47 protein-coding genes, 3 tRNA genes and 2 pseudogenes (1 of these 52 only partly in view) are annotated in these 57265 nt (G+C 71.9%); 21 read left to right on the top strand and 31 right to left on the bottom strand.

Annotated features, from left to right (window positions below):
* Positions 1–77: 77 nt before the first annotated feature.
* The 3 genes from galE (at position 78) to idi (ending at position 2977) form a co-directional block, all read left to right on the top strand.
* Positions 78–1058, top strand: coding sequence for a UDP-glucose 4-epimerase GalE (gene galE / locus IE178_RS28450; protein WP_193514283.1), 981 nt, complete (start codon positions 78–80; stop codon positions 1056–1058).
* Between the two features lie 119 nt (positions 1059–1177).
* Positions 1178–2116 carry a cation diffusion facilitator family transporter gene (locus tag IE178_RS28445; RefSeq protein ID WP_193514282.1) on the top strand — a complete coding sequence of 313 codons (939 nt, stop codon included), beginning with the start codon at positions 1178–1180 and terminating at the stop codon, positions 2114–2116.
* A 267-nt stretch (positions 2117–2383) separates the two neighbouring features.
* The gene (idi, locus tag IE178_RS28440) at positions 2384–2977 is read left to right on the top strand and encodes an isopentenyl-diphosphate Delta-isomerase (protein ID WP_184763244.1); all 594 of its coding nucleotides are present in this window, start codon (positions 2384–2386) and stop codon (positions 2975–2977) included.
* On the opposite strand, the gene IE178_RS28435 is transcribed toward idi, so the two are convergent.
* Positions 2952–3482 carry an ATP-binding protein gene (locus IE178_RS28435; RefSeq protein WP_318280289.1) on the bottom strand — a complete coding sequence of 177 codons (531 nt, stop codon included), beginning with the start codon at positions 3480–3482 and terminating at the stop codon, positions 2952–2954. The genes idi and IE178_RS28435 overlap by 26 nt on opposite strands.
* Before the next feature lie 425 nt (positions 3483–3907).
* Here IE178_RS28435 and IE178_RS28430 point away from each other — a divergent pair, with 425 nt between their 5' ends.
* On the top strand, positions 3908–4663 hold the full coding sequence (locus IE178_RS28430) for an enoyl-CoA hydratase/isomerase family protein (RefSeq protein WP_193514281.1): 756 nt from the start codon (positions 3908–3910) through the stop codon (positions 4661–4663).
* Here the strand turns inward: IE178_RS28430 and IE178_RS28425 are convergent.
* A complete protein-coding gene (locus IE178_RS28425; protein ID WP_193514280.1) occupies positions 4650–5285 on the bottom strand; it encodes a DJ-1/PfpI family protein in 636 nt (211 codons plus the stop codon). The two genes, IE178_RS28430 and IE178_RS28425, sit on opposite strands and share 14 nt — an antisense overlap.
* 10 nt (positions 5286–5295) lie before the next feature.
* Entirely contained in the window at positions 5296–6264 is a 969-nt protein-coding gene (locus tag IE178_RS28420; protein ID WP_193514279.1) for a GlxA family transcriptional regulator, read from the bottom strand.
* A gap of 169 nt (positions 6265–6433) precedes the next feature.
* Between IE178_RS28420 and IE178_RS36295 the strand changes: the two genes are divergently transcribed.
* On the top strand, positions 6434–6565 hold the full coding sequence (locus IE178_RS36295) for an LPFR motif small protein (protein ID WP_268250122.1): 132 nt from the start codon (positions 6434–6436) through the stop codon (positions 6563–6565).
* Between the two features lie 105 nt (positions 6566–6670).
* Positions 6671–9022 carry a Tex family protein gene (locus IE178_RS28415; protein WP_193514278.1) on the top strand — a complete coding sequence of 784 codons (2352 nt, stop codon included), beginning with the start codon at positions 6671–6673 and terminating at the stop codon, positions 9020–9022.
* Positions 9023–9103: 81 nt separating this feature from the next.
* Here the strand turns inward: IE178_RS28415 and IE178_RS28410 are convergent, their stop codons facing one another.
* Positions 9104–10750: an ABC-F family ATP-binding cassette domain-containing protein gene (locus IE178_RS28410; protein WP_184763239.1), complete on the bottom strand. Its 1647-nt coding sequence runs from the start codon at positions 10748–10750 to the stop codon at positions 9104–9106.
* 48 nt (positions 10751–10798) lie between these two features.
* Entirely contained in the window at positions 10799–11821 is a 1023-nt protein-coding gene (locus IE178_RS28405) for an oxidoreductase (RefSeq protein WP_193514277.1), read from the bottom strand.
* Positions 11822–11887: 66 nt separating this feature from the next.
* Here IE178_RS28405 and IE178_RS28400 point away from each other — a divergent pair, with 66 nt between their 5' ends.
* Complete coding sequence (locus tag IE178_RS28400) at positions 11888–12847, top strand: FAD-dependent oxidoreductase (protein ID WP_193514276.1); 960 nt, start codon at positions 11888–11890, stop codon at positions 12845–12847.
* A 298-nt stretch (positions 12848–13145) separates the two neighbouring features.
* Here the strand turns inward: IE178_RS28400 and IE178_RS28395 are convergent, their stop codons facing one another.
* The 3 genes from IE178_RS28395 to IE178_RS28385 all read right to left on the bottom strand — a co-directional run bounded on the left by IE178_RS28395 (position 13146) and on the right by IE178_RS28385 (position 18171).
* Complete coding sequence (locus tag IE178_RS28395) at positions 13146–14867, bottom strand: BCCT family transporter (protein WP_193514275.1); 1722 nt, start codon at positions 14865–14867, stop codon at positions 13146–13148.
* An 83-nt stretch (positions 14868–14950) separates the two neighbouring features.
* Positions 14951–16219, bottom strand: a complete 1269-nt coding sequence (locus tag IE178_RS28390) for a M14 family metallopeptidase (protein WP_184763235.1) — start codon at positions 16217–16219, stop codon at positions 14951–14953.
* The gene (locus IE178_RS28385; protein WP_184763234.1) at positions 16216–18171 is read right to left on the bottom strand and encodes a Xaa-Pro dipeptidyl-peptidase; all 1956 of its coding nucleotides are present in this window, start codon (positions 18169–18171) and stop codon (positions 16216–16218) included. The genes IE178_RS28390 and IE178_RS28385 overlap by 4 nt, the downstream gene beginning before the upstream one ends.
* Positions 18172–18813: 642 nt before the next feature.
* Here IE178_RS28385 and IE178_RS28380 point away from each other — a divergent pair.
* The gene (locus IE178_RS28380; protein WP_193514274.1) at positions 18814–20544 is read left to right on the top strand and encodes an endo-1,4-beta-xylanase; all 1731 of its coding nucleotides are present in this window, start codon (positions 18814–18816) and stop codon (positions 20542–20544) included.
* A 441-nt stretch (positions 20545–20985) separates the two neighbouring features.
* Here IE178_RS28380 and IE178_RS36290 read toward each other — a convergent pair.
* Together IE178_RS36290 and IE178_RS28375 are read right to left on the bottom strand one after the other, a co-directional pair.
* Positions 20986–21154: pseudogene (locus IE178_RS36290) on the bottom strand (macro domain-containing protein); the annotation flags it as partial.
* Positions 21155–21196: 42 nt separating this feature from the next.
* Positions 21197–22672 (bottom strand): amino acid permease, encoded by a 1476-nt coding sequence (locus IE178_RS28375; protein WP_193514273.1) that lies wholly within the window; start codon positions 22670–22672, stop codon positions 21197–21199.
* 219 nt (positions 22673–22891) lie between these two features.
* On the opposite strand from IE178_RS28375, the gene IE178_RS28370 reads away from it, so the two are divergent.
* Positions 22892–23617, top strand: coding sequence for a MerR family transcriptional regulator (locus IE178_RS28370; protein WP_184763231.1), 726 nt, complete (start codon positions 22892–22894; stop codon positions 23615–23617).
* Between the two features lie 15 nt (positions 23618–23632).
* Here the strand turns inward: IE178_RS28370 and IE178_RS28365 are convergent, their stop codons facing one another.
* The 4 genes from IE178_RS28365 to IE178_RS28350 form a co-directional block, all read right to left on the bottom strand.
* Positions 23633–25810, bottom strand: coding sequence for a 3-hydroxyacyl-CoA dehydrogenase NAD-binding domain-containing protein (locus IE178_RS28365; protein ID WP_193514272.1), 2178 nt, complete (start codon positions 25808–25810; stop codon positions 23633–23635).
* Positions 25811–25849: 39 nt separating this feature from the next.
* Positions 25850–27064, bottom strand: a complete 1215-nt coding sequence (locus IE178_RS28360; protein ID WP_193514271.1) for an acetyl-CoA C-acetyltransferase — start codon at positions 27062–27064, stop codon at positions 25850–25852.
* Positions 27061–28221: a CaiB/BaiF CoA transferase family protein gene (locus tag IE178_RS28355; protein ID WP_184763228.1), complete on the bottom strand. Its 1161-nt coding sequence runs from the start codon at positions 28219–28221 to the stop codon at positions 27061–27063. The genes IE178_RS28360 and IE178_RS28355 overlap by 4 nt, the downstream gene beginning before the upstream one ends.
* Before the next feature lie 128 nt (positions 28222–28349).
* Positions 28350–28730 (bottom strand): MmcQ/YjbR family DNA-binding protein, encoded by a 381-nt coding sequence (locus IE178_RS28350; RefSeq protein WP_184763227.1) that lies wholly within the window; start codon positions 28728–28730, stop codon positions 28350–28352.
* Positions 28731–28821: 91 nt separating this feature from the next.
* On the opposite strand from IE178_RS28350, the gene IE178_RS28345 reads away from it, so the two are divergent.
* Positions 28822–30000 carry a saccharopine dehydrogenase family protein gene (locus IE178_RS28345; protein WP_193514270.1) on the top strand — a complete coding sequence of 393 codons (1179 nt, stop codon included), beginning with the start codon at positions 28822–28824 and terminating at the stop codon, positions 29998–30000.
* Positions 30001–30024: 24 nt separating this feature from the next.
* On the opposite strand, the gene mmpA is transcribed toward IE178_RS28345, so the two are convergent.
* A complete protein-coding gene (gene mmpA, locus IE178_RS28340) occupies positions 30025–30171 on the bottom strand; it encodes a morphogenic membrane protein MmpA (protein ID WP_193514269.1) in 147 nt (48 codons plus the stop codon).
* Between the two features lie 191 nt (positions 30172–30362).
* On the opposite strand from mmpA, the gene IE178_RS28335 reads away from it, so the two are divergent.
* Positions 30363–30584: a hypothetical protein gene (locus IE178_RS28335; protein ID WP_193514268.1), complete on the top strand. Its 222-nt coding sequence runs from the start codon at positions 30363–30365 to the stop codon at positions 30582–30584.
* Here the strand turns inward: IE178_RS28335 and IE178_RS28330 are convergent.
* The 3 genes and pseudogenes from IE178_RS28330 to IE178_RS36285 all read right to left on the bottom strand — a co-directional run.
* Positions 30581–31273 carry an endonuclease V gene (locus IE178_RS28330; protein ID WP_193514267.1) on the bottom strand — a complete coding sequence of 231 codons (693 nt, stop codon included), beginning with the start codon at positions 31271–31273 and terminating at the stop codon, positions 30581–30583. The genes IE178_RS28335 and IE178_RS28330 overlap by 4 nt on opposite strands.
* A gap of 72 nt (positions 31274–31345) precedes the next feature.
* Positions 31346–31669, bottom strand: coding sequence for a plasmid stabilization protein (locus IE178_RS28325; RefSeq protein ID WP_184763220.1), 324 nt, complete (start codon positions 31667–31669; stop codon positions 31346–31348).
* A 71-nt stretch (positions 31670–31740) separates the two neighbouring features.
* Positions 31741–32129 (bottom strand): annotated as a pseudogene (locus tag IE178_RS36285) (oxidoreductase); the annotation flags it as partial.
* 213 nt (positions 32130–32342) lie between these two features.
* On the opposite strand from IE178_RS36285, the gene ssgD reads away from it, so the two are divergent.
* Together ssgD and IE178_RS28315 are read left to right on the top strand one after the other, a co-directional pair.
* Positions 32343–32756, top strand: coding sequence for a spore wall synthesis regulator SsgD (gene ssgD, locus IE178_RS28320; RefSeq protein ID WP_184763219.1), 414 nt, complete (start codon positions 32343–32345; stop codon positions 32754–32756).
* Between the two features lie 592 nt (positions 32757–33348).
* Positions 33349–33888: a GNAT family N-acetyltransferase gene (locus IE178_RS28315; protein WP_184763284.1), complete on the top strand. Its 540-nt coding sequence runs from the start codon at positions 33349–33351 to the stop codon at positions 33886–33888.
* Positions 33889–33951: 63 nt separating this feature from the next.
* Here IE178_RS28315 and IE178_RS28310 read toward each other — a convergent pair whose 3' ends face one another.
* Positions 33952–34587: a GOLPH3/VPS74 family protein gene (locus IE178_RS28310; RefSeq protein WP_193514266.1), complete on the bottom strand. Its 636-nt coding sequence runs from the start codon at positions 34585–34587 to the stop codon at positions 33952–33954.
* A gap of 341 nt (positions 34588–34928) precedes the next feature.
* Here IE178_RS28310 and IE178_RS28305 point away from each other — a divergent pair, with 341 nt between their 5' ends.
* The 4 genes from IE178_RS28305 (at position 34929) to IE178_RS28290 (ending at position 40949) form a co-directional block, all read left to right on the top strand.
* Positions 34929–36554 (top strand): ABC-F family ATP-binding cassette domain-containing protein, encoded by a 1626-nt coding sequence (locus tag IE178_RS28305; RefSeq protein WP_184763217.1) that lies wholly within the window; start codon positions 34929–34931, stop codon positions 36552–36554.
* Between the two features lie 10 nt (positions 36555–36564).
* Complete coding sequence (locus IE178_RS28300) at positions 36565–38829, top strand: ATP-binding cassette domain-containing protein (RefSeq protein ID WP_193514265.1); 2265 nt, start codon at positions 36565–36567, stop codon at positions 38827–38829.
* Between the two features lie 157 nt (positions 38830–38986).
* Positions 38987–39763: a dimethylargininase gene (gene ddaH, locus IE178_RS28295; protein WP_193514264.1), complete on the top strand. Its 777-nt coding sequence runs from the start codon at positions 38987–38989 to the stop codon at positions 39761–39763.
* Positions 39764–39974: 211 nt separating this feature from the next.
* On the top strand, positions 39975–40949 hold the full coding sequence (locus IE178_RS28290; protein ID WP_184763214.1) for an acyl-ACP desaturase: 975 nt from the start codon (positions 39975–39977) through the stop codon (positions 40947–40949).
* 21 nt (positions 40950–40970) lie between these two features.
* On the opposite strand, the gene IE178_RS28285 is transcribed toward IE178_RS28290, so the two are convergent.
* The 9 genes from IE178_RS28285 to IE178_RS28245 form a co-directional block, all read right to left on the bottom strand.
* A tRNA-Trp gene (locus IE178_RS28285) sits at positions 40971–41047 on the bottom strand.
* 45 nt (positions 41048–41092) lie between these two features.
* On the bottom strand, positions 41093–42313 hold the full coding sequence (locus IE178_RS28280) for a leucine-rich repeat domain-containing protein (protein ID WP_318280286.1): 1221 nt from the start codon (positions 42311–42313) through the stop codon (positions 41093–41095).
* A complete protein-coding gene (locus tag IE178_RS28275; protein ID WP_193514263.1) occupies positions 42310–43638 on the bottom strand; it encodes an SDR family NAD(P)-dependent oxidoreductase in 1329 nt (442 codons plus the stop codon). The genes IE178_RS28280 and IE178_RS28275 overlap by 4 nt, the downstream gene beginning before the upstream one ends.
* A 25-nt stretch (positions 43639–43663) precedes the next feature.
* Positions 43664–43735: transfer RNA gene (locus IE178_RS28270), tRNA-Ala, on the bottom strand.
* Positions 43736–43743: 8 nt separating this feature from the next.
* Positions 43744–43815: transfer RNA gene (locus tag IE178_RS28265), tRNA-Gly, on the bottom strand.
* A 79-nt stretch (positions 43816–43894) separates the two neighbouring features.
* On the bottom strand, positions 43895–44140 hold the full coding sequence (locus tag IE178_RS28260; protein ID WP_184763283.1) for a WhiB family transcriptional regulator: 246 nt from the start codon (positions 44138–44140) through the stop codon (positions 43895–43897).
* 147 nt (positions 44141–44287) lie between these two features.
* Entirely contained in the window at positions 44288–45082 is a 795-nt protein-coding gene (locus IE178_RS28255) for a VOC family protein (protein ID WP_193514262.1), read from the bottom strand.
* A gap of 421 nt (positions 45083–45503) precedes the next feature.
* The gene (locus tag IE178_RS28250) at positions 45504–46544 is read right to left on the bottom strand and encodes a LacI family DNA-binding transcriptional regulator (RefSeq protein WP_184763210.1); all 1041 of its coding nucleotides are present in this window, start codon (positions 46542–46544) and stop codon (positions 45504–45506) included.
* A gap of 86 nt (positions 46545–46630) precedes the next feature.
* On the bottom strand, positions 46631–47617 hold the full coding sequence (locus tag IE178_RS28245) for a multicopper oxidase domain-containing protein (protein WP_193514261.1): 987 nt from the start codon (positions 47615–47617) through the stop codon (positions 46631–46633).
* A gap of 201 nt (positions 47618–47818) precedes the next feature.
* Here IE178_RS28245 and IE178_RS28240 point away from each other — a divergent pair, with 201 nt between their 5' ends.
* Together IE178_RS28240 and IE178_RS28235 are read left to right on the top strand one after the other, a co-directional pair.
* On the top strand, positions 47819–50329 hold the full coding sequence (locus IE178_RS28240) for a ThuA domain-containing protein (protein ID WP_318280285.1): 2511 nt from the start codon (positions 47819–47821) through the stop codon (positions 50327–50329).
* A 23-nt stretch (positions 50330–50352) separates the two neighbouring features.
* Positions 50353–52545 carry an OmpL47-type beta-barrel domain-containing protein gene (locus IE178_RS28235; RefSeq protein WP_193514259.1) on the top strand — a complete coding sequence of 731 codons (2193 nt, stop codon included), beginning with the start codon at positions 50353–50355 and terminating at the stop codon, positions 52543–52545.
* A gap of 29 nt (positions 52546–52574) precedes the next feature.
* Here the strand turns inward: IE178_RS28235 and ligD are convergent, their stop codons facing one another.
* Positions 52575–53597 (bottom strand): non-homologous end-joining DNA ligase, encoded by a 1023-nt coding sequence (gene ligD, locus IE178_RS28230; protein WP_193514258.1) that lies wholly within the window; start codon positions 53595–53597, stop codon positions 52575–52577.
* A gap of 144 nt (positions 53598–53741) precedes the next feature.
* Between ligD and IE178_RS28225 the strand changes: the two genes are divergently transcribed.
* The gene (locus tag IE178_RS28225) at positions 53742–54809 is read left to right on the top strand and encodes an ATP-dependent DNA ligase (RefSeq protein ID WP_193514257.1); all 1068 of its coding nucleotides are present in this window, start codon (positions 53742–53744) and stop codon (positions 54807–54809) included.
* Positions 54810–54831: 22 nt separating this feature from the next.
* Here IE178_RS28225 and IE178_RS28220 read toward each other — a convergent pair whose 3' ends face one another.
* Positions 54832–56022: a zinc-dependent alcohol dehydrogenase gene (locus IE178_RS28220; RefSeq protein WP_193514256.1), complete on the bottom strand. Its 1191-nt coding sequence runs from the start codon at positions 56020–56022 to the stop codon at positions 54832–54834.
* Between the two features lie 199 nt (positions 56023–56221).
* Here IE178_RS28220 and IE178_RS28215 point away from each other — a divergent pair, with 199 nt between their 5' ends.
* On the top strand, positions 56222–57229 hold the full coding sequence (locus IE178_RS28215) for a DUF3048 domain-containing protein (RefSeq protein WP_193514255.1): 1008 nt from the start codon (positions 56222–56224) through the stop codon (positions 57227–57229).
* A gap of 21 nt (positions 57230–57250) precedes the next feature.
* On the opposite strand, the gene IE178_RS28210 is transcribed toward IE178_RS28215, so the two are convergent.
* A protein-coding gene (locus tag IE178_RS28210) for a MarR family winged helix-turn-helix transcriptional regulator (protein ID WP_193514291.1) crosses the window boundary here: on the bottom strand, positions 57251–57265 show its final stretch. It continues 450 nt past the right edge of the window; only the last 15 of its 465 coding nucleotides appear in the window; its start codon lies beyond the right edge, outside the window; it ends in the stop codon at positions 57251–57253.

Below are 57265 nucleotides of genomic sequence, written 5' to 3'. Positions count from 1 at the left end.
GTCGATCCGCCCACTGGGGGCGATATGGGCGACATGGATGGAATCGACCGGCACGGGTCCGCATAGGGTGGGCGACCATGACTTGGCTGATCACCGGCGGAGCCGGTTACATCGGGGCGCACGTGGCGCGGGCCATGACCGATGCCGGGGAGCGTGTCGTCGCCCTCGACGACCTCTCGGCCGGGGTGCCGGCGCGGCTTCCCGCCGACGTCCCGCTGGTCAGGGGCTCGTCGCTGGACGGCGAGCTGCTGAGGCGGGTGCTGGCGGAGCACGGGGTGACGGGGGTGGTGCACCTCGCCGCCCGCAAGCAGGTCGCCGAGTCCGTGGCACAGCCGACCCGCTACTACCGGGAGAACGTGGGCGGCCTCGCGACGCTGCTGGACGCCGTCGCGGAGGCCGGGATCGAACGCTTCGTGTTCTCCTCCTCCGCGGCCGTGTACGGCGACCCGGGTGTGGACCTCATCACGGAGGACGCGCCCTGCGCCCCGGTGAACCCCTACGGCGAGACCAAACTCGCCGGGGAGTGGCTGGTGCGGGCGGCGGGCCGGGCGCACGGCATCGCCACGGTGTGCCTGCGCTACTTCAACGTGGCCGGGGCGGCGGCGCCGGAGCTCGCCGACACCGGCGTCTCCAACATCGTGCCGATGGTCTTCGACCGGCTCACCCGCCACGAGGCCCCGCGCATCTTCGGCGACGACTACCCGACACCGGACGGCACCTGCGTCCGTGACTACATCCACGTGGCCGATCTGGCGGAGGCCCATCTCGCGGCGGCCCGCCGGCTGTCCGGCGGGGACTCCACCGGGGACCTGACGGTGAACATCGGCCGCGGCGAGGGCGTGTCGGTGCGCGAGCTGATCACGGTGATCGGCGAGGTCACCGGCGACACCCGGGCCCCGCTCGTCGAGGCCCGGCGCCCCGGCGACGCCCCCCGCGCGGTGGCCTCGGCCACCCGCGCGGCCGAGCACCTCGGCTGGACCGCCGGCCGTTCGGTGTACGAGATGGTCGACTCCGCCTGGCAGGGCCGGCAACGGCAGCAGGCCACTGAACCACGCTGACCTGCGGATCGTTTGCGCAGGTCAGGGCACATGACAACGGTGTTCAGTGCCGCGTTGCCGGATACCCCCCGCCCGTAGTTCACTGTGATCGGAACGGTCACGGAAGGGCGGCGACTCCTATGGGGGCTGGGCACGATCACGGGCATGCGCACGGGGCGCCTGCCGGCGGTACCGCGAGTGCGGCGTACCGCGGCAGGCTGCGGGCGGCGCTGGCCATCACGCTCGGCGTCATGGTGGTCGAGCTCGTCGGCGGGATACTGGCCGACTCGCTCGCGCTCGTGGCGGACGCGGCCCATATGGCGACGGACGCCCTGGGGCTCGGCATGGCCCTGCTGGCCATCCACGTCGCGGGCCGCCCGCCGAGCGAGCGCCGCACCTTCGGGCTCGCCCGCGCGGAGATCCTCGCCGCCCTGGCCAACTGTCTGCTGTTGCTCGGCGTCGGTGGCTATGTGCTGTACGAGGCGGCCCAGCGGTTCGTCACCCCGGCCGGCACCGAGGGAGGTCTGACGATGGCGTTCGGCGCGATCGGTCTGGCCGCCAACATGGTGTCGCTGACGCTGCTGATGCGCGGGCAGAAGGACAGCCTGAACGTGCGCGGCGCCTTCCTGGAGGTGGCGGCGGACGCGCTCGGCTCGGTCGCGGTGATCCTTTCCGCGCTGGTGATCCTCACCACCGGCTGGACGGCCGCCGACCCGATCGCCTCCCTGCTCATCGCCCTGATGATCGTGCCCCGGACCTGGAAGCTGCTGCGCGAGACCCTGGACGTCCTGCTGGAGGCGGCACCCAAGGGGGTCGACATGGCACAGGTACGCGCGCACATCCTGGCCACGGAGGGGGTGGAGGACGTCCACGACCTGCACGCCTGGACGATCACCTCGGGGATGCCGGTGCTCTCCGCGCACGTGGTCGTCAGCTCCGAGGTGCTGAACGCCATCGGGCACGAGAAGATGCTGCACGAGCTGCAGGGCTGTCTGGGCGACCACTTCGACGTGGCGCACTGCACCTTCCAGCTGGAGCCCCAGGGGCACGCCCGACACGAGGCGCGTCTCTGCCACTGAGGCGGCCCGAAAGCGCCCCGTCGCACCCATGCGCCGGGGAACGCGGCTCTCCGCCCCCGTATCGGCGTCCTTTCACCCATTGATCCCGCCGCGGGCGATTTCCGGTCGGCCGCCGCGGGCACCCTCACCCCGGGTCCGCCTGCGTCGTCCGGCCGGTGCCGGCAGCCTCCCGCGCCGCCCGTGGGACATGCGGGCGGGTCGCGGAGTGCCGGGAGTGCCGGATTCGTGCGGCAGACTTGGGGCGCGAAGACCGAGTGAAGGATGGGTATGCCGATCACACCTGCCACCGCGACGCACAGCCCGTCGAACGGCACCGCCGAGCCGATTTTGCTGGAACTGGTCGACGAGGACGGCGTGACGATCGGCACCGCGGAGAAGCTCGCCGCCCATCAGCCCCCGGGGCAGCTGCACCGGGCGTTCTCGGTGTTCCTGTTCGACGAGCGCGGGCGGCTGCTGCTCCAGCAGCGGGCGCTGGGCAAGTACCACTCCCCCGGTGTGTGGTCCAACACGTGTTGCGGTCACCCCTACCCCGGTGAGGCGCCGTTCGCGGCGGCGGCCCGGCGGACCTTCGAGGAGCTGGGCGTGTCGCCGTCGCTGCTCGCCGAGGCCGGCACGGTCCGCTACAACCACCCGGACCCGTCCTCGGGCCTGGTCGAGCAGGAGTACAACCACCTCTTCGTCGGCATGGTGCAGTCGCCGTTGCGGCCCGATCCCCAGGAGGTGGCGTCCACGGCGTTCGCGGACCCGGCCGAGCTGGCGGAGCGGCACGCGAGGGACACCTTCTCGGCCTGGTTCATGACCGTCCTGGACGCGGCCCGTCCGGCGGTCCGCGAACTCACGGGGCCGTCGGCGGGCTGGTGACCTCGCCGGGTCCGGTCCGGCGGATCATGCCGTCGGACGGGTCCTGGAGCCGCCGCGCGGGCTTGAGCGGCAGGGCGGCCCAGATCACCTTGCCTCCGGTCGTGGTGTGCTCCACCTCGCAGGCCCCGCCCGCCTCGCGGGTGATCTCGCGCACGAGGAGCAGACCGCGGCCACCGGTGCGGCCGTGGTCGGTCTCCAGGGCCGTGGGCCGGTAGGGGTGGTTGTCCTCCACGGACACCCGGACCCACTCGGCGCCGACGGCGACCTCGACGGCGAGCATCGGGGACAGCAGCGCCGCGTGCCGTACGGCGTTGGTGACCAGCTCCGAGACGATCAGCAGCAGCCCCTGCACCATGTCGTCCGCGACCGGAACCCCCTGCCGCAGCAGCAGGTCGCGCACCGCGTGACGGGCCTGCGGGACCGATGCGTCCACGGCCGGGGCGGTGAACCGCCAGACACCTTCGTACGGCAGCGATTCGCCACCCTCACGCTCGATTGTCACCACACGTCGAGGTTGGTACCGATCGGCTCCGCACTTCGACGCTGAACATAAGTCAGCGGATATCGAACGTTCCCGACCGTTGGCGTATGACACGGTCGATTGCGGGACCGTTCCGGTCCGCCCTGTGCCGTTTCGGCGCACTCTTCGGGTTGTACGGGTTCCCCAGGCGGGCTCTCCCCGGCCGCTCTGCCCGCCCGGCAGCTCCCCCGGCGTGCGCGCGGCCTCCTCACCGGCCAGCCGGCCGGAGACCGTCCCGGCGATCCGGCGTCCCCCGTAGCCGGTGGCGATCAGCCCCGGACCGTCGAGGAGCGGGGCGGGAGAGAAGAGGAGCAGGGCGGGGCAGAAGAAGAACGTACCGATGACGTACTGGCCGCCTTGCGCACTCCCTCCCGGCCGGCGCGCCGACGGGGACGGATAGCATCCGGCGCATGGAGCCGCAGCTGCTGCACAGCGTCACCGACTCGGTCGCCACGGTCGTCATCAGCCATCCGGCGAAGCGCAACGCGATGACGGCCGCCATGTGGGGCGCCCTGCCGCCGTTGCTCGACGCGCTGGCGTACGACCCCGGGGTGCGGGCGCTGGTGCTGACCGGTGAGGGCGGGACGTTCTGCGCCGGGGCCGACATCTCCACGCTCCAGGGGTCGCCGCTCCGGGCGCAGCGGCTGGCCGTCGCGGCGGAGGAGGCGCTCGCCGCCTTCCCCAAGCCGACCCTGGCGGCGGTCCGCGGGCACTGCGTGGGCGGCGGGGCCCAGCTGGCGGCGGCCTGCGATCTGCGGTTCGCGGAGGAGGGGGCGCGGTTCGGGGTGACACCGGCGAAGCTCGGCATCGTCTACCCGGCCTCCGCCACTCGGCGGCTGGTGTCACTGGTGGGCCCGGCCACCGCCAAGTACCTGTTGTTCTCGGGTGAGTTGATCGAGACAGAGCGGGCGCTGCGCACCGGTCTGGTGGACGAGGTACTGCCCGGGGGCGAACTGGACAAGCGGGTCGCGGAGTTCACCCGGATCCTGGCGTCCCGCTCCCAGCTGACCCAGGCCGCGGCGAAGGAGTTCGCGAACGGCCGCACCGACCGGGACGCGCACTGGAGCGAGCGGGCACGGGAGAGCGGCGACACCGCGGAGGGTGTCGCCGCGTTCCTGGAGCGCCGGCCGCCGCGCTTCACCTGGAGCGTGTCTACGTCAGGCTGAAGCGGCTCTTCGACCGGAACTCCTCGACGAGGTGCGCGGGCGCCTTCTGCGGGGAGCCGGCGTCGTAGGGCGGCTGCGGGTCGTACTCGGTGAGCAGCTGGACGGCCTGGGCGTGTTCGTCGCCGGCGATCCGGCCGAGCAGGGTGAGCCCCATGTCGATGCCGGAGGAGACACCGGCCGCGGTGACGTACTTGCCGTCGGTCACCACCCGCTCCCCGGTGGGCTCGGCGCCGTACCGCCTCAGGTGGTCGAGTGCCAGCCAGTGGGAGGTGGCCCGGCGTCCCTCGAGGAGCCCGGCCGCGGCCAGCAGCAGGGATCCGGTGCACACGGACGTCGTCCAGGTGCTGGACGCGTCGGCGGCGCGCAGCCAGTCCAGCAGGTGCTCGTTCTCCATCTGGGGCGTCTGTCCGGGGCCGCCGGGGACGACGACGATGTCCGGGGCCGGGGTCTCGGCCAGGGTCCGGTCGGCGGTGATCGCGAGCGCGCCGGTCTCGGTGCGCACGGGCCCGGTCCGCTCGGCGACGAAGACGGTCTGCGCGCCCGGGAGCCGGCCCAGGGTCTCGTACGGGCCCACGGCGTCGAGGGCGGTGAAGCGGTCGAAGAGGACGATGGCGATCTGCATCGGGAACCTTTCAGATGCGGGCGGGTGAGGGAGCGGGCCGGAAGCGGCGGCGGTACTCGGCCGGTGACGCCCCGAGGGTCCGGACGAAGGCGCGCCGCATCGCCTCGGGCGTGCCGTAGCCGCTGGCGCGGGAGATCTCCTCGACGCCGTCACCGGTGTCCTCCAGCAGGCGCCGGGCGTGTTCGAGCCGTACCCGGTCGACGTAGCGGCCCGGTGGCATGCCCGTCTCGGTGTGGAAGGCGCGGGCGAAGTGGCGCGGTGAGAGGGCGGCGCGGGCCGCGAGCGCCTCGACGGACAGATCGGCGTCGGGGTGTTCGGTGATCCACTGCTGCACCTCGCGCAGCGGCTCGCGTCGCGCGGTCTGGGCGGCGAGCTGGGCGCTGAACTGGGCCTGGTTGCCCGGCCGGCGCAGGAACACCACCAGATGCCGGGCGACGGTGAGGGCGACCGCCCGGCCGAGGTCCTCCTCGACCAGGGCGAGCGCGAGGTCGATGCCCGAGGTGACACCGGCGGACGTGGTGACGTGGCCGTCACGCACGTAGATGGGGTCGGGGTCGACCTCGACGGCCGGGTGGTCGCGGGCCAGCGTGTCGCTGTAGGCCCAGTGCGTGGTGGCGCGGCGCCCGTCCAGCAGTCCGGCGCCGGCGAGCAGGGCGGCCCCCGTGCAGACGGAGACCAGGCGCTCGGCGCGCGGCCCGTGCCGGCGCAGCCAGTCGGTCAGCCGCGGATCGGGCCGACGGGTGCCCTGCCCGCCGGGTACGACCAGCGTGTGCGGCTCCGGCGCGTCGGCGAGGGCCCCGTCCGGTACGACGGTCAGACCGCTGGTCGTCCGCACCGGAGTGCCGTCCAGGGAGGCGGTGCACAGCCGGTACGTCCCCGGGGTGTGCCTCTCGGCGCCCGCGAAGACCTCCACGGGACCGGTGACATCAAGGCTCTGGACGCCGTCGAAGAGGACGACGAGAACGGTTCGCTGCGCCATGCGGTCGATTCTTGGCGCTGCCCGTGATGGCCGCAACGACGGGTTTCCCACCTTTCCTGCCATGGCCGGCGACGGGGAGCGGGTCGGTGGCAGGCATGTTGAAGCGTTGACGAGGTACACGGAGGAGCACACACCGGCCGCAGGGGCCGGGAAACGAAAGGGGAAACTCGTGTTCCGTGCCATCGCAGACGTTCTGCGCCAGATCGGCGGGGCCATCGCCACGGTCGTGACGCTGCCGTTCCGGGCGCTCGCCCGGCTCTTCGGCGGGGCCTCGTCCACCACCCGTGGCCGCCGCGCCTGACGCCGCTCGTGCGGTATTCGGGCGAGTCGCCGCCCTGATCCCCGATTGTCGGCGTCACCTGCCACAATTGCCGCGCAACCTCAGTGGAGAAGGCGGTACGGGATCGTGACGACACCCCTCACAGGGTCCATCGAAGGCAGGATCGCCGAGGAGCTCGGCGTACGGGAGCGGCAGGTCAAGGCTGCCGTCGAGTTGCTCGACGGCGGTTCGACGGTGCCCTTCATCGCCCGCTACCGCAAGGAAGCGACCGAGATGCTCGACGACGCGCAGTTGCGCACGCTCGAGGAGCGGCTGCGCTATCTGCGGGAGCTGGAGGAGCGTCGTACGGCGATCCTCGATTCGGTGCGCGAACAGGGCAAGCTCACCGACGAGCTGGAGGCGCGGATCCGGGGCGCCGAGACGAAGGCGCGGCTGGAGGACATCTACCTGCCGTACAAGCCCAAGCGGCGCACCAAGGCGCAGATCGCCCGGGAGGCGGGTCTCGAGCCGCTGGCGGAGGGGCTGCTCGGTGATCCGGGCGTCGAACCCCTCGCCGCGGCCGCCGCGTTCGTGAACGCGGACAAGGGGGTCGCCGATCCGCAGGCCGCCCTGGACGGCGCGCGGGCCATCCTCACCGAGCGGTTCTCGGAGGACGCCGACCTGATCGGCGAGGTGCGCGAGCGCATGTGGGTGCGCGGGCGGCTGGCCGCCAAGGTGCGCGAGGGCAAGGAGGAGGCGGGCGCGAAGTTCGCCGACTACTTCGACTTCGCCGAGCCGTTCACCGAGCTGCCCTCGCACCGGATCCTGGCGTTGCTGCGCGGTGAGAAGGAGGAGGTCCTGGACCTCGTCCTGGAGCCGGAGGAGCCGGTGGACGGCCCGTCGTCGTACGAGGGGATCGTCGCGCACCGGTTCGGGATCGCCGACCGGGGGCGTCCGGCCGACAAGTGGCTGCTGGACACGGTCCGCTGGGCCTGGCGCACGCGCATCCTGGTGCACCTCGGCATCGATCTGCGCCTGCGGCTGCGCACGGCCGCCGAGGACGAGGCGGTGCGGGTCTTCGCGGCCAACCTGCGCGACCTGCTGCTCGCCGCCCCGGCCGGCACGCGGGCGACGCTGGGTCTCGACCCCGGTTTCCGTACGGGTGTGAAGGTGGCCGTGGTCGACGCGACCGGCAAGGTCGTCGCCACGGACGTGATCCATCCGCATGTCCCGGCGAACCGGTGGGACGAGGCGATCGCCAAGCTGGCGCGGCTGGCGAAGGAGCACGCGGTCGAGCTGATCGCCATCGGCAACGGCACGGCGTCCCGCGAGACCGACAAGCTGGCCGGCGAACTCATCACCAAGCACCCCGAGTTGAACCTGACGAAGGTGATGGTGTCGGAGGCGGGCGCCTCCGTGTACTCGGCCTCCGCCTTCGCCTCCCAGGAACTGCCGGACATGGACGTGTCGCTGCGCGGCGCGGTGTCGATCGCCCGCCGGCTGCAGGACCCGCTGGCCGAGCTGGTGAAGATCGACCCGAAGTCGATCGGGGTCGGCCAGTACCAGCACGACCTGTCCGAGGTGAAGCTGTCGCGCTCACTGGACGCGGTGGTGGAGGACTGTGTGAACGGCGTGGGCGTGGACGTCAACACCGCGTCGGCGCCGCTGCTGGCCCGGGTCTCCGGCATCACGTCCGGGCTCGCCGAGAACATCGTGGCCCACCGGGACTCCAACGGGCCGTTCAGGTCGCGCGGCGAGCTGAAGAAGGTGGCGCGGCTCGGCCCGAAGGCGTACGAGCAGTGCGCGGGCTTCCTGCGGATCCGCGGCGGCGACGACCCGCTGGACGCGTCCAGTGTGCACCCGGAGGCCTATCCGGTGGTCCGGCGCATGGTGAAGACCTCCGGTGCGGAGGTCGCCTCGCTGATCGGCAACACGGCGGTGCTGCGGTCGCTGCGGCCGCAGGACTTCGTGGACGAGACGTTCGGTCTGCCGACCGTCGGGGACATCCTCAGGGAGCTGGAGAAGCCGGGGCGCGACCCGCGGCCGGCGTTCAAGACGGCCGTCTTCAAGGAGGGCGTGGAGAAGATCTCCGACCTGTCGTCCGGGATGGTGCTGGAGGGTGTCGTCACGAACGTCGCCGCGTTCGGGGCGTTCGTGGACGTCGGTGTGCATCAGGACGGGCTGGTGCACGTGTCCGCGATGTCGAAGACGTTCGTGAAGGATCCGCGGGATGTGGTGAAGCCGGGCGACATCGTCAAGGTGAAGGTGCTGGACGTCGACATTCCGCGGAAGCGGATCTCGCTGACGCTGCGGCTGGATGACGAGGCCGCGCCTCAGGGAGAGCAGCAGCGGGGGCCGCGCGGGGAGCGGCAGGGGGGCCGGCCGCCGAAGCAGCGGCAGCAGCAGGGGCGTTCCGGGGGGAAGGGGCGGCCGTCGGCTGCGCCCGCTCCCGCCAATGGGGCCATGGCCGAGGCGTTGCGGCGGGCGGGGCTGGCATAGGCACCCGGCGCCGATGGGGGTGGGTGCGCGGCCGGCGCCGGCCGGGTGCCTCCCCCGAAGGCCCGAGCCACACGACACCGCCTACGCGGTCGCCTCCGTCACCTTGCCGTTCGTGACCTCCAGGCGTCTGGTCACGCTTACCGCGTTCAGCATGCGGCGGTCGTGGGTGATCAGGAGGAGGGTGCCCTCGTAGGCGTCCAGGGCCGCTTCGAGTTGCTCGATGGCCGGTAGGTCGAGGTGGTTGGTCGGCTCGTCGAGGACCAGCAGGTTGACGCCCCGGCCCTGGAGGAGGGCGAGGGCGGCGCGGGTGCGTTCGCCCGGGGAGAGGGTGGCGGCGGGGCGCATGACGTGGTCCGACTTGAGGCCGAACTTGGCCAGCAGGGTGCGGATGTCGGCCGGTTCGAGGTCGGGGACGCCGGGGCGGAACGCGTCGAGCAGGGGCTCGGGGCCGTGGAACAGCGCACGGGCCTGGTCGACCTCGCCGAGCAGCACACCCGAGCCGAGGGCGGCGTGCCCGGCGTCGAGCGGGACGCGGCCGAGCAGGGCACCCAGCAGTGTGGACTTGCCGGCGCCGTTCGCGCCGGTGACGGCCACCCGGTCCGCCCAGTCGATCTGCAGGGAGACCGGGCCGAGCGTGAAGTCCCCGCGCCGGACCTCGGCGTCCCGCAGGGTCGCGACGACCGCGCCCGAGCGGGGTGCCGCCGCGATCTCCATGCGCAGCTCCCACTCCTTGCGCGGCTCCTCGACGACGTCGAGCCGTTCGATCATGCGCTGCGTCTGACGCGCCTTGGCGGCCTGCTTCTCGCTGGCCTCGCTGCGGAACTTGCGGCCGATCTTGTCGTTGTCGTTGCCGGCCTTGCGGCGGGCGTTCTTCACGCCCTTGTCCATCCAGCCCCGCTGCATCTGCGCCCGGTCCTGGAGCGCGGACTTCTTGTCGGCGTACTCCTCGTACTCGTCGCGGGCGTGTCTGCGGGCCACCTCCCGCTCCTCCAGGTAGGCCGCGTAGCCGCCGCCGTAGAGGTTGATCTGTCGCTGGGCGAGGTCGAGTTCGAGGACCTTGGTGACGGTGCGGGTGAGGAACTCGCGGTCGTGGCTGACGACCACGGTGCCGGCGCGCAGTCCGCCCACGAAACGCTCCAGGCGCTCCAGGCCGTCCAGGTCGAGGTCGTTGGTCGGCTCGTCGAGCAGGAAGACGTCGTAGCGGGAGAGGAGGAGGGAGGCCAGTCCGGCACGGGCCGCCTGACCGCCGGAGAGGGCGGTCATCGGCTGGTCCAGGTCGACGGCCAGACCGAGGGAGTCGGCGACCTCCTCGGCGCGCTCGTCGAGGTCGGCGCCGCCCAGGGACAGCCAGCGCTCCAGGCTGGTGGCGTACGCGTCGTCCGCGCCCGGCGCCCCGTCGACCAGAGCCTGGGTCGCCTCGTCCATCGCCCGCTGGGCCTCGGCGACACCGGTGCGGCGGGCCAGGAAGCCGCGTACGGTCTCGCCGGGCCGGCGCTCCGGCTCCTGCGGGAGGTGCCCGACGGTCGCGGTGGGCGGGGAGAGCCGCAGCTCGCCCTCCTCCGGCGCGGTGAGGCCGGCGAGCAGGCGCAGCAGCGTGGACTTGCCCGCGCCGTTGGCGCCGACCAGGCCGATCACGTCGCCGGGGGCGACGACGAGGTCGAGACCGGTGAACAGGGAGCGGTCACCGTGACCGGCGGCGAGGTTCTTGGCAACGAGGGTGGCAGTCATCAGACCGCCGATCCTAACGGCCGTACGCGGCCGGCCGCTCCGCGGTTTTCACCGCCCCACCGCCGCCACCAGCACCGTCCCGGCGGTGCGGGCCACGAGGTAGGAGTCGCCCTTCACCGCCTTGGCGTCCAGGAGGACCCGGTGACGGCCTGGCTCCAGTACGCCGTCGAACAGGTCCTGGGTGTGGGTGCGGGAGAGGCGGTCGACCCGGTACGTGGTGAGCCGTACCCGGCAGGACGAGGTGACCTCCAGTTCCGCCCCGTCGCCGGCGGCGGTGAGATCCGTCAGGCGGCGCTGTTCCCGTGGGCTGCGGTCCAGGACCTGTTCGGTCTGGGCGACGAGCAGCGGAACGATCGGGGCGAAGCCGTCGACGCAGGGCACGTCGACGCCGGCGTCGGCGAAGGCACGGCGTACGGCGTCGCGTTCTCCCGCACCGACCGAGCGGCCGAAGACCACGGCGCCGTAGGCCCGCAGTTCGTCGGCGGGGACACCTTCGGCGTTCTGGGCGATGTCGGCGCCGACGCCGATGGTGCGCAGGGCCGCGGCCAGCCTGGCGAGCAGGGCGACGCGGGCGCCGATCAGCAGGACGCGGCGGCGGGCGCCCGGGGAGCCGCCGTCGAGGAGGGAGGCGAGGGCGGTGCGGTACTCGGTGCCGCGGAAGCGGAACGGGCCTATGCCGTGGTAGCCGTTGAGTTCCAGATCGGCGCGCACGTCGGTCTGCCAGGCGAAGTCCCGCCAGATGAAGTCCTCGCCGTCGCGTTCGATGACCGCGGTGACCGCGCCGCAGGCGAGGTCCTCGCACTCGGGGCAGCCGTAGACGATGTACCGGTCGGCGGGCAGCGGTGCCTCGGTCTCCAGCAGCAGGCTGCGGACCTGGGCGGTGAAGAGGGAGGGCGGGACGTCGGAGGCGAGCGGGGAGACCGCGTCCAGGTCGGAGAGGCGGAAGAGCAGGGGGCGTCCGTCGACGACGAAGTCGACGAAGTCCCGGTGGACTTGGTAGTCACCGTTGGCCAGGAGCCCACCGGCTCTCGTCGCCGGTGCCAGGCCGAAGGTCGCGTACTCGGCGGACATGCTGTGAGTATTCCCATCGCGGGACGGACCTGAGCACGGCATGACATATTCCGCTACCGTCCCCCGATGGAAACCGAACTGGACTGTGATGTCCTGGTGATCGGCGGTGGGGTCGTCGGGCTGACGACGGCCGTGGTTCTCGCCGAGCGCGGCGTACGGGTACGGCTGTGGACGCGGGACCCGGTCGGGCGGACCACCTCGGCGGTCGCGGGCGCGCTGTGGTGGCCGTACCGGATCGAGCCGGAGGCGTCGGTGCGTGCCTGGGCGCTGCGGTCGCTGGAGGTGTACGGGGAACTGGCGGCGCGGCCGGGGACCACCGGCGTACGGATGGTCGAAGGAGTACTGGGCGAGACGGCACCGGACGAGGTCGGCGCGTGGGCCGCCGCACGGCTGCCGGGGCTGCGCGGGGCGACGGCCGAGGAATATCCCGCCGGGTCGGGTGTCTGGGCCCGGCTGCCGCTGATCGACATGTCGGCTCATCTGCCCTGGCTGCGGGAGCGGTTCCTGGCGGCGGGCGGAGCGGTCGAGACGCGTACGGTGGCGGACTGGGCGGAGGCCCGAGCGCCGGTCGTGGTCAACTGCGCGGGGCTGGGGGCGCGGGAGCTGGTGCCGGATCCGGCGGTGCGGCCGGTGCGGGGGCAGCTGGTGGTCGTGGAGAACCCCGGGATCCGTACGTGGATGGTCTCCACGGGGGCCGACGGTGCGATGGCGTACTTCTTCCCGCAGCCGGGTCGGCTGGTGCTGGGCGGCACGGCGGAGGAGGACGCCTGGTCCCTGGAGCCGGACCCGGCGGTGGCGGAGGCGATCGTGCGGCGGTGCGCGGCACTGCGGCCGGAGATCGCCGACGCGCGTGTCCTGGGCCACCGGGTGGGCCTGCGCCCCGCCCGCCACACGGTCCGTCTGGAACGCGTCCCGCTCCCCGACGGCCGGCTCCTGGTCCACAACTACGGCCACGGCGGCGCGGGCGTCACCGTCGCCTGGGGCTGCGCGGAGGAGGCGGCGGGGCTGACCGCCGGCTGGACGTAGGGGCGGGGCGGCGGCACGGCCGGGCCCGCGCCCCCGCGGGGCGGCCCCGGGCGGCGTCGGTCCGCGGCCCGAGCGCCATGACCCGGCGAGTGTCCCGTGACCCCGCCCCGCCGCGGCCCGGTTGAGCGCGCGCGGCCCGGACGGGGCGGGCCCGGCGCGGCAGCCCGCTGCGGGCCGCGCCCGGCCCGGTGCGACCCGCCGGGCCCGGTGCGACCCGCCGGGCCCGCGGACCGTCGGCGGCCGGGCCGCGGGCGGCCTTGGCGGACGGCCGGTCGGCTTCGCGGGCCGGCGTGGGCGGTCAGTGTTTGCCGATGGGGTCGCCCTCCACGTCCGGGCCGCGGCCGGGGCCGATGCGGAGTTCGAATTCGCCGTCGTACTGCTTGTGCCCCTCGATGACCGCCAGCTCCACCGCCTCGGAGCCCATCTCGCCGCGCACGATGAGCGGGTCGCGGCGCAGGTCGCGCATGAGGGCCACGCACATGAAGATCATCACGACGACGAACGGCGCCGCCGCGAGGATCGTGAGGTTCTGCAGGCCGGTCAGCGCGTCACCCTGGCCGCTGCCGACGAGCAGCATGATCGCCGCGACGGCGCCGGTGACCACGCCCCAGAACACCACGACCAGACGGCCCGGTTCGAGCGCACCCCTCTGCGAGAGGGTGCCCATGACGATCGAGGCCGCGTCCGCGCCCGAGACGAAGAAGATGCCGACGAGGATCATCACCAGCAGACTCGCGGCCGTGGCGATGGGGAACTGCTGCAGCACCGCGAAGAGCTGGCCCTCGGGCGTGGACTCCTCACCGAGCCGCCCCTGCTCCTGAAGCTTCATCGCCGAACCGCCGAAGACCGCGAACCAGACCAGGCTGACCGTGCTGGGCACGAGGATGACCCCGCCGATGAACTGGCGGATCGTGCGGCCCCGGCTGATACGGGCGATGAACATGCCGACGAAGGGCGTCCAGGAGATCCACCACGCCCAGTAGAAGACGGTCCAGCTGCCCAGCCAGTCCGCGACGCCCTCGCCGCCGCTGGCCTCGGTGCGCCCGGCCAGCTGCGGGAGATCTCCCAGGTAGGAGAAGACCGAGGTGGGCAGCAGGTCGAGGACGACGATCGTCGGGCCGGCCGCGAACACGAACAGGGCGAGCACCAGCGCCAGCACCATGTTGATGTTGGACAGCCACTGGATGCCCCTCTCCACCCCGGAGATCGCGGACGCGACGAACGCAACCGTCAGCACCGCGATGATGCTGACCAGCAGCCCCGTGCTCACCTTCTCCATCCAGCCCAGCTCCTGCACACCGGAGCCGATCTGCAGCGCGCCCAGGCCCAGCGAGGCCGCCGAGCCGAACACGGTCGCGACGATGGCGAGCATGTCGATGACCCGGCCCCCGATGCCATTGGCGTTCTTCGACCCGATCAGCGGGGTGAACACGGCGCTGATGGTCTGACGGCGGCGCCTGCGGAAGGTGCTGTAGGCGATGGCGAGGCCGACCACGGCGTAGATGGCCCACGGATGGAGCGTCCAGTGGAAGAGGGTGGTCGCCATGGCCGTCTCCATGCGGTCGCCGGAGTCGGCCGGATCGGTGCCGGGCGGAGGCGTGATGTAGTGCCCCAGCGGCTCGCTGACACCGTAGAACATCAGACCGATTCCCATGCCCGCGCTGAACATCATCGCGACCCACGAGACGGTGCGGAACTCCGGTTCCTCGCCCTCGGCGCCGAGGTGGATCCGGCCGTAGCGGCTGGCCGCGAGCCAGAGGGCGAAGACGACGAAGCCGGAGGCGGCCAGCATGAACGCCCAGCCGCCGTTGTGCATCAGGCCCCCGAGCATGGTGCTGGAGGCATCTTCGAGCGAGTCGGTCCCGACGGCGCCCCAGAGCACGAACGCCAGGGTGAGCACGGCCGTGACGCCGAACACCACCCGGTCGGTCTGGGGACGCCCCCGGCCGGGCAGGCCCGCTTCGGAGCCCGGCAGGGGACCTGCCGTCGGGTCCTTGTCACTGTGCTGGTCCTGCGTCACAGGCGGCACCTTTCATCAGAGCCGTGGGCGAAGAGAACTCCTCCCGGTACGCCCCTACCACCTTTGGCGCAAAACTCACCTACTCAGCACGACGTGTCTGGCTCCCCCTCCACCAGGTGGTATGAGGCCCGCTCGTCCAGGAGCAGCGGAACGAGCGCGCGCAGCGACTGCCGCAGCGGTACGAGTACGCCGTCGCCGGCCGGGCGTACGCGAACGCCGTGCAGGGCCAGCTCGTCCCCGACGTCCGCGTACTGAGCGGCTGTGAGGCGGTAGCCGCACGGCGGGTCGGCGATCACCTCGGACGGTTCCGGCGGGTCGTTGTCGGCGCCGCCCAGGTGGACGGGGCCCGTGTCGGCGTACCCGGCGGTGCGGGCGTCGGCCGTGGCCGCCTCGACCTCTCCGCGGCGTTCCCCGGCGAAGCGGACCAGGCCGTCGAGCGCGGCGAGCTGGGAGTTGACCCTGCGCCGGTTGTTCAGCGCCTCGTCGGCCTGCTCCGCGTCGGTGAGGGGGTCGACACGGCTCTCGATGAGCAGGCCGACGCCGTGTTTGATTCCGGACATGTTGCGCAGGATGCGTTCCTGCCCGTCGCCGGCGGTCTGCCGGATCGGTTCACCGGTGGCGGGGTCGGTCCAGATGCCATAGGTGCCGGTCGAGTACCCGGCGGCGCCGGCGGCCGGGCGGACATGGTCACGGGACAGGGTCTGCGCCGCGTCGTGGACGGCGGGGTGGGTGTTGAGGTTGCGCGGCCACAGGTCGAACAGATCCTCGTCGTAGTACGGCGGGGTGGCGCCGTACTCGTGCAGGTCGTAGATCACGTCGGGGCGCCGGTCGCGGACGACCGCGGCCAGGGCGCGGCCCTCGGCGGTCCGCAGGGCGAGGTGGTCGCGGTTGATGTCGACGCCGTCGCTGTTGCCACGGGTGTCGGCGGCGCGGCCGTCGGGGTTGGCGGTGGGGACGACGAGCACCGTGGTGCGCTCCAGGAAGCGGCGGGTGCGCCGGTCCTCGGCGAAGGCCAGGTCGCGGATGGTGGTGAGGCAGGCCTCGCGGCCGGAGGGTTCGTCGCCGTGCTGGCTGCACACGAGCAGCATCGTGTGGGCGGCGGGGCGGGTGCCGATACGGACGAGTTGGAGCGGGCGGTCCTGTCGCGTCGTGCCGATACGGCTGACGGAGACCCGGCTGCTCCCCCGGTCGACGGCCGCGAGGAACCGCTGCTCCTCGGGCTGGGTGGTCCAGCGGGCGCCGTCGCTCCGCTCGAAGCCGGTGCGCGGCGGGGAGTCGCCCGCCTGCGCGGCCGGGGCGGTGACGAGGGAGGCCGCGAGGATGGCCGCGGCGACGATCAGGGCGCGCTTCATCCGGCCTCCCCCGGGACGCGGTGGGCGGTGAGGCCCGGTCGGCGTACGCCGTCAAGGACCGTGTCCGGGGCCGTGGCGTGGGAGCCGGCGGTGGCGCGGGCGAAGGCGGCCGTGCCGCCGACGAACGGGACCTGCGCGAAGGTGCGGGCCAGATCGAGGGTGAGGGTCGGGGTGTCGGCCGGGGGATCGATCAGCCCCCGGTCGGTGCCGGCGACGATCAGCGCCAGGCGGTGGCCCTCGGGGACGACGTGGTCGGTGGCCGCGAGATCGAGGGTGATCGTGTACCGCTCGCCCGGGGTGAGCGGGTCGCCCTCGCCGTCGCCGGCGTGGTGGCCGAGGTCGGCCCAGCCGCGGCTGACGATCGTGTGGTCGACGTCGGTGGTCCTGGCGCCGGTCTCCTTGAAGCAGGAGCTGTCCCCGGCCGTGCTCGGGCCCCAGCAGGTGCGCTCGGTGAGGGTGGTGATGCCCTCGCCGTCGTCGGCGTAGTCGCGGATGGTGTCGGGGCCGAGGTCCACGAGGACGGCGGAGAGATGTGCCGTCGGGGTGGTGGGGGTGGCGGTGACGGTGACCCGGGAGGCGCCGGACAGGCGCAGGTCGCGGGTGAGCGGTCCGGTGACGAAGCCCGCCTTGTCCGGGGTCGGGAGGTCGACACGGGCGGCCCAGTCGGTCTCGCTCAGCCGCGGGTCGTCGGTGAAGGCCTCGGTGCCCGTGCCCCCGCGAAGGCCCAGGGTTCCGACGCCGGCCTCGGTGCCCCGGGCGGGGCGCAGGGTCGCGGTACCGGTGCCGCGCGGCGGCCAGGTCGTCGAGGTGACCCACTGGTCGGGCCGGCGTTCGATGTCGGCCACGGGCTCGCGGTCGATCCCGTTGTCGAGGCCGAGGAGTTCGTGGTCGAACCAGCGGTGCAGGGTGTCGACCCAGTCGGCGCGGCGGAAGTCGAAGGGGTCGACGTGGCCGGTCTGGGAGAGCCAGATCTTGCGCTGCACCCCGTTCTTCGCCAGGGCGTCCCACCACGGGCCGACGTGCTGCATGCGCACGTTCAGGTCCTGCATGCCGTGCACCAGGAAGACGCTGGCCTTCACGTTCTTCGCGGCGCGCACGTAGTCGCGTTCGGTCCACAGCGGCGTCCAGTCGCCGGTGCGCGGGGCGCCCTCGACGATGTCGCGCTGGACCGCGGCGCACCGGGCGCGGGCGTCGGGGCTCTCGACGTAGTTCGACAGCCAGTCGGGGCCGGAGTCGTACAGCGGGGCGCCCTGGCTGAAGTAGTAGTCGTACCAGGAGGAGATGGCGGCGATCGGGACGATGGTCTCCAGGCCCTCGACGCCGGTCGCGGCGACGCCGTTGGCGATGGTGCCGTCCCAGCTCTTGCCGATCATGCCGGTGCGGCCGTTGGTCCAGTCGGCCTCGGCCCGCTCGGTTCCAGTGCGGGTGGTGTAGGCCTTGCCACGGCCGTTGAGCCAGTCGACGACCGCCTTCGCGGACTGGATGTCGGAGCGGCCCCCCACGTCCACGCAGCCGTCGGACCGGTTGGTTCCGGCCAGGTCGACGCCGACGACGGCGTAGCCGCGCGGCACGAAGTAGTTGTCGTAGAACAGCGGCATCTGCACGACGTCGCCGTTCGCGTCGTAGGTCTTCTTCTGGCTCTCGTTGCCGCGCCCGCAGCAGGAGTAGTACGGGCTGGCGTCCATGATCACGGGAACCTTACGGCCCTGCTGCGCGGGTTCGCGGGGCCGGACGATGTCGACGGCGACGCGGTCGGTCCTGCCGTCCTCGTCCTCGTCGAGGCCGGTGTCCACCCAGACGGCCTCGCGGACGGCGTCGGCGTAGGAGTGGACGGGCAGGCTCTCGCGCGGCGCGGCCTCTGCGGCGGCGGGGGCCAGCAGGGTGGCCGTCAGGGCGGCGGCGGCCACCGTCGCGAGCGGTCTCCAGGTCGTCAAGCGCGTGCGTTTCGACATGCGCGGACGGTACATCGGTCAACCCGCCTGCAGAAAGGGGCGGCTGACGAACCGTAAGGGCTGCGTGGCCGGTATCGCCCCTGGGTCCGGTAGTGCGTGGCGGCGCTCGAGCTGTCGCCGGCCGTCCGCGACTGGGGTTCGGTGGGCGGGCGCTGGGGAGCTGCCACCGTTTTCGATCTCGTGGCGCTCGGGGCACTCCTCGGCGATGTCGACGCGGCAGGCCTGTTCGGTGCGGCCGGTCTCATGGGTCTGCCGGTCCTGATCTCTTGGGCTGCCGCCGTCAGGCGGCGCCGGTCCGGGGCGACTGCAGCGCGGCTGTGGTCCTCGGGGCTCCGCAGGCCCGCCGCGACGCGTCGTGGGTGTGCCGGATCTCGGCGACCAACTCGTCCTTCTGGCGGGCCTGTTCCTCGGCTGCCGGACGGGTGGCGAGGTAGGCCGTACGTACCGACCGCTTTCCGGCCGTCGTTCCCGAACGCTCCTCGGCCGGCGGGCCCTCACTCGCACCTGAGACAATGGCGATCAGTCACAGCGGGGCGGCGCGATCGGTTGCGCACCGTTCTTGCCGCGGCTGGGGAGGGCGGTGCTCGGCGACGGTGTGGCTGAGGGCGGCGGTGCCGTCGGGAGACGGGCTGAGGATACGGAGTGCTGCTGTTCATGCGGTTTCGAAAGAGCGCTGTCATCGCGGTTGTGTGTGCCTTGGTCGCTGGTGTCTCGGGGGACCGTGCCGGCACCTCCGCGCCCGCGGGGGGACCTGTGGAGGACCTCCTGAACGGCAGGGACTGGGCTCACTTCGCCGGCGGGAAGCCCACGCACGCAGGGATACGGGTCACCCCCCTCGACCGGCGCGTCACACACCAGGACGGTACCGGCGGACAGCCGAACCCACCGGTGAACCTGCGCGGTCCTCACATGGTGTTCCGAGGGGATGTCCGGATCGAAGCCGGCCTGCGGCGTGCGGATGACACGGATGCCTACCTGCATCTGTACGGTGAGACGCCGGTCATCTACGACGAATGGCGCTACGAACGGCGCGGCGTGCGCATCGGCGTGGTCGGCGGGAGGCTCCGGATCGACCGCTGGGACGGGGACTCCGACAGACCCGCGATGACCCGGACCTTCGGGAGCGGCCTGGGGCTCGAAGTCCGCCTCGCCGTCGAAGTCCGCGCGAACAGGATTGTGCTGGAGGCCAACGGCAGGGTCGTGGGAACCGTTCCCGCGCGGGACGTCTTCGGCCACGGCCGCATCTGGTTCGGCGCGGATGCGGGAGCCCGCGGGAAGGGCTGGACCCTCAGCGATCTCCACGCGCGGTCACTGGGACGGGGCCGGATGTCCGTCGTGGACGCGCCTGGTCTGCGAGTGCCCCGGTCCAGCGATGCGATGCGTGATCTGGCGGCGGTTCTCCCACGCCCGATCCGTATGGGAACCGCCCTGGCCGCGGGCCCCTTGCTGACTGACAGCGCCTACCGCCGGACGGCGGGTGAGGAGTTCTCCATGCTTACGCCGGAGAACGACTTCAAGCCGCAGTTCGTCCAGCCTCGACGCGGCGTGTTCGCGTTCGCGGAAGGCGATACCTTGGTGGACTTCGCCGAGGCCAACAGGATGAAGGTGCACGCCCACACCCTCGTCTGGTTCGAAGCCCTGCCCGCATGGATGCGCGCCGAGATGACGCACGAGCAACGCAGGCGCGTCATGGTGGAGCACATACGCGCGGTAGCGGGCCACTTCCGGGGGAAGGTGGCGGAATGGGACGTGGTGAACGAGCCCATGTCCGACGAGGACGAGGACTACTCCAACGGCAACCGGGGCGTGCGGCCACAGTTGTGGTTCGAAGCGATGGGTGAGCAATACATCGACATCGCCTTCCATGCTGCCCGCGAGGCCGACCCGCACGCGGTGCTGTACCTCAACGAGTACGGGGTGGAGGAGGACGGTCCACGCTGGGATGCCCTCTACGCGCTGCTGATCCGGTTGAAGGAGCGGGGCGTTCCGATCGATGGCGTCGGTTTCCAGGACCACGAATACGCCGTCGGCGACCGTACCGACCCCGAGGTCTTCCGACGCAAGGTCCGGGCTTTGGCCGGGCTCGGCCTGAAGGCCCGGGTCTCGGAGGCGGACGTCCTCGTCGACGAGGACGAAGAGGACGTCCAGGCCCGCCAACTGGCGGGGAAACTCGCCGTCTGCAGCGAGGAACCCAACTGCACCTCGTTCTCGACCTGGGGTTTCACCGACAAGTACGGCTCCACGGCTGACCTGCGACACTATCCCCCGAGTCCGGGAAACGCTCTTCCCTGGGACGCGACATACGAGGCGAAACCTGCCTACTGGGCACTGCGTGACGTCCTGGACGACGCTCGCCGCTCAGATACTGGATAGGTACGACGGGCACCGCCAACCGGCCTCGAAGGTGGACGAGCCGCGTGAGCAAGGACGGCTCCGGTAACGAGGAGGCGAGCGCATCCGTGCTCGGGGCGCTGGGGCCAAGGTGTGAGTGGGCGCGCTGGTTGCGCTCTCTCGGTTTCGGGACAGTGGGTGAGTGACAGCGGGCCTGGGGGTGTTACTGCTGGTCAGTGGTGGTTGAGGGAGTGTGGGGCCGCTGTCCTGGGCGTGAGAGAACCGCGGGGTATCGCTGTCCCGGGGCGTTATTGCATGAGGGGTGACGCTGTCTCAGTTTCGTGACCGGTCCCCCTTTCTGGCCCGTCGTCGGGGCACGGGTCCGGCACGGTGGCGTCCAGAGGGCCGGGTGGGGTGAACCACTGGTCCCAGCAGTAAGGAGAAGGCGCAGTGCGCTCGTCTGGCGGTCAGTGGCGCGAGTGGATGGGTGCCAGGCGCGGTAGGCGGCTTCCGGTTCGGGCCAGCGGCGGGACAGGGCCAGGACGAAGCCCTTCCCCCAGCCCCCGAGGTCGTTGCGGACGTGGGCGACGATCTTGACGCCCTTCACCGACGGAACGGTGGCGTCACCCCGGACGTATGTGATCCCCGGCATGACGCCACCGTGGCCGCTGCCACTGACAGTGGCTGCGGCCCGCTACTTCGCGGGTCCGGTCAGGTGGTTCGGCTCGCGGGCGGCGGTCCGTTCGACCCGGCGCCGGACGCCGTACCAGCCCGCGACCAGCATCGCCGCGATCACCGGGACGAGCAGCAGCGTCTTCCGTCCGACCTCGGGGTCGTTCCACATGAGGCCCAGGACGGAGACCAGGAAGACGATGGTGACGATCTCGGTGACCGGGCTGCCGGGGAGGCGGAAGGACGGCCGGGTGACCAGGCCGGCGCGGGCGCGGCGGACGAAGATCAGGTGGCAGATCATGATGATCACCCAGGTGCTGATGATGCCGAGGGAGGCGACGTTCAGCACGATCTCGAAGGCCTGGTCCGGCATGAGGAAGTTCAGGCCGACGCCGAGTACGCACACGCCGCAGGTGAGCAGGATGCCGCCGTAGGGCACCTGGCTGCGGTTCATGTGGGCGGTGAACTTCGGGGCGGAGCCCGCCATGGCCATGGACCGCAGGATGCGGCCGGTGGAGTACAGACCGGAGTTCAGGGACGACATCGCGGCCGTGAGGACGACGAGGTTCATCACGTCGCCGGCCGCCGGGACACCGATCTTGGACAGGACGGTGACGAAGGGGCTCTCGTCCGCCGAGTACATCGAGCCGGGCAGCAGGAGGGCGAGCAGCACGACGGAGCCGACGTAGAAGAGGCCGACGCGCCACATGATGGAGTTCACCGCGCGGGGGACGACCTTCTCCGGTTCGGCGGTCTCGCCCGCGGCGACGCCGACCAGTTCCAGCGCGGCGTACGCGAAGATCACGCCCTGCATCACGAGGACGACGGGCAGCACACCGTGCGGGAGGACGCCGCCGTTGTCGGTGATCATGTTCAGGCCGGGGGTGCCGCCGCCCACCTCGTGCTGGGTGGCGAGCAGGAAGATGCCGACGACCATGAAGGCGACGAGGGTGGCGACCTTGACGATCGCGAACCAGAACTCCATCTCGCCGAAGATCTTCACCGAGATCAGGTTCACCGCGAGGACCACCGCGAGGGCGATCAGCGCGAGCACCCACTGCGGGATGTCGGTGAACAGGCTCCAGTAGTGCGTGTAGAGGGCGATCGCCGTGATGTCGGCGATGCCGGTCGTCGACCAGTTCAGGAAGTACATCCACCCGGCGACGTAGGCGCCCTTCTCACCGAGGAACTCGCGCGCGTACGAGACGAACGAGCCCGACGACGGCCGGTACAGGACCAGCTCGCCGAGGGCGCGGACGACGAAGAAGGCGAAGATTCCGCAGACCAGGTAGGCCAGCGCGAGCGCCGGGCCGGCGTCTCGCAGCCGTCCTCCGGCGCCGAGGAAGAGCCCGGTGCCGATCGCGCCGCCGATGGCGATCATGTTGACGTGGCGGGCCTTGAGGTCCTTGCTGTAGCCGGCGTCGCCCGCGTCCGCGGGCGTCGGGGCCGCCGCGGTGGGTTCTGCGGCCGTTGCCGTGTTCACGGCGTCCTTGCTCACGGGTGGTTCCACTCTCTGGTGCGCTCGGGCGGCTCGCGCCCGGGTGTCCGGATTGCCTAGGCCGGCGCGCTCGGTTCAGGGCACAGACCAAGGGGGCACCTTTCCAAACAGCCGGAAGGGTATGCGATGGCAAAGATCACACCGCGGAACATCTCACATGGCCGCGCGGGTGGCCGGTGAGGGTGTAACAGCACCGGTGGTACAGCGATACTGCTGCACATGACGACCGACACCGAGGGGTCCCGGCGGCCGCAGGAGCGCGAGGAGCCGACGCTCACGATCGACGAGCTGGCGGCCCGGGCCGGCGTCACGGTGCGCACGGTCCGCTTCTACGGCACCAGGGGTCTCCTGCCGCCCCCCGTGATCGGCCCCCGGCGGGTGGGTCACTACGGGCGGGAGCATCTGGCCCGGCTGGCGCTCATCGAGGAGTTGCAGCGCCGGGGCATGACGCTGGCGGCCATCGAGCGCTACCTCGGCCAGCTGCCGGCGGACCTGAGTGTGCGGGAGCTGGCGATCCAGCGGGCGGTGGTGGCCTCCTGGGCGCCGGAGAGCACCGAGACGGTGACGCGTGCGGAGCTGGACCGCCGGGCGGGCCGGCCGCTCGCCGACGAGGAGGTCGAGCGGCTGGTGGCGATGGACGTCCTCCGGCGCGACGGCGAACGCTACGGCCTCGACGCCGGGCTGCTGCGGCTCGGCGTCGAACTGCTGGACGTACCGCTGTCGCAGGAGACGATCCTCGCCGCTCGTACCGCGCTCATCGAGCACTCCCGCGCGGCCGCCCACGAGCTGTCGCGGCTGCTGCGCGACGCGGTCGCGGAGCGGGACGCGCGGGATGTGCGGTCCCTGTCCGCGCGGATGCACCCGCTCGTGGTGCAGGCGCTGCTCACCACCTTCCAGCGGTCGCTGAAGGAGGAGCTGCGGGAGTGGCTCGACGACCAGGGGTGAACCCCGTGCGGCGCGTCAGCGCGCGTCCGTGAAGACCTCTCCCTTCTCCGCCTTCGCCAGCAGCAGCGCGGGCGGGGTGAAGCGCTCGCCGTAGCGCTCGGCGAGCTCACAGGCGCGGGCCACGAATCCGGGCAGGCCACCCTCGTAACCGTTGATGTACTGCAGGACTCCGCCGGTCCAGCCGGGGAAGCCGATACCGAGGACGGAGCCGATGTTGGCGTCGGCGACGGAAGTCAGCACGCCCTCCTCCAGCAGCCGGACGGTGTCCAGCGCCTCGGAGAAGAGCATCCGCTCCTGCATGTCCGCGAACGGGATCTCGTGACCGGGCTTCGTGAAGTGCTCGCGCAGTCCCGGCCACAGCCTCGCGCGCCTGCCGTCCTCGCCGTACTCGTAGAAGCCGGCGCCGCCGCTGCGGCCGGTGCGGCCGAACTCGTCGACCATGCGGTCGATGACGGCCTCCGCGGGGTGCGCGGTCCAGGTGCCGCCCGCCTCCTCGACCGCCCGCTTCGACTCGCCCCGGATCTTGCGCGGCAGGGTGAGGGTCAGCTCGTCCATCAGGGCGAGCACCTTGGCCGGGTAGCCCGCCTGGGCGGCGGCCTGCTCCACCGACGCCGGTTCGATGCCCTCGCCGACCATGGCGACGCCCTCGTTGATGAAGTGCCCGATGACCCGGGAGGTGAAGAAGCCCCGCGAGTCGTTGACGACGATCGGGGTCTTGTTGATCTGCCGGACCAGGTCGAAGGCGCGGGCCAGCGCCTCGTCCCCGGTGCGCTCGCCCTTGATGATCTCGACCAGCGGCATCTTGTCGACGGGCGAGAAGAAGTGCAGGCCGATGAAGTCGCCCTGGCGCTCCACGCCCTCGGCGAGGGCGGTGATGGGGAGCGTGGAGGTGTTGGAGCACAGCAGCGCGTCGTCGGCGACGACACCCTGGATCTCCTGGAACACCTTGTGCTTGAGGGAGGTGTCCTCGAAGACGGCCTCGATGACCGCGTCGCAGCCGGCGAGATCGGCCGCCTCGGCGGTGGGCGTGATCCGGGCGAGCAGCGCGTCGGCCTTCTCCTGGGTGGTACGGCCCCTGGCGACGGCCTTGGCGCACAGTTTCTCGGAGTAGCCCTTGCCCTTGACGGCCGCCTCCAGGGAGACGTCCTTCAGGACGACGTCGATCCCCGCGCGGGCGCACGCGTAGGCGATGCCCGCGCCCATCATCCCGGCGCCGAGGACGGCGACCTTGCGGACCTCGCGCTGCCCGATGCCCTTGGGGCGGTTGGCACCGGAGTTGACGGCCTGGAGGTCGAAGAAGAACGCCTGGATCATGTTCTTCGACGTCTGGCCGGCGGCCAGCTCGACGAAGTAGCGGGCCTCGATGACCTGGGCGGTCTCGAAGTCGACCTGTGCTCCTTCGACGGCGGCGGCGAGGATGTTGCGCGGGGCCGGGTAGGGGGCCCCGTTGGTCTGCTTGCGCAGGGTGGCCGGGAAGGCGGGCAGGTTGGCCGCGAACTTGGGGTGGGCGGGCGTGCCGCCCGGGATGCGGTATCCCGGCCTGTCCCAGGGCTGGGCGGATTCGGGGTGGGCGTCGATGAAGGCGCGGGCCTTGGCGAGCAAGTCCTCCCGCGTGTCGGCCACCTCGTCGACAAGGCCGTTCTCCAGGGCGCGCCGGGGGCTGTACTGGGTGCCCTGGAGCAGCACCTTCAGCAGGGCGTCGGCGATGCCGAGGAGACGGACGGTGCGGACGACGCCGCCGCCTCCGGGGAGCAGGCCGAGGGTGACCTCGGGACAGCCGATCCTGGAGCCGGGGGCGTCGAGGGCGATCCGGTGGTGGCAGGCCAGGGCGAGTTCGTAACCGCCGCCGAGGGCAGCGCCGTTGATCGCGGCGACGACCGGCTTGCCGAGGGTCTCGATGCGGCGCATCTGGCGTTTGATCGCCATGCCGCCGTCGAACAGCCGCTGCGCCGTCCCGGGGGTGACGCGGATCAGGTCGCGCAGGTCGCCGCCCGCGAAGAAGGTCTTCTTGGCGGAGGTGAGGATGATGCCGCGGATGCTGTCCTTCTCCGCCTCCAGGCGGTCGGTGATCACGGCGAGGGAGTCGCGGAACGCCTGGTTCATCGTGTTCGCGGACTGGTCGGGGTCGTCGAGGACGAGGGTGACGACGCCGGTGTCGTCCTGTTCCCAGCGGATGGTGGTGCTCTCGGTCATGAGGGTTCTCCGTAGAAGTCGCGTGCGGGTCGCTGGGATTCAGAGGCGTTCGACGATGGTGGCGATGCCCATGCCGCCGCCCACGCACAGCGTGGCGAGGCCGTAGCGCTTGTCCTGGCGTTCCAGTTCGTCGACGAGCGTGCCGAGGATCATCGCGCCGGTGGCGCCGAGCGGGTGGCCGAGCGCGATGGCGCCGCCGTTGACGTTGACCTTGTCCAGGGACAGACCCATGTCCCTCACGAAGCGGAGCACGACCGCGGCGAACGCCTCGTTGATCTCGACGAGGTCGATGTCGTCGATGGTCAGTCCGGCCTTGGCGAGTGCCTTGCGGGTGGCGGGGGCGGGGCCGGTGAGCATGATGGTGGGCTCGGAGCCGGACACGGCGGCGGAGACGATCCGCGCGCGCGGGGTGAGACCGTGGCGCTCGCCGACCTCCTTGGAGCCGATGGCGACGAGTGCGGCGCCGTCGACGATGCCGGAGGAGTTGCCCGCGTGGTGGACGTGGTCGATCTTCTCGACCCAGTGGTACTTCTGCAGCGCCACGGCGTCGAAACCGCCCATCTCGCCGATGTCGGCGAAGGACGGCTTCAGCCCCGCCAGCGAGTCGGCGGTGGTGCCCGGGCGCAGGTGCTCGTCGTGGTCGAGGACGACGAGGCCGCTGCGGTCCCTGACCGGGACGACGGACCGCCCGAAGCGGTTCTCCTTCCAGGCGGTGGCCGCGCGCTCCTGGGAGAGGGCGGCGTACTCGTCGACGTCCCGCCGGGAGAATCCCTCGATGGTGGCGATCAGGTCGGCGCCGATGCCCTGGGGCACGAAGTCGACGGCGAGGTTGGTCATCGGGTCGTTGAACCAGGCGCCGCCGTCGGAGGCCATCGGCACCCGGGACATCGACTCGACGCCGCCCGCGAGGACCAGGTCCTCCCAGCCGGAACGCACCTTGGCTGCGGCCATGTTGACAGCCTCGAGGCCGGAGGCACAGAAGCGGTTCTCCTGCACGCCGGCCACCGTGTCGGGCAGTCCGGCGGCGACGGCGGCGATGCGGGCGATGTCGGAGCCCTGGTCGCCGACGGGCCCGACGACGCCGAGCACGATGTCGTCGACGGCGGCCGGGTCCAGGTCCGGGAAACGGTCGCGGATCTCGTGGATGAGCCCGACGACCAGGTCGATGGGCTTGGTCCCGTGCAGGGCGCCGTTGGCCTTGCCGCGCCCGCGCGGGGTGCGGATCGCGTCGTACACATACGCTTCGGTGCTCACGAGGGGGCCTTTCGGTGAGGGTTCGAGGGCGAGGACAGCAGCCGGGGTACGTCCCAGTCGCGGGCCACGTCGTCGGTGTCGGCGCCCGGCCGGGCGGGCCCGGTGCGGACGCTGGTGGGGGTGGCGGAGAACCGGGGGGCCGGTGCGGGCTGGAGGGTGCCGCCGTGGTCGGTGAAGGTGGAGCGGGCGGCGAGGTGCGGGTGGTGCGGGGCCTCGCGCAGGGACAGCACCGGCGCCACGCACGCGTCGGAGCCCTCGAAGACGGCCGTCCACTCGTCGCGGGTGCGGGACGTGAAGCGGGCGGCGACCTGCTCGCGCAGCTCCGGCCACCGGGTGACGTCGGTGTGGGCGGCGGCCTGGTCCTCGATGCCGAGCAGGCGCAGGAATTCGGCGTAGAACCGCGGCTCCAGCGCGCCGACCGCCATGTGCCGGCCGTCGGCGGTCTCGTAGGTGCCGTAGTACGGGCAGCCGCCGTCGAGGAGGTTGGCGCCGCGCCGGTCCTGCCAGGCGCCGGCGGCGAGCATGCCGTGGATCATCGCGGAGAGGTGGGCGGTGCCGTCCACGATGGCGGCGTCGACGACCTGCCCGGCGCCGGTCGCGCGCGCGTGGTGCAGGGCGGCGAGGACGCCGACGACGAGGTACAGGGAGCCGCCCGCGTAGTCGCCGAGCAGGTTGGCCGGGGCGGCCGGGGGCCGGTCCGGGTCGCCGGTCATGCCAAGGGTGCCGGTGAGGGCGATGTACGCGATGTCGTGTCCCGCGCGGTCGGCGAGGGGGCCGGTCTGACCCCAGCCGGTCATCCGGCCGTAGACGAGGCGCGGGTTGCGGGCGTGGCAGTCCTCGGGGCCGACGCCGAGGCGCTCGGTGACTCCGGGGCGGTTGCCCTCGATGAGCACGTCGGCGCGCTCCACGAGGTCGAGGAGGCGCGCGGCCCCGTCGGGGGCCTTCAGGTCGACGATCACGGAGCGCTTGTTGCGGTTGGTGACGTCGTGGGCGGGGTCGATTCCGAGCCCGGGGCCGCCGGGGCGGTCCACGCGTACGACATCGGCGCCCAGGTCGGCCAGGAGCATGGCGGCGAACGGGCCCGGCCCGATCCCGGCCAGTTCGAGCACGCGCACACCGGTGAGCGGACCGTGTCCCGGCGTCTTCGCCTCTGTCATCGAGCCCCCAACGGCTGTGACACACCTGATGTAACACCCGCGATGCTAGGAACGTGTTCAACCCGGCACAAGAGGCGGGCGAGCAAGCGCTTGGCCACTGTACGGCCGGACACCGGTCCCCGCGCGCCTCAGCGTGCGTCCAGCTCCGCGGCCAGCCGCTTCGGCGCGATCGTGCGGTAGCTCTCCTCCACCCAGTCGCACAGCAGCTCGGCGGACGGGGCACCCCTGGGCTCCAGGGGGACGCCGACCCAGCCGGACGCGCCCAGGCCGTACCCTGCGGGCGCCGCGCCGGGGCAGGCCAGCGCGTGGGCGTGGGCCGTCTCGTCCTTGAGCTTCACGGTCACCCCCAGCGGATGGCCGCCGTCGCCGACGCCGAGGAAGACGAACACCTTCTTGTTGACCTTGGCGACGGTCTCGCCCCAGGGATGCTCCTCGGTGGCTCCGGGCAGACCGAGGGCGTAGACGCGCACTTTCTCCCACTTCCTCAGGGCGTTCCTGGACACGGTCATGGGGTTCCTCCGGGCTCGTCGTCGTCGCTCCGCATCCCTCACGCTAGCCTCGGCCACCGACAGCGGCGCGGCTGCACGACCAAGGGGTGTCATGAACAGGATGAACAGGGCGGACCGTCCGTACGACATCGTGCTCTTCGGAGCGACCGGTTTCGTCGGAACGCTGACCGCGGAGTACCTCGCCGCCCACGGCCCCGCCGGGCTGCGCTGGGCGATCGCCGGCCGCAGCACGGAGAAGCTGGAGCGGCTGCGGGAGCGGCTGCCCGGCGGCGCGGACATCGGGCTGCTGCGGGCGGACGTGTCCGACCCGGCCTCGCTGCGCGCCCTCGCCGGGCACGCGCGGGTGGTGGCGACGACCGTGGGCCCCTATGTGGAGTACGGCGAGGAACTCGTCGCCGCCTGCGCGGACTCCGGCGCGGACTACGTCGACCTCACGGGTGAACCCGAGTTCGTGGACCTGATGTACGTCCGTCATGACGCACGCGCGCGGGAGACCGGGGCGCGGCTGGTGCACGCCTGTGGCTTCGATTCGGTGCCGCACGACCTGGGCGCGTACTTCACCGTGCGGCAGCTGCCGGAGGGGGTGCCGCTGACCGTGGACGGTTTCGTGACCGTCGACGCGGCCTTCTCGGGCGGGACCTTCGCCTCGGCGCTGAACCAGTTCGCCCGGCACCGGCAGCTCCGCGCGGCGGCGCGGGACCGCCGGCGTCACGAACCGCGGCTGGTGGACCGCAGGGTGTCGGCTCCGACGGGCGCGCCGCGCTACGCGCCGGAGGCCGGGGCCTGGGCCCTGCCGCTGCCGACCCTCGACGCGCAGATCGTGCGCCGCTCGGCCAAGGCGCTCGACCGGTACGGCCCCGACTTCCGTTACCGGCACTACGCGGCCGTCCGGCGTCTCCCGGTGGCGGTGGGCGGGGTCGCGGCCGTGGGCGCTCTGGTCGCGGCGGCCCAGCTCCCCTCGCTGCGACGCCGGCTCTCCGACCGGATCGGGCCCGGTGACGGGCCGAGCCCCGAGAAGCGCGCCCGGAGCTGGTTCACCGTCCGCTTCGTCGGCGAGGGCGGCGGGCGGCGGGTGTACACGGAGGTGGCGGGCGGCGACCCCGGCTACGACGAGACGGCGAAGATGCTGGCCGAGGGGGCCCTGTGCCTCGCCTTCGACGACCTTCCGCCGACGGCGGGCCAGGTCACGACGGCGGTGGCGATGGGGGACGCGCTGATCGCACGCCTCGCCGCGGCGGGGCTGCGCTTCCGCGTCGCCGCGACACGCTGACGGCCGAGCCGGTCGGGGGCCGCCCTACAGCGGCCACTCGACCAGCGTGTAGATCATCCCGACGATCCAGCCCAGCCCCGCCAGTACGGCGAGGGTGAGCCCGATGATCACGGCCCGCTCGACGGGCCGGCCGTCGGGGGCAACTGGCTTGGGTGCGCGGTGCGTTGTCATGCGCACCAGCCTGCGGGGGCGGGCGCGGTACGGGCATCCGTACGCGTACTCAGTACCGGTACTCAGATCGCGCGGGCGGGTTGCGCGCCGGAGTGACCCCCGCTTGAGACTTCCTCGGCCCTGGGTCCCGGACTGCCGGGGCGGACGGGCGAGGAAGTATCAATGGGAAGTTCAATGAAACACTTGAAGGCATGCGATTCCTCCTCGAAGTCACCATGGACGGCGAAGCGTTGGCGAAGGACCCCGCGGGAGAGCTGGGGCGGATCCTGCGGTACTGGGGCGGAAACCTGCGCCACTACGCGCTGGTGCCCGGGGACGGGTCGGTGATCTACGACTCCGGGTACCGCGAGGTGGGGCGGTGGAGTGTGGAGAACGCCGACCGGCGCGGGCCGGCGCCGACCAGCGCCGACTAGAGGGCGCCGGCCTCGCCGAGCGCCCGACGGCACAGGGCGTCCGCCCTGCGGGTGGTCTCCGGGAGGCGGTACGCGGGGGCCAGGGCGAGGGTGTGGGCGCAGGCGTTGTCCAGGCTCACTCGGTGGCCGACCGAGACGAAGACCGGCTTGACGGCGTCCCTGGTGCGCAGGGCGCGGCCGACTTCCTCGTCGCCGGCGAGCAGCGGGGCCGTGCTGCCGCGCGAGGTGTCCGGTTCGTCGTAGGTGAAGGTGAAGGGGTTCTTGGCGACACCGATCGTCGGCAGGCCGGTGAGCACGCCGAGGTGGCTGGCGAGGCCGAAACGGCGGGGGTGGGCGAGGCCGTAGCCGTCGCAGACCACCAGGCCGGGCGGACAGGGCAGGGCGTCGAGCGCGGCGAGGACGGTGGGGATCTCCCGGAAGGCGAGCAGTCCGGGCACGTACGGGAAGGAGATCCGGCCGACGGCGGTGGTCTCGGCGACGACGTCGAGACTCGCCGCGTCCAGGACGACGGCCGCCGCGGCGACCACGTCCCGCTCGTCGTCGTACGCCACGTCCACTCCGGTGACGTGGCCAGTCCCGGGCGGCGGGCCCGGTTCGTCGAGCACCACCCGCGTACGCAGCGCGTCCTGGACCGCGCGGGCCTCTTCCTCGGTCACGGGCCAGTCGGCGGGTGTGCGTACGGTCGTCATGGTGTCCCTGAGCCTACGGGGCAGGCATGTTCCGCGCGGAGGGTGCCCCGGCACCCTCCGCGCGCAGACGGCTCACTTGCCCAGCGCCCGCTGGAGCTGGCTCTTGTTCATGTTCGAACGGCCCTCGACGCCGCGCTTCTTGGCCTCCTCGTACAGCTGGTCGTACGTGGGCCCCTGGGAGCCCTTGCCGGACCGCTGGCCGCCCCGCTTGCCGGACGACATGTCCTGGGTCGAGGTGCGGCTGGCCGTCTTGGACTCGCCGGACCGGGCGCGCTCCTTGTTCACGGTCCGGGAGGCGATCTCCTTGGCCCGCCCGGTGCTCTCGCCCCGGCTCTCCGCGCTCTCCTTGATGTGCTCGTACTGACGCTCCCGTTTGGGGCTGGAACCGCGTGGCATGTCCGCTCACTTCCTCTCGCGTACAGCGAACGGGTACCCACGTTGGCAGCAAACAGGGCACACCGCATGCGTCAGTGCTCCAGGCGGGCAGCCCTCCCTTCTCGCGCGCCGCCCAGCAGCCGTGGTCCGGCGCGCAGTCGACCGTGTCGTAGGAGCCGGTGTCGACGGTCCGCCAGGTGCGGCCCGCGTCGGTCGTCAGCTCGGTGCCGGTGGGGCCGATCGCGAGGGGGGCGGTCCGGCTGTGCGGGAGCCAGGCGACACCCGAGCGGTGGGCGGGCGGCGACATGGTGGCCGGGCGCCGTGTGCGGAAGCCGTCCGCGGTGCGCACGGCCGCGTCGGAGGAGCCCGGGCCGGGGCGGAAGTCGCCGCCGACGGCGAGGCCGTGGGCGCGATCGCGGAAGGCGAGGGCGAAGACTCCGCGCGCCGGGTCGCCGCCGGGGATCGGCGCGTCGGTGGCCGTCCGGAGGGCCATGCCCGGCGGGCGGGGAGGCCGGCGGGCGGTTCACGTGCCCCGAAGTACGCCTGGGGAGAGCCGTGTCACTCGGGTGCATGAAGGCGGTGACAGAGGTCACTCGCTTTTCGGTAGCCGGATTGGCTCATTCCGTCGTCTCTTCCAGTAGCCGTCCCGATCCGCCCCCGGAAGCCCGTCCAGCCGTCACGAGGGAGCAAGGCGTTGTCCACCGTCATCGAGCAGCCCGTAGAGGCCCGCCTCGTCGCCGCCGCGCCGCGGATGCCGAACATTCCCGCCACGCTGCACTACGACCGCGACGACCCGTTCGCCGTCCGCATGACCTTCCCCGCGCCCGCCACCCTGGAGGGCGTCGAGGTCTGCTGGACCTTCGCCCGCGAACTGCTCGCCGCGGGCCTGCTGGGGCCCGAGGGCCACGGCGACGTACGGGTGCGGCCGTACGGCTACGACCGCACCGTGCTGGAGTTCCACGCCCCCGAGGGCACCGCCGTCGTGCATGTCCGCTCGGGCGAGGTGCGCCGGTTCCTGGAGGCCACCGGCGAACTGGTGCCGACGGGTCTGGAGCACCTCCAGCTCCGTCTGGACCACGAACTCGCCGAGCTGATGCGAGACGCCTGACCGGGCCGACCGACGCCCGCCGCCCGCCGCCCAACAGGGCATCGCGCACGCCGCGCTCCGGGCCGCCGGCCCGGGTGTCGCGGGTCGCCGTGCCGAGCAGCTACGGCGGGGCGCGGCCGATCAGGGCGTGTGCGGCCCGGCCGATGCCGGGACCGACGCTCACGTCGAGCGCGGCGGACGGCGCGTCCCCGTTCTGGGCCTGCCGGGCCCGCTCCGCCTCCGACTTCGACCGCCACGCCCGGATCGCTCGTCAACCGTGACGAGGTCTGGCGCTTCAGCCATCTCACCGCGCACTGTTTGCCAGAACGTCGGCCTCCCCGCCGGTCGGGCGTTCATCAGGACACTTCTCCGGCAACTTCCGTGACGAAGACCGCGCCTGGTTCTCTTCACGCACCCCGACAGCAGGGTGTGCGGCACTCCGGAAGGCGGCCCGCCACTGCCGAAGTCGATGTTCACGACAACGGGAGGCGTCTCGTCCCTGGCAGGCGTAGCTGTAGGTCCCGGCCCCGTTGGCGAGGGTGGGGCCCGGGCCGGGGGCTTCATCGGCCTGCGAGTCTTGATCGCTGTCGAGCCTGCTGATTGGGTGGCCGGCATGACTGAACTCGGACCCGTCGCCTGGCCGCCTGCTCCGATCAGGACCGAAAGGCTCGTGCTCCGTGAGCCCGAGGCACGGGACCGTGCGGCGTTCGTCGAACTGCTGGCGTCACCAAAAGTGCACACCTACCTCGGCGGTCCCCGTCCGCTTGACGAGCTTGAGCGCGAGATGCCCGGGGTGCCCGAGCGATGGCCCGGGAGTTTCGTCGTTGATTTCGACGGGGCGATGATCGGCCAGGTCCTGCTCAGGAGAGCAACGGAACACCGTCGCCCGGCTGCCGCGGGGAAGGTCGATCTCGGCTACCTGTTCCTGCCACGAGCGTGGGGATACGGGTACGCCGCCGAGGCGTGCGCGGCGGCCCTCGACTGGTTCGACGGCGTCCTTCCCGGCGAGCCGGTGGTGCTCGCCACCCAGACCGCCAACGTCCGCTCGATGCGCCTCGCGGCAAAGCTGGGGTTCACCGAGGTGGAGCGGTTCCATGCCTGGGACGCCGAGCAGTGGCTCGGCCAGCGGTCCCCGGTCACGCCGTCTGCTTGAACTCGTACTCGCCACCACTGCGGAGGCGGAGCTCAGCGCCGTCGAAAGTCATGAACCGTGCGTCTACGAGGGTGTCGGCGCGGGCTCGGTCAGGGTGGTGCGCAGGGCGCGCAGGATGCCGTCGAGCGCGGGGGCGGGCGTTCCGGCGCGCAGGGCGAGGTGCTCGGCCTGCCGGTCGTCCGCGCCCGGCAGCAGGCCCGCCGCGACCGCGAGGGCGACGGCGGTGGCGGCCGGCCGGGGAACGTTCTCGGCCGGTGCGGGCCCGTCCAGGATCTGCCGGGCCTCCCGGTGCAGGACGTCCACGCGGGCGGCGTCGGCCAGGACGTGCTCGACGGACGGGAACACCTTGAGGACCCGTCGCTTCTCGGCACGCAGCACTCCCTCGGCCACCAGTTGCTCCCGGACCGCGTCGAGGGTGTGGCGCGCCCTCAGCGTCACCCAGGTGCGCCAGCCGTGCGGGCAGGACTCGCTGACCAGCTCCAGCAGTCCGTCGAGGACCGCGTCCCCGCTGCGGGAGTCCAGGTCGAGCGGTGTGGTGATGCCCTCGTCGTCGATCAGCAGACCACGCTGCGCCAGCTCGGCGAGGGCACCGGCCCGCACCAGGGCGGGCAGCCGGGCCGGTTCGGTGACCTCCCGTCGCGCGGTGTCCCAGGCCAGCAGGTAGAGGCGGGCCGGCAGTGAGAGCGGGCCGTTGGGCACGGGGCCTCCTCGGGGCAGTGACGTCGTGATCCGGCGCATCCGGCGTGTCCGGCGCGCCCGGTAAAGGCGTTGACAGCCGATTCCGTCACTCCTACCGTGTACAACGGTTCTGTTGCCGTCGATGGGAGAAGGACGTTGCTCGTCTGAGGTTCTGAGACACCGCGTCACACCGGTCAGGTGTGTACGTCGCGTGCGACCTCGGCGCTCGAGCCGTCCTTGCGGTCCCTGCGGAACAGGGCTTTTCTCATGCCCACGGTTTCCCTCCCGACTGCCGGTCGTCGTCCCGCGGTGTCTCGATACGCGTTTGCCCCTGATCGCCCCGAGCAACCGCGGAGGCCCGCATGTCACCATCCATCACCTGCACGTCCCTCGCCTTCACCTGGCCCGACGGCACCCCCGTCTTCGAGGGCCTCGACGTCGCCTTCGGCCCCGGCCGAACCGGGCTCGTCGGCGTCAACGGGTCGGGGAAGTCCACCCTGTTGAAGCTCATCGCCGGTGAGCTCACCCCGGCCGACGGCGCCGTCCGCGTCGCCGGTGAGGTGGGTTGTCTGCCGCAGAACGTCACGCTCGACACCGCACTGCGGGTCGACGAGGTGCTCGGCATCGCCGCACGGCGTGCCGCGCTGCACGCCATCGAGGCCGGCGACGTGGCCGAGGAGCACTTCGAGACCGTCGGCGACGACTGGGACGTGGAGGAGCGCGCCCTGGCCACGCTCGGCGAACTCGGCCTCGGACACGTCGGTCTCGACCGCACCGTCGGCGAGGTGTCGGGCGGCGAGTCGGTGCTGCTGCGGCTGGCCGCGCTGCTGCTCCGGCGCCCGGACGTGCTGCTGCTCGACGAACCCACCAACAACCTCGACCTGTATGCCCGCAGACGGCTGTACGCGGCCGTCGAGGGCTGGCCGGGAGTGATGATCGTGGTCAGCCACGACCGTGAACTGCTGGAACTGGTGGATCAGATCGCCGATCTGCGGTCCGGAGAGGTCACCTGGTACGGCGGCAACTTCTCGGCCTACGAGGAGGCCCTGGCCGTCGAACAGGAGGCGGCCGAGCGGATGGTGCGGGTCGCCGAGTCGGACTTGCGCAAGCAGAAGCGCGAACTGGCCGACGCCCAGGTCAAACTGGCCCGCCGCAAGCGGTACGGGCAGAAGATGTGGGACCAGAAACGCGAGCCGAAGATCATCATGGGGGCGCGCAAGCGCGCGGCGCAGGAGTCCGCGGGCAAGCACCGCATCATGCACGAGGAGAAGCTCGCCGAGGCCAGGGAACGCCTCGACGACGCGGTGGACGCCGTACGGGACGACGACGAGATCCGCGTCGACCTGCCGTACACGGCCGTACCGCCGGGTCGCGGCGTCCTCACGCTGATGGATCTGGAGTTGGCGTACGGCGCCCGGGTGGACGGTGGCTTCGATCTGCGGGGCCCGGAGCGGGTCGCGCTGATCGGGCGCAACGGCGCGGGCAAGACGACGCTGCTGCGCACCATCGCCGGGGAGCTGCGGCCGGTGTCGGGCGAGGCGACGGCGCATGTCCCGCTGCGGTTCCTGCCGCAGCGGCTCGACGTCCTCGACCCGGAGCTGACCGTCGCCGAGAACGTGGCCCGGTTCGCGCCGGGCGCCACCAACAACCGGATCCGGGCCCGGCTCGCCCGCTTCCTGTTCCGGGGCGCCCGGGCGGACCAGGGGGCGGCGACGCTCTCCGGCGGCGAGCGGTTCAGGGCGACGCTGGCGGCGCTGATGCTGGCGGAGCCCGCGCCGCAGTTGCTGATGCTGGACGAGCCGACCAACAACCTCGACATGGCGAGCGTCCGGCAGCTGACCACGGCGCTGGAGTCGTACGAGGGAGCCCTGATCGTGGCCAGTCACGATCTGCCGTTCCTGGAGTCGATCGGCATCACCCGATGGCTGTTGATGGAGGAGGGAGAACTGAAGGAAATCACGCCAGAAGCTGTCGGGTATCCCGCCTAGCGTCGGTGGTATGAGCCAGTCCAGCGAGTTCATCACCATCACCGGAGCCGGGGAGAACAACCTCAAGGACGTCACACTCCGCATCCCGAAGGGCCGGCTGACCGTGTTCACCGGCGTTTCGGGGTCGGGGAAGTCGTCGGTCGTCTTCGACACGATCGCGGTCGAGTCGCAGCGCCAGCTCAACGAGACGTTCACCTGGTTCGTCCGCAACCGGCTGCCCAAGTACGAACGGCCGCACGCGGAGGCCCTGGAGGACCTCACGCCCGCGATCGTCGTCGACCAGCGGCCCATCGGCGGCCACTCCCGGTCGACGGTCGGCACGATGACGGACGTCTACTCGGTGCTGCGGGTGCTGTTCTCCCGGCACGGCACACCCGGCGCCGGGCCGGCGACGGCGTACTCGTTCAACGACCCGTCGGGCATGTGCCCCGAGTGCGACGGGCTGGGCCGGACGGTACGGCCGGACTGGGACCGCATCCTCGACGCGGACCGCTCCCTCGCCGAGGGGGCGGTCCGCTTCCCTCCGTTCGCGGCGGGCACCTGGCAGGGGCAGGCGTACACCAACAGCGACGAGCTGGACCCGCACAAGCCGGTGCGGGCGTTCACCGCGGCCGAGCGGGAGTTCCTGATGCGCGGACGCCCCGGCAGCAAGGTCACCGTGAGCGGCACGGGCGGCACCTGGACCACCGAGTACGAGGGACTCGCCGACCGTTTCGAGCGGCTGTACCTGAAGCGGGACCTGGCGGGGATGAGCCAGAGGACCCGGGACACGGTGCGGGAGTTCCTGGCCGAGGGGGTCTGCGCGGCCTGCCGGGGCGCCCGGCTCAACGAGGCGGCGCTGGCGTCCCGGATCGGCGGCCGGTCCATCGCCGACTGCGCCCGGATGCAGGTCACCGACCTCATCGCCGTCCTGCGGGAGATCGACGACCCGGTGGCCCGGCCGATCGCCCGGGCCGCCGTCGCCGCCCTGGAGCGGATCGAGACGATCGGCCTCGGCTACCTCAGCCTCGACCGGGAGACGACCACCCTCTCCGGCGGCGAGGGACAGCGGCTGAAGACCGTGCGGCACCTCGGGTCCAGCCTGACCGGGATGACGTACATCTTCGACGAACCCAGCGTCGGACTGCATCCACGCGACGTCCACCGGCTCGGGGAACTGCTGCTGCGGCTGCGCGACAAGGGCAACACCGTGCTGGTGGTCGAGCACGATCCCGACGTCATCGCCCTGGCCGATCACGTCGTCGACATGGGTCCGGGGGCGGGCACCGAGGGCGGCAGGGTGGTGTTCGAGGGGACACCGCACGAGCTGGCCTCCTCGGGCACGCTCACGGGGCGGTGTCTGGGACGGCGTACGGCGGTCAAGGACACGGTGCGGGAGGCGGTGGGCGAGCTGTGGGTGAAGGGGGCCGACCGGCACAACCTGCGCGACGTCACCGTGCGGTTCCCGGCCGGGGTGCTCACCGCGGTGACCGGGGTCGCCGGTTCGGGCAAGAGCACGCTGGTCGCCGAGTTCACCGCCGCCCACGGCGACGCCGTGGTGGTCGACCAGTCCTCGATCGGCATCTCCGCGCGGTCCACCCCGGCGACGTACCTGGGGATCATGGACACCGTACGGAAGGTCTTCGCGCGGGAGACGGGAGCCGAACCGGGGCTGTTCAGCTTCAACTCCGACGGCGCCTGCGAGACCTGCGAGGGCCGCGGGATCATGTACACCGATCTGGCCTTCATGGACCCGGTGACGACGACGTGCCCCACCTGCGAGGGACGGCGCTTCAAGGACGAGGTGCTGCGGCTGACCGTCGGCGGCCGCTCCGTCGCCGACGTGCTGGGGATGACGGCCGAGCAGGCGCTGGACTTCTTCCAGGACACCGGCGTACGGCGCAGGCTGCGCGCGCTGCGGGACGTCGGCCTCACCTACCTCACGCTGGGTCAGCCGCTGTCCACCCTCTCCGGCGGTGAACGACAGCGGATCAAACTCGCCACCCGGCTGCACCGCAAGGGTGTGGTGTACGTGCTCGACGAGCCGACGACCGGGCTGCACATGGCGGACGTGGACGGCCTCGTCGCCCTCCTGGACCGGCTCGTGGACGCGGGAAACACCGTCGTCGTCGTCGAGCACAACCTGGACGTCGTCGCCCGCGCCGACTGGGTGATCGACCTCGGTCCGGACGGCGGACGGGACGGCGGACGGGTGGTCTTCGAGGGCACACCGGCCGAGTTGCTCCAGGCCGAGGGGTCCTTCACGGCGGTGTATCTGCGGCGGGCCGGGCGCTGAGGCCCGTTGCCGGTGGTACATCCCATCGCCGCCGGGGGTGGCCGGGTCGGGATTCGCCCTGCATGATGGCTGCGCCGACGTCCGAGGGAAACGGGACGGGCCCCGGACTCCCTCGGTACGGCCGCACACATGTCCCATCCCATCCGGAGTCACACTCGTGCCCAGCAAGAAGGCCCTCGTCCGACGCCCCGCCCCCCGCCTGGCCGAGGGGCTGGTGACGCACGTCGAACGGGAACGCGTCGACGTCGACCGCGCGGTGGAGCAGTGGGAGGCGTACACGGAAACGCTGCGCGCCCACGGCTGGGAGACGATCGAGGTGGCCCCGGCCGACGACTGCCCGGACTCGGTGTTCGTCGAGGACACGGTGGTGATGTACCGGAACGTGGCGCTGATCGCCCGGCCCGGTGCCTCCTCCCGGCGCGCGGAGACGATCGGGGTCGAGGAGGCCGTGGCGTCGTTGGGCTGCTCGGTGAACTGGGTCCGGGAGCCGGGCACGCTGGACGGCGGCGACGTCCTCAAGATCGGCGACACCGTCTACGTGGGCCGCGGCGGGCGCACCAACGCGGCCGGTGTGCAGCAGGTGCGGGCCGCGTTCGAACCGCTGGGGGCGCGGGTGGTCGCCGTGCCGGTCGCCAAGGTGCTGCATCTGCAGTCGGCGGTCACGGCCCTGCCGGACGGGACGGTCGTCGGGCACATCCCGAGCATGGACGCGCCGTCGCTGTTCGCCCGTTTCCTGCCGGTGCCGGAGCGGTCCGGGGCACATGTGGTGCTGCTCGGCGGGGACAAGCTGCTGATGGCGGCCGGCGCGCCGAAGACCGCGGAGCTCTTCGCGGACCTCGGTTACGAGCCGGTCCTGGTGGACATCGGCGAGTTCGAGAAACTCGAGGGTTGTGTGACATGCCTCTCGGTGCGCCTGCGGGAGCTGTATGCCTGACCCGTGTCCTCTTCACCCGTACGGCTCAGCGACCTGTGACTCCGGACGTTCCTCGCCGGGGACGGCACGCGGGAGAGATTACGCTGATCAGCGGTCTTTACGACACCCTTAACCTACGGCTACGTAACCTACGGGTTCGTAGCCTACGATGCCGTAGGTTCCCGGCTCGCTCGCCGGCACCTCCACCTGTCACCGTCCCCTGGAGCCACCCGTGACGATCACTTCCCCTCACCTCGGCAGCCCTTCCGTCTGGACCGACGCCCGGCTGTTGTACGCACTGGAGGAAGTGGTCGAGAAGGAGCTCAACCGGCACCTGCAGGTCGCCAAGGACTGGATGCCCCACGAGTACGTGCCGTTCAGCGACGCCCGCAACTTCCCCGGCTTCTTCGAGGACGGCGAGGCCTGGGACAAGAAGCAGTCGAAGGTCACCGAGGTCGGCCGGATCGCCCTGGTGGTGAACCTGCTGACCGAGGACAACCTTCCCAGCTACCACCACGAGATCGCCACCCTGTTCGGCAGGGAGGGCGCCTGGGGCACCTGGGTGCACCGCTGGACGGCCGAGGAGGGCCGGCACGGCATCGTGATGCGGGACTACCTGCTCGCCTCGCGCGCGGTGGACCCGGACCAGCTGGAGCAGTTCCGCATGGCGCACATGAGCGAGGGCTTCGAGTCGGACAACCGGCACTCGATGCTCCACTCGATCGCCTATGTGGCCTTCCAGGAGCTGGCCACCCGCATCTCGCACCGCAACACCGGCCACCAGTCCGGTGACCCGGTCTGCGACCGCATGCTGTCCCGCATCGCGACCGACGAGAACCTGCACATGGTGTTCTACCGCAACCTGCTCAAGTCGGCGTTCGAGCTCGCCCCGGACCTGACGATGCAGGCGGTGCGCGACGTCGTCGTGAACTTCCGGATGCCCGGCCACGGCATCCCCGGTTTCGAGCGGGCGGCCGCGCAGATGGCCATCGGCGAGGTCTACAACCTGCGCATCCACCACGACGACGTGATCCAACCGGTGCTGCGCTTCCTGAAGGTGCTGGAGATCGACGGGCTCGGCCCCGAGGGCCTCAAGGCGCAGGAGGAGCTCGGCCTGTTCATGGGCGGCCTGGACGCGGAGGCGTCGAAGTTCGACGAGAAGCTGGCGGCCCGCAAGGCCCGGATGGCGGCCCGCGCCGCCGGCTGAACGCCGACGAGGAGCCGAGGGGGCGGGGCGGCTGGATTCGAACCAGCGTGTCCCGGTTTTGGAGACCCGGCGCGTCGGCCTCTGCGCTACGACCCCGCCCTTGGGACGCAGCGTAGAGGCTCGGCGCCGGGTCTCACCAGTCGTCATCGGCCGCCGGCCGGCGGTGCCGTCCGGTGCACGCTGCGTACGGCGGCCACATCGGCCGGGACCGCGGGCGGCGGAACGTGGGCGCTCCACGCGTGCAGTCGGCGTTTGACGCTCGCCGCGACTCCCGCGCCGAGGACGAAACGGGTGGCCGTCGCCGCCCCGGGGGCGGTGTCGAGCAGCCGGTGCGCCTCCCGGCTGCGCATGCCGGTGTGGGTCAGCACGAGGTGGGACAGACGGTGCGGTCCTGCCGCGAGGGCCTCACCGATCGCACCGGCGGCGGCCAGGTCGACGTGGTTGTCGGCCGCGCCGAGCACGCTCGCCGCCCGTACCCGGCCCAGGTCCAGCAGCGTCACCCCGGCCTCGGTCGCCGCTGTCACCAGCCGTGCCACGGCGCCCGCCCCGATGCCGTTGGCGGCGACGGACAGCCGGGTGAGCCTTCCGTACGGCGCCCGCTCCAGGGCCGCGGCGAGGAAGCGGGCGCCCGCGTCACCCAACCCGGCGGCCGATACGTACAGCTCCCCGACCGCGCCCGCCGCGACCACGGCGGCCAGGGCTTCCGCGCCGGGCTCCCCCAGCGGATTTCCCCCGGCGAAGAGCCGCTCGACCGGCCGCCCGTCGTGCGCGGCGGCGGTCAGCGCGTCGGCGAGGTGAACCGCACCGGCCGCGTCGAGACCGGTCTGCACGAGGTCGAGGGTGCGCAACGTCCTCACGGACTCGATGAGTTCGGCGGCCGTGTGTCCGCCTCGGCTGCCGAGCGGGTTGCGTTTGAGCCAGACACCGGTGACCACGGAGGGCGAGGCGCGCAACCGGTCCGCGACGCGGCAGGCACCGCCCGCGGTGATGCCGTTGCAGGCGAGGTAGAGCGTCTCGACGCCGGTGCCCCGGCCGGCCACGGCGGCGGCTCCCTCGTCGCCGAGTCCGTCGGTGCCGAGCAGCAGATGCCGTACCGGGGGCGGGGTTCCGGGACCGTCGCCGGCCCGCAGCCGGGCGAGTGCCTCGGCCACCAGGGCGGCGCCGCGCGCGCCCACCCCCTGTTTGCACAGATCGAGCCGGCCGTCGGGAAGAGCCGTACCGGCCGGGAAGTCCAGCCGCTTTGTCGCCGGGCGTCCCGTGCGCAACCACTCGAGCAGCGGGTCGAGTTCGGCGAGCGGACGCGGGACGACACGGGGCACGCCGGCGAATGAGGCCTCCGGCGGGCCGGGCGGGTTCCCGGTCACCACTCCGCCTCCTGGTAGTCCTTCAGGAACACGCCGGCCACCGGGTCCCCGGCCTCCCCGCGCACGATGGGGTCGTACACCCGCGCCGCCCCGTCGACCACGTCGAGCGGGGTACGGAAACCGGCCCGCGCCATGCGGGACTTCTTCGGCGCCGGGTTCTCGTCGGTGATCCAGCCGGTGTCCACGGCGCACATGTACACGCCCTGCTCAGCGAGTTCGGCCGCGCTGGTGCGGGTGAGCATGTTGAGCGCGGCCTTGGCCATGTTGGTGTGCGGATGCGCCGGCATCTTGTTGCGCACCGCGAACCGCCCTTCCACCGCGGTCACGTTGACCACATAGCGCCGTGGGTGCGGGGAGGCGAGCAGCAGGGGCAGCAGCCGGTCGCAGAGCAGCGCCGGGGCGAGGGCGTTCACGAGCTGCGTCTCCAGGACCTCGGCGGGGTCGAGTGCTCCCAGCCGCGCCGACCAGGAGTTCTCCGGTGACGGGTCGGGCAGCAGACCGGCCTCGTCGGCCTCCCGCAGGACCACCGGGAGCGTGGCACGCCCACCGTCGAGCGTCCGCATCGGGGTGAAGCCCGGTGCCTGCCGCGCGCCCTCGGGCAGGGCGTCCCGCTCCCCGGAGGCGAGCAGCGCGTAGGACTCCGGTGGCCGCCGTACGGTTTGCGCCGCGTTGTTGACGAGGATGTCCAACGGCGCGCCGTCGCGGCGCAGTTCCTCGCACAGCCCCAGCACCTGACGGGGGTCGCGCAGGTCGACGGCGAGTACGTGGAGCCGGTCGAGCCACTTCGCGCTGTCCGGCTCGGCACGGAAGCGGCGCACGGTGTCGTGCGGGAACCGGCTGGTCACGATCAGCTCCACACCGTCGCGCAGCATCATGAGGGCCAGCTGGAAGCCGATCTTCACCCGGCCGCCGGTGAGCAGGGCGCGGCGGCCGGTCAGGTCGGTGGAGAGAGCGCGCCGGGCGCGGTTGTCGACTGCGCAGCCCGGGCAGAGCCGGTGGTAGAAGGCGTCGACCTGTCGATAGGACGACTTGCAGACGTAGCAGCGGCGGGCCTTCTGGAAGACACCCGGGCGGCCGGGGACCACCAGGGGCGCGTCCTCCCGGCGGTGCGCGGCGCCGGTGGCCGTGGCGGCCATCGTCTCGGCGTCGGCCGCGGACACCGCCTCGCTACGGGCCCTGCGGCGTCGGACCTGGCCGTCGCGGGTGAAGGAGGCCGCGACGTGTTCGGCGTGCAGACGCACCGGGTCGTCGGCGGGGAGCCGGCGCAGCCGGCCGACCGTGCGGTGGAAGGCGGACAGCTCTTCTTCGGTGATGCCGTCGCCCATGAGACGCCCCCCGTGTGTCGTGCCGTGGGCCGAGCCGGATTCGAACCGGCGTGCCCTCCATGCCATGGAGGTGCGCCTGCCTCTGCGCTACCGACCCCCGTGCGGCCCGGACGACCGGATTCGAACCGGCGTGTCCGCCTGGGCAAGGCGGTGCGTCTGCCTCTGCGCTACGTCCGGCCGCGGACCGATCCTAACCGCGCGCCCCACCTCGGCCGTACCGTTTTTCCGGGCCGTGGAGGGCGGTGACCGGCGGGAACTATCGTCCTGTGCGGCGCAGTTCCAGGCGTTCCTTCTCCGACAGACCGCCCCAGACGCCGAACCGCATGTCATGGCTCAGGGCGTAGTCGAGGCAGGTGGCGCGGATGGGGCAGAGACCGCAGATGCGCTTGGCCTCCCGGACCGAGCTACCGGGCTCGGGGAAGAAGAAGTCTCCCCCGGTCTGCGCGCACAGTGCCTCCTCCTGCCAGGAGAGTTCGGGCGACGGGTATGTGTCGGTGTGCATGGCCGGAAGCGTGCCGGGCGGCGAAAAACGTTCGATCAACGCGGGATCAACGCGGCGGCGTGGTGTCCTCTTCGCCCTGCCGCGGACGTCCGTGACCGCATGATGATGACGCCGGGGACCCGGCGGCGCACGGCGGCGCGCCGGGGTTCAGGTCTGGCGCGGATCGCCCTTGAGGACGGCGAACCGCGCGCCGTACGGATCCTCCAGACGGGCCAGCCGGCCGACACCGGCCAGCGAGGTGGCGGGCATCCGTACCCTGCCGCCGAGCTCGACGGCCTTGGCGACGACGGCGTCGGTGTCGCCCACCCCGAAGTAGGGCAGCCAGCAGGGCCGGCCGGTCTCCGCCTCGATGGGGTCGTCGGCCAGTGGGACCAGCCCGCCGAACATGCCGTCGTCGCCGGTCCCGGCGGGGTGGACGGAGGTGTAGACGCCGTCGGGGAACGTCACCGCCGAGGTCTCCCAGCCGAGGACGGAGTGGTAGAAGGCGGCGGCACGGGCGATGTCCGGGGTGTACAGCTCGACCCAGCACAGGGAGCCGGCCTCGCCGGCCGCCTCGATGCCCTTGAGGAGGAGCGGCTCCCAGATGCCGAAGGTGACGCCCGCCTGGTCGGCGAGGACCGCCATCCTGCCCTGCCCCATCACGTCCATCGGCGGCATGGGCACACTGCCCCGGGCCCGCTGGGCGGCCTCCGCCGTGGCGTCGGCGTCGGGGCTCTGGAAGAAGACGGTCCACGCGGGCGGGCCCTGCTCCGGGGCGGTGGGCATGCCACCGGCGACGGTCCGGCCGGCCAGCTGGAAGAAGCCGTAGCCGCCGGCGTCGGGCCCCGCCGAGCGGAACTCCCAGCCGAACAGGCCGCTGTAGAAGGACGCGGCGCCCTCGATGTCGGACGTGCCGACGTCGATCCAGTTGGGGGCGCCGTTGACGAAGCGGGTGGTGAGCATGGTGCCTCCTTCGAGAGGTCCCGTCGCCTGCTCTGCCGAGTCTTCCACCGCCCGCCGGCAGTCGCCGTCGGAGCACCCGGACGGGTGTGTCGGGGCATCCGGAGACCAGCGCCGGGGGCACACACGGACACCCACCGGGTCAGTGCCCCGTCCCTCACCGGGACGCTCGCCGGACCAGCCTCCGGAACCTCACGCGGACCCACCGGAGCTCCCCAGGCCGCACCAGGACGCTCACCGGACCGACCTCCGAGCCACACGCGGACCCCCACCGCCCCAGCCGCCAAGCCACACCCGGACACCCACCGGACCGGCGTCCGGACCTCAGGCGGACACCCACCGGACCGACGCCCGGACCCCACGGACACCCACCGGACCGACGCCCGGACCTCAGGCGGACGCCCACCGGACCGACGCCCGGACCTCAGGCGGACGCTCGCCGGATCAGTGTCGTCGGCAGGATCACGCTGGACGGGGTGCCGCCCACGTTCTCGTCGGCCGCGGTGGTGCGGTCGAGGTCGCGCAGCAGGAGGCGGGCCATCAGCCGGCCCATTTCCTCGATGTCCTGGCGGACCGTGGTGAGCGGCGGTTCGGTCTGTTCGGCGATCGGCAGCATGTCGTCGAAGCCGACGACCGCCACGTCGTCCGGCACCCGCCGCCCGTGCTCGCGCAGCACGCGCAGCGCCCCCGCCGCGGTGAGGTCGTTGGCGGCGAACACGGCGTCCAGGTCGGGGCAGCGGTCGAGGAGTTCCCGCATCGCCCATTCGCCGCCCGCCGGGGTGAAGTCGCCCTCCACGACCAGTCGGGGATCGGCGTCGACCATGACGTCCCTGAAGCCGTCGAGCCGGTCCACCGCCGAGGTCTGGTCGAGGGCGCCGGTGATGTGCGCGATGCGGCTCCGGCCGAGGCCGAGCAGATGCCGTACGGCGTCACGGGCGCCACCCCGGTTGTCGCTGTCGACGTAGACGACGCCGCCCCGGCCCCCGCTCCAGTCGGGCCGGCCGCCGAACACCGTCGGCAGACCGGCCCGCTGGATCAGTTCGGGCAGCGGGTCGTCGATGTGGAGGGAGAACACCAGCGCGCCGTCGACATGGCCGCCGGCCAGGTAGTGGCCGACCCGGACGTGGTCGTCGCGGTCCTCGGTGAGCAGCAGGACGAGCTGGTTGTCATGGGTCGTCAGCTCCTTGCTGATACCGCGCAGCTGCCGGGCGAAGAAGGGGTCGGCGAAGACCCGGGTCTCCGGTTCGGCCACGATGACGGCGATGGCGTCGTGCCGCTTCGTCACCAGGCTGCGGGCAGCCTGGTTGGGTACGTATCCCAGTTCCTCCACCGCCCGCCGGACCCGCTCGGCCAGCGGCTCGCGCACTCCGTCGGAGCCGTTGACCACGCGGGAGACCGTGGCCCGGGAGACCCCCGCCCGCGCGGCCACGGCCTCCAGCGTGGGGCGCGGCACTGTCTCGGTCACTTCGGGGCTCCTCACCTGCGGCTGCCGGCAAGGATAGCCCCGGCCCGCCGACGGGCCGGAGCGCTCCCGGATCGGGTTTCGTCACCTCAGTGCCGGTGCTCCTCGTCCTCCTCGGCGGCGGCCCCATGGGCGTGCTCGTGCGGGTCGTACCCCGGGATCGTGCCGTCCGGCTTCTTCACCAGGAACAGTCCCACCATGCCCATGTCGGAATGGCTCTGGACGTGGCAGTGGTACATCCAGGCACCGGCTCCGACGCCCTCCCCCGCGATCACCTGGAAGCCGAAGGAGTCCGCCGGGCCCACGATCTTGTTGTCGATGACCTGGCTCGGATCGTCGGGGCCGGTGAGCATGCCGGTGCGGTTGTCGGCCCAGCGATGACCGTGCATGTGGAACGTGTGGTAGAACTCGCCGTGCGTGATCATGACGAACTCGACACGGTCGCCCACGGTGGCCTCGAAATCCGGGCCGGTGTGGGCGGGCTTGTTGTTGATCGACATGTCGTTGAAGACGATGGTGTGGGTCGCGTCGGGCAGGACGTCGTCCTTGCGCCGTACGATCACCGGACCGTACAGCCCGTTGCGGACGCCGCCCGTGCCGTGCACCGTGCCGACGACGTGGTCGTGGTAGTGCCAGTAGCCCGCGCTGCCCGCCCGCCAGGTGCCGTCCGAGCGCCGGCCGGGCTTGTGGGTGCGCCAGGTGTAGGTGCGGGTGCCGCCGGGCTCGACGTGGCTCTTGTTCTGCTTGGTGCCGTCGCTGGAGATCTCGTAGTCCAGGCCGTGGACGTGCAGGCTCACCGCTACGTCCATGGTGTTCTCGAACTCGATGTGCAGCGTGTCGCCCTCGTTGAGTTCGATCAGCGGGCCGGGGATGGACGCCTTGCCCTTCTCGAAGCCGTAGCCCATCTGTCCGCCGTCCAGCCGCTCGGCGTACATCTTGATGCGCCGCACCTCGCCCCCGGCGGGCGCTGTCTTCGCCGGTTTGACCGCGCTGACGGCCTCGGGCGCCAAGGACAACGATGTCGCGACGGCAGCGCCGCCCAGGAGTACCCGTCGGTTGAATCCGCGTCTGTCCATGCCGAACTCCCCACCTGGCTGTCATGAACCTGGGAAACCGTAGCGGCCACCCCGTGGTTTATCCACACTCAGGACAAAGTTCGTTTCATTGCGGCCATAGGTATTGGCGAATGACGCAAAGAGGTCTAGCTTCCTTGACGCTGTTGCTGCGACCGGAGAGGGGTGGGTGGCCACATGCGGTTCACATCGCATCAAGGACCCATGCGCTTAAAGGGTTTGAGCACGAGAAGCGCCACAGGCTCACCAAGGACGAGAACGAGACGGCGCCTCTGGGCGGCCGGCGTGACCGCCGGCGTCGTCGCCGCCGGACTGCTGTCGGGTCCCGCCGCCAGTGCGCGACCAGCCCCGGATCCGTCCCTGACAACGATGTCCATCAAGTCGCCCCCGGGCGGCGCGAACGTACGCGTGCTGTTGTTCCACGGCACCGCGGCCGGCGGTGACGAGTCGCCGTTGGTGAACGCCGGGATCGAGGCGATCGAGAGGATCGGGCTGTCCGGGCCGGCCGACCAGCAGTTCAAGGTCACCGCCTCCGACGACGCCTCGGTCTTCACCGACGCCAAGAGGCTGGGCCGTTTCAACGCCATCGTGTTCCTGACCGGGGGCGGCGACGTCCTCGATCCGGACCAGGAGGCGGGCCTGGAGGCGTACATGGAGGCCGGCGGCGGTTTCGTCGGTCTGCACGACGCGGCCCGCGCGGAGCCCTACTCGGACTGGTTCACCGGTCTCATCGGCGCCCGCCCCGCGGCGTCGAGCCCCGAGAAGGTGCAGCGGGCGACCGTCGAGGTGGGCGACCGGCGGCATCCGTCGGCCCAGGGGCTGCCCCTGGAGTGGAAGCGCCCCGACAAGTGGCTGAACTGGGTGGAGAACCCGTCCGGTGAGGTGCACACGGTCGCCAGGGTGCGCGAGTCGACCTATGCGCCCGGTGCGAGCGCCAACGGCCCGGACCACCCGGTGAGCTGGTGCCGCGACTACGACGGCGGCCGGTCCTTCTACACCGGCATGGGCGGCACGGTGTCGTCGTACGACGAGACCGACTTCCGTGACCATCTGCGCGGCGCCCTGCTGTGGACGACCCGGCTCGTGCGGGCCGACTGCAAGGCGGCGATCGACGGCAACTACAAGGCGGAGCGGCTCACCCAGCCCAACCAGCCGGGGCAGAACGACCAGATCGGCGAGCCGCACGGCCTGGTCGCCGCCCCCGACGGCCGCGTCTTCTACATCGGCCGGGGCGGCGCCGACTCCTCGCAGCCCGTCGTCACCGACTGGAACGACCCGAACATCGGCAAGGGCACGGGCGAGATCCACGTCTACGACCCGAAGACCAAGAAGGTCACCCTCGCCGGGGCGCTCACCGTCTTCGGCAACAAGGGCGGCGGCGACGAGCTGAGGAAGGTCGAGGAGGGCCTGCTCGGCATCGAGCTGGACCCGGGGTTCCAGGAGAACGGCTGGGTGTATCTGCACTACACGCCGCACTCCGAGATCAACCGGGACACGCACATGGCCGAGCGGCGGGTCTCCCGCTTCACGTTCGACCGGGCGACCGACAAGCTGGACCTCGCCAGCGAGAAGGTGCTGCTGAAGTGGCCGGTGCAGATCCACAGCTGCTGCCACGCGGGCGGCGGGATGGCCTGGGACTCCAAGGACAACCTGTACATCGCCACCGGTGACAACAACTCCAGTGGCTTCAGCGGTGGTTACTCGGGCAACAACCCCGAGCCCAATTTCAAGGGCGTGTCCTTCGCGGACGCGCGCCGCACCGCCGGCAACACCAACAACCTCAACGGCAAGATCCTGCGCATCCACCCGGAGCCGGACGGCACCTACACCCTCCCCGAGGGCAACCTGTTCACCGGCGAGGAGACCGCCGAGGGCGGCGGGAAGACGCGCGGCGAGATCTATGTGATGGGTGTGCGCAACCCGGCACGCATCTCCGTCGACAAGGCCACCGACACCCTCTACGCGGGCTGGGTCGGACCGGACGCCGGTCAGCCGTCGACGACCTGGGGCCCAGCCAAGTACGACACGTTCGCGGTGATCACCAAGGCGTCCAACCGCGGCTGGCCGTACTGCATGGGCAACAAGCAGCCGTACCGGGACCGGAACCTGCCGGACCCGTCGAAGCCGCTGGGCTGGTACGACTGCGACCACCCGAAGAACGAGTCGCCGAACAACGACGGTCTGGTCAACCTGCCGCCGGTGACCGGCAACAACATCTGGTACTCGCCGCAGGGCGGGGCGCCGGACTATCCGCGGGACGCCAACGGGGTCCCCTCCTACAAGGCGGAGGAGGCCACCTACCGGCTGCCCTGGCTCAAGGGCGGCGGCCAGGCCGCGATGAACGGGCCCCTCTACCGCTACGACGAGTCGAGCACGAGTGAGACCAAGTGGCCGGCCTACTGGGACGGCAAGTGGTTCGTCGGTGACTTCTACGACGCCGACCAGCCGCGCAACGCGGTGCTGATGGACCCGAAGACACAGGGAGACGGCGGTCTGCCGGTGCACTCGGAGTCCCTGAAGAAGATCGTGCCGATCGGCAACGACGGCATCAAGAACCTGATGGACTGGAGGTTCGGTCCGGACGGCGCGCTGTACGTCCTCGACTACGGCCGCGGCTTCTTCACCTCCGACACCAAGTCCGCGCTGTGGCGGGTCACCTACACGGGCGGCGGGCCGACCCCGGCCGCCGGTCAGCTGGCGAGGAAGGCCGAGTGAAACCAGTGATACGGCAACGAAGAATGTGGGCCGCCCTCCTGGCCGCCCTGCTCATGATGCTCGGCCTGCAGACGGCGACGTCCACGGCCGGCGAGACCGCATCCACCGACACGACGGCCGCGGCCCAGGTGCTCACCTGGACCGCCGGCGACGGCATCACCGAGTACACCTCCGCGCCGACGACCGCGGTGGCCGGTCCGGCGACGATCGTCTTCGAGAACAGCGCGGCCACCGGCAACACCACCGGGATGCCGCACACGCTGACGTTCGCGACCTCCGACCCGGAGTTCAACAACGACGTCCAGCTGAACATCCTCGCCAATCCGAGCGACGCCCAGGGCGGCAAGCACACCGCCGAGGTGACGCTCACCCCGGGCCGCTACTTCTACCACTGCACCATCCCCGGCCACGGCGAGATGCAGGGCATCCTGACGGTGACCGAGGGCAGCGGTGAGGACACCACCGCGCCCGAGGCCACGGCGAAGGTGACCGGCACGCAGAACGCCAAGGGCGAGTACGTCGGTTCGGCGAGCGTGGTGGTCGAGGCCACCGACGCGGGCTCGGGCGTGGACCGGATCGAGTACGCGATCGGGGCCGACGGCGCCTGGCAGCCGTACACCGCCCCGGTCGTCGTCGACCAGGTAGGCGCCCACACGGTGCGCTACCGCGCCCTGGACAAGGCCGGCAACGTCTCGGCCGACAAGAGCGTGGAGTTCACGGTCGTCGCACAGCCGTCCGACGACACCACCGCGCCGGAGACCTCGGCGACCGTGGACGGTGAGAAGAACCCCGACGGCGCCTACATCGACATGGCGACGGTCACCGTCACCGCGTCGGACACCGGCTCCGGCGTCAACACCATCGAGTACGCGATCGGTGCCGACGGTGCCTGGCAGGCGTACACCGGTCCGGTGATGGTCCACCAGGCCGGTACGCACACCGTGCGCTACCGCGCCACCGACAAGGCGGGCAACGCGGCGGCGGAGAAGAGCGTGGAGTTCACGGTCGTCGCCGCTCCTCCGCAGGACACCACCCCGCCGGCGACCGGCGTGACCGTCGAGGGCACCAGGAACTCCGACGGCGCCTACGTCGGCGACGCCACCGTGACCATCAGCGCCGACGACGGGCACGGAGGTTCCGGCGTCGCCGGCATCGAGTACTCGCTCGACGGCGGGCCGTACCTGGCGTACACCGCGCCCGTGGTGGTCGACCGGGCGGGCCGGCACACCCTGGCGTACCGGGCGAGCGACAAGGCGGGCAACACCTCCGCGCCGCTCACGACGAGCTTCACGGTCGTGGCGGACGGCGGCGTGCCGGCGCCCAACTGCCCGGAGTACGACGAGCGGCTGACGGTGATCGTCGGCACGGTCGACTCGGGCGTGCCCAACCGGGTCACCAACAACCGGTGCCGGATCGGTGAGCTGATCGAGGACGAGAAGGAGTGGACCTCGCAGGCCCTCTTCCTCAAGCACGTCCAGAGCGTCCTGGACGCGCTCCAGGGGGAAGGGGTCATAGACAAGCGGGAGTACCGGGCCATCAACAAGGCCGCCCGCCAGTCCGGCATCGGCAAGCCGGGCCAGACCGAGGGATACCGCAAGATCCTCGACGGCACCGAGGAGTCGTTCGCCCAGTGGGAGCAGGTGGGCGGCGGTTCGTTCGCGCTGAACCCGGACGGGTCGATCACCTCCGGCACCACCAAGCCGGGGCTCGGCATGCTGTGGTTCCCCGAGCGCAAGTACGGCGACTTCTCGCTGAAGCTCCAGTGGCGTGACGACGCCCCGGGCACCGGCAACGCCAACTCCGGTGTGTTCGTGCGGTTCCCGCAGGTCCACGACCACCCGGAGGAGTCACGTCCGGAGTGGGTCGCCATCAAGTACGGACACGAGGTGCAGGCGTTCGACTCGCCCAGCGGCGACATGTACAAGTCGGGCTCTATCTACGGCTTCGACCGCGTGGGCCTGGCCGGCGCGGGCGTGACGCAGAAGGGCACCTGGAACGACTACGAGATCCGTGTGGTGGACCAGCACTACTCGGTCTACCGCAACGGTGTGCTGATCAACGAGTTCGACAACACCGGCGGCCAGGACTTCACCCCTCCGCGCTCGGACGACCCGGGCACGGACGGGCGGCGGTTCGCCTCCGGCTACATCGGACTGCAGGTGCACGGCACGACGGACGTGGTCTCGTACCGGGACGTCCGGATCAGGGAGCTGTAGTACCGCGTAGCTCCGTGTGACGCACCGGGTCAGGAGGCCGAGGGTTTCGGCTTCCTGGCCCGGCTCGGTTGTACCCGGCTGGGTTCCCCGGGCATCTTCGGATACTCGGGCGGGTACGGCAGGTCGCCCAGGCCGTGGTCGTGTTCGTCGCGGCGGGCGAGTTCGAGCAGGGGCTCCAGCGAGAAGGCGTGATCGTCCATGTCCGCGTGCACGTCGCCGAGTTCGGCGAAGCGCGCGGGCATGGTCGTGATGTCGAAGTCCTGCGGGTGGGCGACGCCCACCTCGTCCCAGCGCAGGGGGGCGGAGACGGGGGCGTACGGGCGGGGGCGTACGGAGTAGGCGGAGGCGATGGTGCGGTCGCGGGCGGTCTGGTTGTAGTCGACGAAGATGCGCTCGCCGCGCTCCTCCTTCCACCACTTGATGGTCACCCGCTCCGGCATCCGGCGCTCCATCTCGCGGCCCACGGCGATGGCGGCGCGGCGGACCTGGGTGAAGGTCCAGCGCGGCTCGATGGGCACGAAGACGTGCAGGCCCCGGCCGCCGGAGGTCTTCGGCCAGCCGCGCAGCCCGTGCTCGTCGAGCACGGCGCGCAGTTCTCCGGCGGCGCGGGCGGCGTCGTCGTAGTCGGTGCCGGGCTGCGGGTCGAGGTCGATGCGGAGTTCGTCGGGGTGGTCGACGTCGTCGCGGCGCACCGGCCAGGGGTGGAAGACGAGGGTGCCGTACTGGGCCGCCCACACCACGGCGGCCTCCTCGGTGGGACACATCTCGTCGGCGCTGCGGCCACTGGGGAAGGTGATGTGGGCGGTGGGGATCCAGTCGGGCATGCCCTTGGGAGCGCGCTTCTGGTAGAACCACTCGCCGGTGATGCCGTCCGGGTAGCGCTGCAGGGTGGTGGGCCGGTTCCTGAGGGCGCGCAGGATGCCGGGGCCGACCGCGGCGTAATAGCGGGCGAGGTCCAGCTTGGTGAAGCCGCGTTCGGGGAAGAACACCTTGTCCGGGCTGGACAGCCGTACGGTCCGGCCGGCCACCTCGAGTTCCACCGCGTCACCCATGCGAGCCACGGTAGGCGTACCGGGCACACCTCGCACATCAGCCGGCCCGGCTCTCCGGGGGCCGGTACCGCCCGGCGACGGGCGCCCGGACTCATCGCCGGTGCTCGGCAGGCGGGCCCTGTGGACCGCTTCTAGAGTCGGACCATGGATCTGCCCGTCATGCCACCCGTGAAGCCGATGCTCGCCAAGTCCGTGGCCAGGATCCCGCCGGGCATGCAGTACGAGGCGAAGTGGGACGGCTTCCGGGCCATCGTGTTCCGCGACGGGGCCGAGGTGGAGCTGGGCAGCCGTACCGGGAAGCCACTGACCAGGTATTTTCCCGAGCTGGTGGATGCGGTGCGGGGGCGGCTGCCCGAGCGGTGCGTGGTGGACGGGGAGATCGTCATCGCGCGGGAGGGGCATCTGGACTTCGACGCGCTCACCGAGCGCATCCACCCGGCGGACTCCCGGGTGCGGATGCTGGCCGAGCGGACTCCGGCCTCGCTGGTCGCCTTCGATCTGCTGGCGCTGGCGGACGAGTCGCTGCTGGACGTGCCGCTGGCCGACCGGCGGGCGCTGCTGACCGGGGCGCTGGACGGGGTCACCCCTCCGGTGCATGTGGCGCCCGCGACGACCGACATCGAGGTGGCGCGGGGGTGGTTCGAGCAGTACGAGGGGGCGGGTCTGGACGGGGTGATCGCCAAGCCGCTGGACCTCCGTTACCGCCAGGACGAACGCGCCATGTTCAAGATCAAGCACGAGCGCACGGCCGACGTGGTCGTCGCCGGGTACCGCCTGCACAAGAGCGGCCCGGTCGTGGGCTCGCTGCTGCTGGGCCTCTACGACCCGGGCGGCGCCCTCCAGCACGTCGGGGTGTCCGCCGCGTTCCCCATGAAGCGGCGCGCGGAGCTGATCGGGGAACTGGAACCGCTGCGCCTGGACGACGTGACGGACCATCCGTGGGCGGCCTGGGCGGACGAGGCGGCGCACGAGACGGCGAGGCTGCCCGGGGCGCCGAGCCGCTGGTCGGGGCGGAAGGACCTCTCCTGGGTGCCGCTGCGGCCGGAGCGGGTGGCCGAGGTGGCCTACGACCACATGGAGAACGGGCAGCGTTTCCGGCACACCGCCCGCTTCCGCCGCTGGCGCCCGGACCGCACCCCGGAGAGCTGCACGTACGCGCAGTTGGAGGAGCCGGTCCGCTACGACCTGGCCGAGATCCTCGGCGGCCCCTGAGTCAGGGGCCGCCGCGGCCGGGTCAGGGCTGCATGAGCACCTTCACGGCGCCGTCCTGCTTGCCCTGGAACATCTCGTAGGCCCGCGGTGCCTCGCCGAGCGGTACGCGGTGGGTGGCGAAGTCGTCGACACCGAGCGGGTCCTCGTCGGTGAGGTAGGGGATGATCTCGTCGCTCCAGCGGCGTACGTTCGCCTGGCCCATGCGGATCTGGATCTGCTTGTCGAACAGGGTGAGCATGGGCATCGGGTCGGCCATGCCGCCGTAGACGCCGACGATGGAGAGGGTGCCGCCGCGGCGCACCAGTTCGATCGCGGTGTGGAGGGCGGCGAGCCGGTCGACGCTGAAGCGCTCCGCCATCGGGCCGCTCAGTTTGCGGGGCAGCAGCGCCGAGGCGTTCTGCACCATGCGGGCCGCCGCGCTGCCGTGCGCCTCGGTGCCGACGGCGTCGATCACGGCGTCGGGGCCGCGGCCGTCGGTCTGGTCGCGGATCGCGGCGACGAGTTCCTTCTCGTCGTCGAAGGAGCGCAGGTCGAAGGTCTCCACGCCCCGTTCACGCGCCCGGCGCAGCCGTTCCGGGACCAGGTCCACGCCGAACACCCGCCCGGCGCCCTTGACCTGGGCGACCCGGCAGGCCATGTCGCCGATGGGGCCGAGTCCGAGCACGGCGACACTGCCGCCCTGCGGGACGCCGGCGTAGGCGACCGCCTGCCAGGCGGTGGGCAGCACGTCGGAGAGGTAGACGAACCGGTCGTCGGGCGGGCCCTCGGGCACCTTGATCGGCCCGTACTGCGCCTGCGGCACGCGCAGGTACTCGGCCTGGGCTCCCGGGACGGCGCCGTAGAGCCGGGTGTAGCCGAACAGGGCCGCGCCCATGCCCTCGGCGCTGACCTGGGTGGTCTCGCACTGGGTGGGCAGTCCGGTCAGGCACATCCAGCAGTTGCCGCAGGCGATCTGGAACGGCACCACGACCCGGTCGCCCACCTGGAGGTCGGGCACGGCCGCGCCGACCTCCTCGACGATCCCCATCGGCTCGTGGCCGAGGATGTCGCCCGGGGTCATGAACGGGGTGAGCACCTCGTACAGATGCAGGTCCGACCCGCACAGTCCGGTGGAGGTGATGCGGATGACCGCGTCCGTCGGTTCCTCGATCCGGGGGTCGGGCACGTTCTCCACCCGTACGTCCCGCTTTCCCTGCCAGGTCAGTGCCCTCATCGCCGCCCGCTCCCTCCGTGGTGGCCGGTGTGTCGCTCGTGCGGTGGGCGTCCGGGTACCCGAGCGGCCGCCTGCCGAACCCGCCCGTGGCTGAGCCGATCGGCGGAACACACCGCGCGGGACCGCTTGCGACCGGGTATGGCCAGCGACGATCGGACAAGCACACAATTAAGACAACTGATGACATGAGGCAGGCGCGGTGGCGACGGTGGGCACGGAACGACGGGCACGCGCACGGCGCGGCACGGGGGCGAGGGTGCTGCTGGCCGCCTTGGTGGCGGCCGGCCTGGCGGCGGGGTGCACGATGCCGGACGGTCCGGGCGACGACGGGCGCGGATCGCCGCGGCAGTCGTCCCCGGCACCCCGGGAGACAGGGCCGGGCGGGGCGGACGGTCCTCCCGTGCTCGCCGTGAAGATCGACAACGCCCGCGCCGCCCGGCCCCACACGGGCCTGGAGGACGCGGACGTGGTGTACGTCGAGCAGGTCGAGGGCGGGATGAGCCGGCTGATGGCGGTGTACGCCACCCGGCTCCCCGACTCCGTCGGGCCGGTGCGCAGCGCCCGTGAGTCCGATCTGGAGCTGCTGCGCCAGTTCGACCGGCCGGTGCTGGCCTTCTCCGGGGCGCAGGGCAAGCTGCTGCCGCTGATCGACCGGGCGCCGCTGGAGGCGGTGACACCCGAGTCGGCGCCCGGTGTGTTCGTCCGGGGCCCCGGCCGGCCCGCGCCGCACAACCTCTATCTGCGGCCCGGGCGGCTGATGGACGACCTGCCCGGCCCGGCCGCCCTGACGAACGGCTTCCACTACGGCCGGCCCCCCGCGGACGGCGCGCCCGAGGACGCGTTCACGGTGCGCTATCCGGCGGCCCGCACCACCTTCACCTGGTCCGGCCCCGGCGACCGCTGGCTGGTCTCGATGGACGGCGCCCCGGCGGTCACCACGGAGGGCGAGCGGCTGGCGCCCGCGACGGTCGTCGTGCAGTACGTGACCGTGCGTCGTTCCGCCTTCCAGGACTTCCTCGGCAACAACACCCCCTATACCGAGACGGTGGGTTCCGGGGAGGCCACCGTGCTGCGCGGCGGACGCGCGTACGAGGCGAACTGGAGCCGCCCGACCGCCGAGGACGGCACCTCGTTCACCACCGACGAGGGCGAGCGGATGAACTTCGCGCGCGGTCAGGTGTGGGTGGTGTACGCGAAGGCGTCCTGAGCGGCCCCCGACGGGACCGGGTCAGTGCGGGGCGGC

The sequence above is a fragment of the Streptomyces griseoloalbus genome (assembly GCA_014650015.1).
GTDB classification, from domain to species: Bacteria; Actinomycetota; Actinomycetes; order Streptomycetales; family Streptomycetaceae; genus Streptomyces; species Streptomyces griseoloalbus.
This window is presented reverse-complemented; position numbering and strand designations above follow the sequence as displayed.

Coding starts and splice junctions, on each gene's coding strand:
- IE178_RS28235 (WP_193514259.1), top strand. CDS start 50,353: ATGTGGGCCGCCCTCCTGGCCGCCCTGCTCATGATGCTCGGCCTGCAG.
- mmpA (WP_193514269.1), bottom strand. CDS start 30,171: ATGACAACGCACCGCGCACCCAAGCCAGTTGCCCCCGACGGCCGGCCC.
- IE178_RS28345 (WP_193514270.1), top strand. CDS start 28,822: ATGAACAGGATGAACAGGGCGGACCGTCCGTACGACATCGTGCTCTTC.
- IE178_RS28370 (WP_184763231.1), top strand. CDS start 22,892: ATGACGACCGACACCGAGGGGTCCCGGCGGCCGCAGGAGCGCGAGGAG.
- IE178_RS28390 (WP_184763235.1), bottom strand. CDS start 16,219: ATGAAGCGCGCCCTGATCGTCGCCGCGGCCATCCTCGCGGCCTCCCTC.
- IE178_RS28300 (WP_193514265.1), top strand. CDS start 36,565: ATGAGCCAGTCCAGCGAGTTCATCACCATCACCGGAGCCGGGGAGAAC.
- galE (WP_193514283.1), top strand. CDS start 78: ATGACTTGGCTGATCACCGGCGGAGCCGGTTACATCGGGGCGCACGTG.
- IE178_RS28240 (WP_318280285.1), top strand. CDS start 47,819: ATGCGCTTAAAGGGTTTGAGCACGAGAAGCGCCACAGGCTCACCAAGG.
- IE178_RS28445 (WP_193514282.1), top strand. CDS start 1,178: ATGGGGGCTGGGCACGATCACGGGCATGCGCACGGGGCGCCTGCCGGC.
- IE178_RS28275 (WP_193514263.1), bottom strand. CDS start 43,638: ATGGGCGACGGCATCACCGAAGAAGAGCTGTCCGCCTTCCACCGCACG.
- IE178_RS28400 (WP_193514276.1), top strand. CDS start 11,888: ATGGAAACCGAACTGGACTGTGATGTCCTGGTGATCGGCGGTGGGGTC.
- IE178_RS28220 (WP_193514256.1), bottom strand. CDS start 56,022: ATGAGGGCACTGACCTGGCAGGGAAAGCGGGACGTACGGGTGGAGAAC.
- IE178_RS28365 (WP_193514272.1), bottom strand. CDS start 25,810: ATGACCGAGAGCACCACCATCCGCTGGGAACAGGACGACACCGGCGTC.
- IE178_RS28385 (WP_184763234.1), bottom strand. CDS start 18,171: ATGTCGAAACGCACGCGCTTGACGACCTGGAGACCGCTCGCGACGGTG.
- IE178_RS28330 (WP_193514267.1), bottom strand. CDS start 31,273: ATGACGACCGTACGCACACCCGCCGACTGGCCCGTGACCGAGGAAGAG.
- IE178_RS28225 (WP_193514257.1), top strand. CDS start 53,742: ATGGATCTGCCCGTCATGCCACCCGTGAAGCCGATGCTCGCCAAGTCC.
- IE178_RS28305 (WP_184763217.1), top strand. CDS start 34,929: ATGTCACCATCCATCACCTGCACGTCCCTCGCCTTCACCTGGCCCGAC.
- IE178_RS28425 (WP_193514280.1), bottom strand. CDS start 5,285: ATGCAGATCGCCATCGTCCTCTTCGACCGCTTCACCGCCCTCGACGCC.
- IE178_RS28315 (WP_184763284.1), top strand. CDS start 33,349: ATGACTGAACTCGGACCCGTCGCCTGGCCGCCTGCTCCGATCAGGACC.
- IE178_RS28420 (WP_193514279.1), bottom strand. CDS start 6,264: ATGGCGCAGCGAACCGTTCTCGTCGTCCTCTTCGACGGCGTCCAGAGC.
- idi (WP_184763244.1), top strand. CDS start 2,384: ATGCCGATCACACCTGCCACCGCGACGCACAGCCCGTCGAACGGCACC.
- IE178_RS28260 (WP_184763283.1), bottom strand. CDS start 44,140: ATGCACACCGACACATACCCGTCGCCCGAACTCTCCTGGCAGGAGGAG.
- ligD (WP_193514258.1), bottom strand. CDS start 53,597: ATGGGTGACGCGGTGGAACTCGAGGTGGCCGGCCGGACCGTACGGCTG.
- IE178_RS28335 (WP_193514268.1), top strand. CDS start 30,363: ATGCGATTCCTCCTCGAAGTCACCATGGACGGCGAAGCGTTGGCGAAG.
- IE178_RS28350 (WP_184763227.1), bottom strand. CDS start 28,730: ATGACCGTGTCCAGGAACGCCCTGAGGAAGTGGGAGAAAGTGCGCGTC.
- IE178_RS28405 (WP_193514277.1), bottom strand. CDS start 11,821: ATGTCCGCCGAGTACGCGACCTTCGGCCTGGCACCGGCGACGAGAGCC.
- IE178_RS28430 (WP_193514281.1), top strand. CDS start 3,908: ATGGAGCCGCAGCTGCTGCACAGCGTCACCGACTCGGTCGCCACGGTC.
- IE178_RS28245 (WP_193514261.1), bottom strand. CDS start 47,617: ATGGACAGACGCGGATTCAACCGACGGGTACTCCTGGGCGGCGCTGCC.
- IE178_RS28255 (WP_193514262.1), bottom strand. CDS start 45,082: ATGCTCACCACCCGCTTCGTCAACGGCGCCCCCAACTGGATCGACGTC.
- IE178_RS28355 (WP_184763228.1), bottom strand. CDS start 28,221: ATGACAGAGGCGAAGACGCCGGGACACGGTCCGCTCACCGGTGTGCGC.
- IE178_RS28410 (WP_184763239.1), bottom strand. CDS start 10,750: ATGACTGCCACCCTCGTTGCCAAGAACCTCGCCGCCGGTCACGGTGAC.
- IE178_RS28325 (WP_184763220.1), bottom strand. CDS start 31,669: ATGCCACGCGGTTCCAGCCCCAAACGGGAGCGTCAGTACGAGCACATC.